The organism is Flavobacterium sp. ZT3R18, assembly GCF_007097385.1.
Classification (GTDB): Bacteria; Bacteroidota; Bacteroidia; order Flavobacteriales; family Flavobacteriaceae; genus Flavobacterium.
The window spans coordinates 1-57,671 of the sequence record NZ_VJZS01000011.1 but is presented as its reverse complement, the minus strand read 5'-3'; the positions used below and the strand labels follow the sequence as shown (position 1 = coordinate 57,671).

At 32.5% G+C, this 57,671-nt stretch carries 52 protein-coding genes and 1 pseudogene (1 of these 53 running past the window's edge); 19 read left to right on the top strand and 34 right to left on the bottom strand.

What is annotated here, in order from left to right; all coding sequences use genetic code 11:
* The 3 genes from FNW52_RS12600 to FNW52_RS12590 all read right to left on the bottom strand — a co-directional run.
* Positions 1–212 carry the 5' portion of a type II toxin-antitoxin system HicB family antitoxin gene (locus FNW52_RS12600; RefSeq protein WP_143377829.1) on the bottom strand. 1 nt of this gene lie to the left of the window's left edge, so only the first 212 of its 213 coding nucleotides appear in the window; it begins with the start codon at positions 210–212; its stop codon straddles the left edge of the window (only 2 of its three bases are visible, at positions 1–2).
* 49 nt (positions 213–261) lie between these two features.
* Positions 262–474, bottom strand: a complete 213-nt coding sequence (locus FNW52_RS12595; protein ID WP_143377828.1) for a hypothetical protein — start codon at positions 472–474, stop codon at positions 262–264.
* A gap of 202 nt (positions 475–676) precedes the next feature.
* Complete coding sequence (locus tag FNW52_RS12590) at positions 677–916, bottom strand: hypothetical protein (RefSeq protein ID WP_143377827.1); 240 nt, start codon at positions 914–916, stop codon at positions 677–679.
* A gap of 356 nt (positions 917–1,272) precedes the next feature.
* On the opposite strand from FNW52_RS12590, the gene FNW52_RS12585 reads away from it, so the two are divergent.
* From FNW52_RS12585 to FNW52_RS12570, 4 genes are all read left to right on the top strand, one after another.
* The gene (locus FNW52_RS12585; protein WP_143377826.1) at positions 1,273–1,521 is read left to right on the top strand and encodes a hypothetical protein; all 249 of its coding nucleotides are present in this window, start codon (positions 1,273–1,275) and stop codon (positions 1,519–1,521) included.
* Positions 1,522–1,903: 382 nt separating this feature from the next.
* The gene (locus FNW52_RS12580; RefSeq protein ID WP_143377825.1) at positions 1,904–5,830 is read left to right on the top strand and encodes a hypothetical protein; all 3,927 of its coding nucleotides are present in this window, start codon (positions 1,904–1,906) and stop codon (positions 5,828–5,830) included.
* Positions 5,831–6,051: 221 nt separating this feature from the next.
* Entirely contained in the window at positions 6,052–6,768 is a 717-nt protein-coding gene (locus FNW52_RS12575) for a hypothetical protein (protein WP_143377824.1), read from the top strand.
* A 75-nt stretch (positions 6,769–6,843) separates the two neighbouring features.
* Positions 6,844–7,629 carry a hypothetical protein gene (locus tag FNW52_RS12570; protein WP_143377823.1) on the top strand — a complete coding sequence of 262 codons (786 nt, stop codon included), beginning with the start codon at positions 6,844–6,846 and terminating at the stop codon, positions 7,627–7,629.
* A 219-nt stretch (positions 7,630–7,848) separates the two neighbouring features.
* Here FNW52_RS12570 and FNW52_RS12565 read toward each other — a convergent pair whose 3' ends face one another.
* Both FNW52_RS12565 and FNW52_RS12560 read right to left on the bottom strand, forming a co-directional pair.
* Positions 7,849–8,400 carry a tyrosine-type recombinase/integrase gene (locus tag FNW52_RS12565; RefSeq protein ID WP_185965973.1) on the bottom strand — a complete coding sequence of 184 codons (552 nt, stop codon included), beginning with the start codon at positions 8,398–8,400 and terminating at the stop codon, positions 7,849–7,851.
* A gap of 70 nt (positions 8,401–8,470) precedes the next feature.
* The gene (locus tag FNW52_RS12560; protein WP_143377821.1) at positions 8,471–8,809 is read right to left on the bottom strand and encodes a hypothetical protein; all 339 of its coding nucleotides are present in this window, start codon (positions 8,807–8,809) and stop codon (positions 8,471–8,473) included.
* 490 nt (positions 8,810–9,299) lie between these two features.
* Between FNW52_RS12560 and FNW52_RS12555 the strand changes: the two genes are divergently transcribed.
* Positions 9,300–9,635: a hypothetical protein gene (locus FNW52_RS12555; RefSeq protein ID WP_143377820.1), complete on the top strand. Its 336-nt coding sequence runs from the start codon at positions 9,300–9,302 to the stop codon at positions 9,633–9,635.
* 22 nt (positions 9,636–9,657) lie between these two features.
* On the opposite strand, the gene FNW52_RS12550 is transcribed toward FNW52_RS12555, so the two are convergent.
* The 24 genes from FNW52_RS12550 to FNW52_RS12435 form a co-directional block, all read right to left on the bottom strand.
* On the bottom strand, positions 9,658–9,888 hold the full coding sequence (locus FNW52_RS12550; RefSeq protein ID WP_143377819.1) for a hypothetical protein: 231 nt from the start codon (positions 9,886–9,888) through the stop codon (positions 9,658–9,660).
* Between the two features lie 60 nt (positions 9,889–9,948).
* Positions 9,949–10,740: a sigma-70 family RNA polymerase sigma factor gene (locus FNW52_RS12545; RefSeq protein WP_143377818.1), complete on the bottom strand. Its 792-nt coding sequence runs from the start codon at positions 10,738–10,740 to the stop codon at positions 9,949–9,951.
* A 114-nt stretch (positions 10,741–10,854) separates the two neighbouring features.
* Complete coding sequence (locus FNW52_RS12540; protein ID WP_143377817.1) at positions 10,855–13,620, bottom strand: hypothetical protein; 2,766 nt, start codon at positions 13,618–13,620, stop codon at positions 10,855–10,857.
* Between the two features lie 41 nt (positions 13,621–13,661).
* Positions 13,662–16,187: a hypothetical protein gene (locus FNW52_RS12535; RefSeq protein ID WP_143377816.1), complete on the bottom strand. Its 2,526-nt coding sequence runs from the start codon at positions 16,185–16,187 to the stop codon at positions 13,662–13,664.
* Positions 16,187–17,311 carry a hypothetical protein gene (locus tag FNW52_RS12530; protein WP_143377815.1) on the bottom strand — a complete coding sequence of 375 codons (1,125 nt, stop codon included), beginning with the start codon at positions 17,309–17,311 and terminating at the stop codon, positions 16,187–16,189. Before FNW52_RS12530 ends, FNW52_RS12535 begins: the two co-directional genes overlap by 1 nt.
* Positions 17,311–17,775: a hypothetical protein gene (locus tag FNW52_RS12525; RefSeq protein WP_143377814.1), complete on the bottom strand. Its 465-nt coding sequence runs from the start codon at positions 17,773–17,775 to the stop codon at positions 17,311–17,313. The genes FNW52_RS12530 and FNW52_RS12525 overlap by 1 nt, the downstream gene beginning before the upstream one ends.
* A gap of 1 nt (position 17,776) precedes the next feature.
* Positions 17,777–18,091: a hypothetical protein gene (locus tag FNW52_RS12520; protein ID WP_143377813.1), complete on the bottom strand. Its 315-nt coding sequence runs from the start codon at positions 18,089–18,091 to the stop codon at positions 17,777–17,779.
* 89 nt (positions 18,092–18,180) lie between these two features.
* Entirely contained in the window at positions 18,181–18,786 is a 606-nt protein-coding gene (locus FNW52_RS12515) for a hypothetical protein (RefSeq protein WP_143377812.1), read from the bottom strand.
* Positions 18,774–19,943, bottom strand: coding sequence for a PBSX family phage terminase large subunit (locus tag FNW52_RS12510; protein WP_143377811.1), 1,170 nt, complete (start codon positions 19,941–19,943; stop codon positions 18,774–18,776). Before FNW52_RS12510 ends, FNW52_RS12515 begins: the two co-directional genes overlap by 13 nt.
* Entirely contained in the window at positions 19,943–20,500 is a 558-nt protein-coding gene (locus FNW52_RS12505) for a hypothetical protein (protein WP_143377810.1), read from the bottom strand. The genes FNW52_RS12510 and FNW52_RS12505 overlap by 1 nt, the downstream gene beginning before the upstream one ends.
* Before the next feature lie 87 nt (positions 20,501–20,587).
* A complete protein-coding gene (locus tag FNW52_RS12500) occupies positions 20,588–21,025 on the bottom strand; it encodes a phage holin family protein (protein ID WP_143377809.1) in 438 nt (145 codons plus the stop codon).
* 41 nt (positions 21,026–21,066) lie between these two features.
* Positions 21,067–23,277, bottom strand: coding sequence for a hypothetical protein (locus FNW52_RS12495; protein ID WP_143377808.1), 2,211 nt, complete (start codon positions 23,275–23,277; stop codon positions 21,067–21,069).
* Complete coding sequence (locus tag FNW52_RS12490; RefSeq protein WP_143377807.1) at positions 23,277–23,798, bottom strand: hypothetical protein; 522 nt, start codon at positions 23,796–23,798, stop codon at positions 23,277–23,279. Before FNW52_RS12490 ends, FNW52_RS12495 begins: the two co-directional genes overlap by 1 nt.
* Positions 23,791–24,939, bottom strand: coding sequence for a phage portal protein (locus FNW52_RS12485; protein WP_143377806.1), 1,149 nt, complete (start codon positions 24,937–24,939; stop codon positions 23,791–23,793). The genes FNW52_RS12490 and FNW52_RS12485 overlap by 8 nt, the downstream gene beginning before the upstream one ends.
* On the bottom strand, positions 24,939–25,355 hold the full coding sequence (locus FNW52_RS12480) for a hypothetical protein (protein WP_143377805.1): 417 nt from the start codon (positions 25,353–25,355) through the stop codon (positions 24,939–24,941). The genes FNW52_RS12485 and FNW52_RS12480 overlap by 1 nt, the downstream gene beginning before the upstream one ends.
* Before the next feature lie 90 nt (positions 25,356–25,445).
* Positions 25,446–26,030: a hypothetical protein gene (locus tag FNW52_RS12475; protein ID WP_143377804.1), complete on the bottom strand. Its 585-nt coding sequence runs from the start codon at positions 26,028–26,030 to the stop codon at positions 25,446–25,448.
* 93 nt (positions 26,031–26,123) lie between these two features.
* Positions 26,124–27,047, bottom strand: a complete 924-nt coding sequence (locus FNW52_RS12470) for a hypothetical protein (protein ID WP_143377803.1) — start codon at positions 27,045–27,047, stop codon at positions 26,124–26,126.
* Positions 27,048–27,105: 58 nt separating this feature from the next.
* On the bottom strand, positions 27,106–28,422 hold the full coding sequence (locus FNW52_RS12465; RefSeq protein ID WP_143377802.1) for an ATP-dependent Clp protease proteolytic subunit: 1,317 nt from the start codon (positions 28,420–28,422) through the stop codon (positions 27,106–27,108).
* Positions 28,423–28,592: 170 nt separating this feature from the next.
* Complete coding sequence (locus tag FNW52_RS12460; protein ID WP_143377801.1) at positions 28,593–31,136, bottom strand: S-layer family protein; 2,544 nt, start codon at positions 31,134–31,136, stop codon at positions 28,593–28,595.
* Between the two features lie 3 nt (positions 31,137–31,139).
* Complete coding sequence (locus FNW52_RS12455) at positions 31,140–31,466, bottom strand: hypothetical protein (RefSeq protein ID WP_143377800.1); 327 nt, start codon at positions 31,464–31,466, stop codon at positions 31,140–31,142.
* A gap of 59 nt (positions 31,467–31,525) precedes the next feature.
* Positions 31,526–31,978, bottom strand: coding sequence for a hypothetical protein (locus FNW52_RS12450; RefSeq protein ID WP_143377799.1), 453 nt, complete (start codon positions 31,976–31,978; stop codon positions 31,526–31,528).
* Positions 31,971–32,750 carry a methyltransferase gene (locus FNW52_RS12445; RefSeq protein ID WP_221933396.1) on the bottom strand — a complete coding sequence of 260 codons (780 nt, stop codon included), beginning with the start codon at positions 32,748–32,750 and terminating at the stop codon, positions 31,971–31,973. The genes FNW52_RS12450 and FNW52_RS12445 overlap by 8 nt, the downstream gene beginning before the upstream one ends.
* A gap of 22 nt (positions 32,751–32,772) precedes the next feature.
* On the bottom strand, positions 32,773–33,387 hold the full coding sequence (locus tag FNW52_RS12440) for a glycoside hydrolase family 19 protein (RefSeq protein WP_143377798.1): 615 nt from the start codon (positions 33,385–33,387) through the stop codon (positions 32,773–32,775).
* Complete coding sequence (locus tag FNW52_RS12435) at positions 33,381–33,812, bottom strand: hypothetical protein (protein ID WP_143377797.1); 432 nt, start codon at positions 33,810–33,812, stop codon at positions 33,381–33,383. Before FNW52_RS12435 ends, FNW52_RS12440 begins: the two co-directional genes overlap by 7 nt.
* Positions 33,813–34,746: 934 nt before the next feature.
* On the opposite strand from FNW52_RS12435, the gene FNW52_RS12430 reads away from it, so the two are divergent.
* From FNW52_RS12430 to FNW52_RS20760, 5 genes are all read left to right on the top strand, one after another.
* Complete coding sequence (locus FNW52_RS12430; RefSeq protein WP_143377796.1) at positions 34,747–34,935, top strand: hypothetical protein; 189 nt, start codon at positions 34,747–34,749, stop codon at positions 34,933–34,935.
* 174 nt (positions 34,936–35,109) lie between these two features.
* Complete coding sequence (locus FNW52_RS12425; protein ID WP_143377795.1) at positions 35,110–35,871, top strand: hypothetical protein; 762 nt, start codon at positions 35,110–35,112, stop codon at positions 35,869–35,871.
* Positions 35,872–35,971: 100 nt separating this feature from the next.
* Positions 35,972–36,289, top strand: a complete 318-nt coding sequence (locus FNW52_RS12420; protein WP_143377794.1) for a hypothetical protein — start codon at positions 35,972–35,974, stop codon at positions 36,287–36,289.
* A gap of 139 nt (positions 36,290–36,428) precedes the next feature.
* Positions 36,429–36,959 carry a hypothetical protein gene (locus tag FNW52_RS12415; RefSeq protein ID WP_143377793.1) on the top strand — a complete coding sequence of 177 codons (531 nt, stop codon included), beginning with the start codon at positions 36,429–36,431 and terminating at the stop codon, positions 36,957–36,959.
* A 5-nt stretch (positions 36,960–36,964) separates the two neighbouring features.
* Complete coding sequence (locus FNW52_RS20760; protein WP_185965972.1) at positions 36,965–37,138, top strand: hypothetical protein; 174 nt, start codon at positions 36,965–36,967, stop codon at positions 37,136–37,138.
* A 272-nt stretch (positions 37,139–37,410) separates the two neighbouring features.
* Here FNW52_RS20760 and tssD read toward each other — a convergent pair whose 3' ends face one another.
* The 4 genes and pseudogenes from tssD to FNW52_RS12395 form a co-directional block, all read right to left on the bottom strand.
* Positions 37,411–38,925: a type VI secretion system tube protein TssD gene (gene tssD, locus FNW52_RS12410; protein ID WP_143377792.1), complete on the bottom strand. Its 1,515-nt coding sequence runs from the start codon at positions 38,923–38,925 to the stop codon at positions 37,411–37,413.
* Positions 38,926–39,039: 114 nt separating this feature from the next.
* A complete protein-coding gene (locus FNW52_RS12405; RefSeq protein WP_143377791.1) occupies positions 39,040–39,228 on the bottom strand; it encodes a hypothetical protein in 189 nt (62 codons plus the stop codon).
* Positions 39,229–39,352: 124 nt separating this feature from the next.
* Positions 39,353–40,006: pseudogene (locus FNW52_RS12400) on the bottom strand (magnesium chelatase domain-containing protein); the annotation flags it as partial.
* A 227-nt stretch (positions 40,007–40,233) separates the two neighbouring features.
* The gene (locus FNW52_RS12395; protein WP_143377790.1) at positions 40,234–41,070 is read right to left on the bottom strand and encodes an Rpn family recombination-promoting nuclease/putative transposase; all 837 of its coding nucleotides are present in this window, start codon (positions 41,068–41,070) and stop codon (positions 40,234–40,236) included.
* A 384-nt stretch (positions 41,071–41,454) separates the two neighbouring features.
* Here FNW52_RS12395 and FNW52_RS12390 point away from each other — a divergent pair, with 384 nt between their 5' ends.
* The 9 genes from FNW52_RS12390 to FNW52_RS12350 all read left to right on the top strand — a co-directional run bounded on the left by FNW52_RS12390 (position 41,455) and on the right by FNW52_RS12350 (position 54,557).
* The gene (locus FNW52_RS12390) at positions 41,455–42,237 is read left to right on the top strand and encodes a c-type cytochrome (protein WP_185965971.1); all 783 of its coding nucleotides are present in this window, start codon (positions 41,455–41,457) and stop codon (positions 42,235–42,237) included.
* Between the two features lie 327 nt (positions 42,238–42,564).
* The gene (locus tag FNW52_RS12385) at positions 42,565–45,561 is read left to right on the top strand and encodes an amidohydrolase family protein (RefSeq protein WP_143377788.1); all 2,997 of its coding nucleotides are present in this window, start codon (positions 42,565–42,567) and stop codon (positions 45,559–45,561) included.
* A gap of 12 nt (positions 45,562–45,573) precedes the next feature.
* Positions 45,574–46,878: an amidohydrolase family protein gene (locus tag FNW52_RS12380; protein WP_143377787.1), complete on the top strand. Its 1,305-nt coding sequence runs from the start codon at positions 45,574–45,576 to the stop codon at positions 46,876–46,878.
* A gap of 8 nt (positions 46,879–46,886) precedes the next feature.
* On the top strand, positions 46,887–47,264 hold the full coding sequence (locus tag FNW52_RS12375) for a PH domain-containing protein (protein ID WP_143377786.1): 378 nt from the start codon (positions 46,887–46,889) through the stop codon (positions 47,262–47,264).
* 174 nt (positions 47,265–47,438) lie between these two features.
* On the top strand, positions 47,439–48,455 hold the full coding sequence (locus tag FNW52_RS12370) for a dipeptide epimerase (RefSeq protein ID WP_143377785.1): 1,017 nt from the start codon (positions 47,439–47,441) through the stop codon (positions 48,453–48,455).
* A 225-nt stretch (positions 48,456–48,680) separates the two neighbouring features.
* Entirely contained in the window at positions 48,681–49,751 is a 1,071-nt protein-coding gene (locus FNW52_RS12365; RefSeq protein ID WP_143377784.1) for an aminotransferase class I/II-fold pyridoxal phosphate-dependent enzyme, read from the top strand.
* Positions 49,752–50,231: 480 nt separating this feature from the next.
* Positions 50,232–51,548 (top strand): ammonium transporter, encoded by a 1,317-nt coding sequence (locus FNW52_RS12360; protein WP_143377783.1) that lies wholly within the window; start codon positions 50,232–50,234, stop codon positions 51,546–51,548.
* Positions 51,549–51,911: 363 nt separating this feature from the next.
* Positions 51,912–53,240, top strand: coding sequence for an ammonium transporter (locus FNW52_RS12355; RefSeq protein WP_143377782.1), 1,329 nt, complete (start codon positions 51,912–51,914; stop codon positions 53,238–53,240).
* A gap of 441 nt (positions 53,241–53,681) precedes the next feature.
* Positions 53,682–54,557 (top strand): class I SAM-dependent methyltransferase, encoded by an 876-nt coding sequence (locus tag FNW52_RS12350; protein WP_143377781.1) that lies wholly within the window; start codon positions 53,682–53,684, stop codon positions 54,555–54,557.
* Between the two features lie 161 nt (positions 54,558–54,718).
* Here the strand turns inward: FNW52_RS12350 and FNW52_RS12345 are convergent.
* Positions 54,719–57,671, bottom strand: a 2,953-nt coding sequence (locus tag FNW52_RS12345; RefSeq protein WP_143377780.1) for a T9SS type A sorting domain-containing protein, incomplete at its 5' end; no start/stop codon positions are given.

Here is a 57,671-nt window from a genome sequence, read left to right as displayed (position 1 = left end):
TAGATCTCTAGTTCAAAGCCTTTCGCAAGTTTTTCATAAATTTCTTTCTCGTGTTCTTCAGCTGCTTCAATATACAGCTCAATAGCAACTTTTAAATTTCCTTTCAATTCATCTAATGTGCTACCATCTGCGGTTACTACTCCCGGGATATTTTGAGTCGTTCCCCAATAACTACCATCCTTTGCTTTTTCGATTTTCACTTTAATTCTCATAATTCTTTTTTTTTTGTTAAATATAAAAAACAAATTAAAGTAATATTTATTAGTCCTCCCAGCCACATAGTATAGAATATCCCATTTGTTTTGCTTCTTTTAAGGATACTTTTTTTACAACGTGAGCACAACTGCTTAATCCTTTACAATTTTCATTTAAATGATACTTGGTAGCTGTTTTGCTAACACATATATAAACATCACTGGCATTAGTTGATGAATTGAAGAAGAGCAATGAAATAGAAAGTAAAAGTATTTTCATAAGTAGTTAGTTAATAAATTATTGTATTGCACTCTAAAACTATAAATAGTCAATTAAAAATATTCTCATCCTAAATGACATATTCTCAAGTTATGTACGATATTCTCATATGTTGTGACATTTGACAATAAACTAAAGTTATACTCTTTAAAACTTAATAAAAAGGCCCTCTTTCGAGGGCTTTAAAAATTACCTAAGTAAACTATTTACCATTTGATTGAGACAACACAGAACCCGCCAAAGTTTTAGTTGTTTCATTGTACTTTTCACTTTGTAATGCTTTAGACGCAATTTTTTCCATTTGATCACCGGTCTGGTTTTGAGAATTTGCTTGAGATAATACAGAGCCCGCCAAAGATTTAGAAATTTGTGATGAATTAGGATTTCTTAAGACTTCTGATGCAATTTTTGTCACTGATTGTGACGATTTTTTTGAATTCATAATATTTTTATTTAAGATTAAAAACAAAGCTATTTATAATTAATTTAAACAACATAAACAATAGACAATACTTATGAATTATTTGTTAACATTTTATAATTCAACAAAATACATTAAAAATCACACCAAGATAATTTTAATTCAAAATCATAATTAATATAGAGAAGTGAAAAATCATACTTCTAACAGCGATGCCCATTGAATGGTTGCTAGGTTTGATCTGTCTTTGAAAATTCTCCCAATTTTCAAAGAGGAGTCTTATTCTTGTAATCTTTTTTGTAAGTTTACGTAACCTCGCAAAAGTATAGGGGGCATTGTACTCAACTTTAAAAAACATAACTGAATCGAAAAATTATATGAAAGTAATAAAAACAATTAATCTAGGAAACGGACACAAAATTGAATTTGGGGAAGCTACTTGGGATTACAAAACAACCTCTATACGAAATAGATACCCAACGACAAATGGAGGATTCAGCCCAAGAAGTTCTAGTGAAATTCCTATTGATGATATAAAACTTCTAATAGAGGAAAGCATAAAAAATGGTTATATATCAAAAAAAGACATAATAGATATTATAAAAACTGGATTAGATCATATTTAAAAAATGAACTATAGATAATAAAATTTTCGGAATTTCAATTGGAATACCATTAAGACCTGTATCATAATACCTAATAGGATACTCTAAGTGTAAACACTAGGAATAAAAGGTTGTTTAAAAAAAGTGTGCTATTAGAAATCACTCAAAAACTAGTCTTCACACCTATACGCCTTATTTTCAGCCTCACTAAGAGAAATTTTCGTATAGTGTGACTACAGCATCCGTTTTCTGTATAATGGTATTTTGAAGCAATTTTGCTAACGCAAAATATAAACACTATTATCGTCTTACCTTTTACATCACTATCCTGTCATTGATAAAATTTATACCTACTAACTCATTTTGTAAATTTATTAAGATCAGTATAACTAAAAATATTTCTATGTCTTCCAAAAATAATTCCTCGCTACTTGGGGATTCACTTCATACACTTGATACCCTGTTAAAAAAAAGAAGCGGTGGCGCCGTTAATATTCGTGGTATCCATTATCAAGTACTCTACGCCTGCCACATAATACTCGAAAAGTTAGACAAAACAGATACAGAAATCTCAATTACGTTAGAGGGGATTGAAGATATTGATATTCATATGCCCATTTCATTAGGTATTGTCAATAGTTATTTACAGCTTAAATCTTCCGAGAATAAACTCAATGCTTCCGATTTTTGGACTATGGGTGTCTTGCAGAATTTTCTCCCTGTATACCTTGCCGACCCCACAAGCAGTTTTCAACTTGTCTACAATTTTCATATTGCCGAAGGCAGCCTGAAAGAGCTATTTGAGAAAAAACTTAAAGCAAAATCAAGTGCCTACTGGTCCGAAAAATTAGGAAGTCTTAATTGCCCTAATATTAATATAACTGAATTCCTTAAAAGTATATCATACCATAGATATACAACCGATGAACTTCTGCAGAGCATTGTCCGCTCACTCTACAAGCATTGGGAAGTTGGCAAAGGCTCAGAATCACAATTTGTAAATGCTTTATTTTATAAGGTATTAGTGTGGTCGAAAGAACGCAGGTCTGTTCATTATCAAGATGTACTAAAATTATTTATGGATATTAAAGATTCCTATTCAAAAGTGGTTAGTAATCCCTCAATTACACATAACTGGATAGAAGCAGTAAATTATAATGCGGCAGCACCCTCCGACCTCATGAGCTATTATGAAGGAAAAGCTGCAAGACCCTATCACATTGCCGCACAATTACCTGCACACAGGAAAGTCTGGGAAAAGAAAATAAGCGACACTCTTAAAGAGTTTGATGTTACAGTTATAAGATCTTCCAGTGGCCAAGGAAAATCAACCCTTGCCTGGCAAGCAGGGTACCAATTTAAAGACCAATATAAAATCTACCAGTTGCACATTGCCAGAACATGGGAGGAGGTGAACTCGCTTATGGAATTTCTTGAAACAAGAGTAGCTATCGGCGAAACTCCTCTTATCATAATAGATGGCCTAAATATGTATATAGAAAACTGGGCTATGCTGATCGAACGTACAGCTTCACTCCCTGTGCGATATCTTATTACCACAAGACATGAAGATTGGAACCGATATGGAGCTGACATTTCAAAGATCAGTCTGCAACATATTGATATTAATATTTCCTCAGAGGAAGCCAAAGATATATTCAGCCAGTTTAAATCTAAAGGCAAACTGCATCCCGAAACCAAAAACTGGCAGCCCATATGGGAACAAGTATATGAAAGAGGATTGCTCATAGAGTACACCTTCCTGTTGACTCGTGGCGAAATGATCCGTGATCGGTTGGCAGCACAAATAAAAACATTAAACGCCAACAGAGAATCAACATCAAAAATTGAAATACTGCGAATCGTCTCATTGGCAGACTCCCTCGGCATCCGGGTAAGAACAAGGACACTACTGAACTATATCGCAAATTCTGTTGGCTTTGGACAGGATCGAGGAGAAATGCTGGTGTCACTGGAAAACGAGTATTTCCTTAACTTTGAAAATAAATACATAGAGGGTCTACATCCCATACGCTCCAATCACCTAAAAGAATTGTTGCACAGAACATTGCCTATTTCTGATTCACTGATACACCTTTACACTTTGTTAGAGCCTGATGATATTGAGGTTTTCTTTAGTACTGCGCCGCTATTAGTAATAGAAGATCGTACGGAATTTTATAGCGCAATAGCAGAAATACTCAAGGACCGCAGCTTTATGGAAATGGTAAACGCCCTGCATGGGGTAGCCCATGCAGAACCACAAAAATACTGGAAAGAGAATCAAGAAATTTTCGACAATGCCTTTGAAACTGGCGGTATCGATCTTTTTGTTATGCATACCATTCCGGGTTCAACAATAGACACCTTTAAAAATCTTATGGATATTCTTCCTGAAGGACTTACTGGTAATCTAAAGTATTTATCTAGGAAGCTTGAAGAACTACCTGTGTATAGCTTTGAAAAAAGCGATGTAGCATCCTTTGCAGAAGAACTCCTTAAGGTGCTTGGAAAAAGAACTGCAGCTATAACTTCATACCAAGGGCTGGACCTGCTTGCTAAATGGTATCGCAAACTCCATCTCAATATCAATTTTCTAATACCTTTAATTGAGAAAGATCTCATACACAATCTTTGCAATATGCCACTTCCTGAAGCCAGAGGGCTTTTCCAGTATTTCCATATAGCTTATCCGGATCGCTTCAAGAAATTTGTCACCAGCAATAAGGAGGTCATTATCAATTATCTGAGGAAAAACAGCAACTCACTCATTATAAAAGAAAAAGGCAAAAATATCACTATCGAATACTTCATTGACTTAAACGAAGAAACGTCTACCAACGAACTTAGTGTCAACCGCATTGAGAACGTATTTGCCTTCCTTCCCTACTATGAAAGATACAACACGCAGGCCATAATGCTCCCTTTTCCAACAGAAGAGGTTATCAAAGTAGTAAAAAATGATGCGAGAAAAAATATGAGTCCAGAAAATATAATAGACCACTATGAATCCCGATACAATCGCATATGGATGGATACTATACAAAAAAACTATCAGGAAAGTTCCGCCTACCAGTGGCAAAAAAAAATGTTTGACATCCGTCAAACAGCACTGGAATGGTGTCGCTGTTTTGTACGGATAATCGATGGGAAGCTGGAAGGAAATGCCGCCAAAGTAGATCTCGCTGTAAGAACATTTCTACCTATTCAGGACAAACTCCGCAAAGCGATGTCCCCAAACAGACCTTATCCCACTTACTCGTATAAACTACCACCGAAAAAAGATCGGGATAAAGCTGAAAAAACAGTTGGCAAGTGGATTGCATCACTCACTAATTCCAATAACCAATTAACCAACCTCTTTTCGCCTAAGGGAGATAATGACCGTAACCTTGCCGCTATCAATACAAAGGCCATTTATTATGAACTGCATGTCATGCAATTGGCCTTTCATGAGATGGAAGAAAAAACAATTGCCTATTTTGATGCAGAAGTGCATCAGCTTGATGCGGAAGAGAAACTCTGGTATGGAAGACTTCTGCAAACAATTCTATATTTCATGGAACACTTGCCCATTGAAAATCAAGTACCCGTTCGTGTGGCAAGGAAAACCATTCAAGAATGGCATCAGGGTTATGAGAGTACGCGTATGAATCTTCTGAAAGAAATACTGGAGGGGGCCAGCCAGCAACTAGTTGTTAATTTCCGCCTACCTGTTGCTTTTATAGAAACCCAAACACTGACAACGGTCACCATAGCAATAGAGGATTATGATTTCGCAGCTGATAATGCACTGCTCTTGTTCGCCGAGGCGCTGATTTCTCTGGCTGATTTTCCTGCAACATTCTTTATTGTACTTAACCTAAGGAATAATACCATTATCGGAGCTCTTAGATTTACAAGAGATTTTTTTAAAGCCTATCAGGACTATATACGCACCGGAATTGAAGGTGACCTTCTTAAACTCATGCCACTGCCCTTATTACCTGACAATGAAGTTAAAATTGCATTTCCAGATATAGAAGTGCCGGAACACAAGACAGATTCAATAGGTGAGATCAAGGTCAAGTTAGTAGTTGAAGTCTGGAAATATTTTGAAGCCAAATCTAGGCTTGACCGCGGAACAACATTTGAAAAAGCTTGGCTAACCAAACTAGAGGAGCATTGTCGTGCTGCTGTTAAAAAAGAACTCAAAGCTCCTGGAATACAGGACAGCCTTTTCTTGAAATGGATAAATGATGTCCTTAATGGATCTATCCAGATTAACGTAGCAGGTTATATTAATAAATTAATAGATATTGGGCAGGAATCAGGAAAACTTAACATCTAACAGTTCCAGTAATTTACATGGTTTACATATCCTTATAATCTAGTAAATACAATTCTTAATGACAAGCTTTGATATATACATAAAATAAATAATTAGGTCATTCTACTCTTAAGTCCAAAATAATCCTGCAGTCACAACAGAGCTGGTTAGTTTTTATTCACAATATACGTCATTAAACGGTTCTTTTATTTTAATAACCAAATGTTTACTCTCCTTTTTAAATGTATATTCTCATTTATTCATGTAATTCACAATTATCAAAAAAGATAAATGAAATCAATCCAGATGAATATCTTGTTGAAATGGAATCACATTTGGTAAATCTAATTAATAGAGAAAACCAAATCAAAACTGAAATTGATGAAAATGTTGCAGTACTTAAATCTGTACGTAAATTAACAAGTGCTGGTGTGTTACAATTGATTGAAGATACGGGTAAGAAGATTGGAAAACTTGAAAGTGATTTGAATAAAATCGAACAAGAAAAAAGTAAGATTGAATCAAACAAGTTATTGATATTTGATAAACAAGATAATGTTGAAGATATTATAAATGATAATCTATCAACTATTGAATCATCGAAAGAACTACTAAAAAAATATATCAATGCCTTTGTTCATAGTATGAAAATATTGGAACACAACACCAAATATACAGTACTTAAAGTTGTAATAAGAGATTATAAACAGTTAAAAACATTCTCTATTTATAAACTAGAAAGCGTTGAAATAATGAAAGATTTGGATTATATAATACTTGACAAAACAGTAACAAGAGATATTAAAGGTGGTTATTATAAAAGATTTAAATCATCATCTATATATGCACCACTATCTAATGATGATTTAAATGAAATAATATCAACAATAAAAAATGAAATGAAATCTGGTGTATATAAAATTGGTGAAGAACTGAATTATAAAAAATTAAACTATTAATTTGGATATTCAAAATAAATTAATTAATATTTGCAAAGCACTTAATAATAAACAACAACTTAAAAGATAAATACAATGGAAACAATAAAAAACAATGAAGTTAAAGTATTAACACTTGAAGAAAAGAAAGCAAAATTAATAGCTGAAAATAATGAACAATTAAAAATTGCACTTGATAAATTAGAAAAGACCGAAGCAGCTGCTGAGCAAAGAGAAGTTGTAAAAACAAAGATAACAAAGGAATTAGATACATTAAAAAATGCTATATCAGCAAATAGTAATAATATATCTTCTTTAATTGATAAATTCGAAAAAGACTACTATACAAGTTTTTATTCAAATGTTGGTGAAGCAAGAAATGAAATCACCAAACGACATACACGTGAATTGAATGAACTTAACAAGCAACACAAATTAGAAAAAGAAAACTTTAAGGTTATATATAACCTACCCTTTGATTTGGATGCAAAACCAAAAGATGAAAATATTTCAGTTGAAGAAAGAATAAAATATGCATTAGCTAAACGTAGTAATGGTTCAGATAACACACCAGATTATAGAGTTTTAATTATAGATAATAAAGCAGTTGCAGTAATTAAAAATGATGATTCACCAATGCTTTCATCAATAAACGTTCCTTACACCTCAAATAATATTGGTAAAGTAGCAATACTTAAAGCTGATGTACTTATAAAGGAATGTAATAAAAATTTATCAATAGTACCAAATGCAAACAGAATGAGTATTGAAGATATAAAGGATGAACAAAAAGAGAAAGTACAAGATTACATTAATAAAAAGAAAGTTGAAACATCACCTGATATAAAAACAGATTTAGGTGGTGATTTAGGTAAACTATAATAACAAAAACAAATACCACCTAAGAAGATTAAAGGATAACTGTAATGGTTATCCTTTATTTATTACTACGCTCCAATACAGACCAAATAAGACAAGATAAACAACAAATAATATAGGTGTTATATTAAATAATATCGTTGCTTAAATCGTTTTAAAATGAATATAAATAAATAAGGTTATAGTAATTGATAGCCTTTTCTTTTGATTAAATATTAAGTGTTACAGATTCATATATATGTTATTAAGTTCTTCTTGTCTTATGCCTAAATACTTTCGTGTAATTGCAACTGATGAATGATTAAATAATTCACTTAAATAAATCAATGCATTTTCAGATTCACCATTGTTTTGATATACTCTTCTACCAAAAGCCTTACGACACGAATGTGTGGATATGTTAAGTGTTTTGGCTTCTTTGGTGAATACTTCTTTCAACAATCGATTCAAGTGTTGGTTGGTAATTATTGAACCTTTATTTGTTATGAATGGTGAACCAGTTGCATCAGCTGGAATGATAGCCCGAATTGAATCATTGATTGCTATTATCTTTTTCTTACCAGTCTTTTGTTCCGTGATTGCAACCTTATCTTGTTGTAGTTGTTCATAAGTAAGTTGAAGCACATCACCACTTCGCAAACCAGTATTAACTGCAATGATTAAGTAAGTACCAATCAATTTTGTTTTTGGTTCTTTGATTAGTTTGTTAGCAACATTCATTACTCTATCGAAATCAATGTAATCGCTGGTTGTGTTGGAATCTTTCTTGCTCATAGTCTTTATATATTTAAATGTTGATATTGAATAACCACCATCAACCAGCATTAGAATTCAAACTACTTTGTTATTTATATTCGTTTATATATTCAATATCCTTATCAATTCTTTCTTGAAGACAATCAAAGTAAACTTCGTGTTGCTCCTTTTTGATTGTCTTATTACCTTCTAATAAGTAATAAGAATATGTATCATTCCAAGCTAACACAATCAATAACCATCCTTTATGATGGTGACCATTTACCAAAAGAAGTAAACCTTTATTTTGGTAATTAAGTAATCGTTCAACTCCCCAACTCCAAAATACTTGGTGGTTAAGCTTTAATAACTGAACCGTTTCATCAACGTTAAAATCACGTTGAACCAATTTTTCGATATTCTCAAATTTTTTGTTTAAATTTGCCATAGCTATATGTGTTTGATTCATTTGAATCGAATGCTGGTAATAAGCGGTGCTAGTAACACCGCTTTTTTTATTTGGTGGTATTTCAATATGTCAATGAATAAGTTCCTTATTGGAACACTACAAATGTAAAACAAAAAATGTTCACTTACAACATTATTTTATCATAAGTAAACATTTTTTTATAATTATTTTTTTCAATACCTTGCGAACCCTTGATTTTACTGGTGTTCATAAATAAATGTACACTTATGAACTAAGTACACATTTTTATTTTTGTTGATAATGGTGGATTACCAACGATGAAATCAAATAAAGTAAGAATTTTGGGTGTTTTTCCAGATTTCAACTTTTTTACGTGGATTGGCTGTATTTTGGAGAGTATTTTGGTGGGTATTATTTGGATTGCTTTTAATTAAGGCGTAATAATATTTTATTCTAAGATTAAACTTATTTATTTTTTGTATAATTGCTTCAAATTAAAATTTATATAATGGATAAACAAAATGACAATATTGGGTTACTAAAAGATTTTTTAGAACTACATAGTATAAGTTATAACAATGCAAGAGTAGGATTTGATTGTGATTTCGATATTACTGTACCGACAAATATTAACGGTGTAACTGTATCTTGCAAATCAAGAATTACATTCACTGGTAATGGAAAATTTGAAGGTGAAGTAATTGTAGATTGTGATTTACCAACTGCAAAATACCCAACAACATTTTTAGCATATTATAATGATATGAACATTGAAGATGATGCACTAATTATTACAGGTACACATCCATCAATTGGAATATATACAGCTATCTTATCTATCTAAATTATTTAATACAATATGAACGCTATTTTATAGTAGCGTTCATATTATATATTATTTGTTCGATTCTTTTGGTTGATAGTTCATTTTCTTCACCAAGTATAATGTATTTCATTTCTTTGCTTATATTATCATCAAGTAGATTAAAGCTTTCATATATTTTAATATCTCTTAATATCATATAGCTTAGTATTCCATTCTTTACATATTGGAATGTAATGTTTTCATTTTTCTTTAATAGTTCATATCGATTCATTTTGGTTTGTTTTGTTGTTGATGTTGTTTTTTATGTTATGTTTAATGTAAATGCTGGTTTTTACTGCATTCTTTCCTTAAGTTTATTTATTGCTTTATCTCTTATTTGTTGTATTCTAGCTTTGGTCAAATTAAATTCATTACCAATTTTTTGCAATATAATCTTATCACCATTTGCGTTATCAAAACCGAAATACATTTTAATTACTGTTCTTTCTTGTGATGTTAAATACTTCATTGATTGCTTTAATTTATAGTTAACATCATCCTCTTCAAATATATCATCTTCATCAGCTTTAAAATCATCATTATCTTCAATTCGATTTGCATAAGGTTTTGCATAAAAGAAATGATTGATTTCACTTTGTGTAAATTGGTTAAGTTCTTCAATATCATTTTGAAATACTTCATATTGATTTTTTTGAAATAAGCTTTCAACTACTTTACCAATCTTATTAATTGCTAGTGTTTGTTTTTGTGGGCTTCTTATTAAATCGGCTTGGTTCATAAGAAAATCGTTTATTCCTTTCTTTATCCAAAATGATGCATAATAAGAAAACTTAATATTAAGGTCTGGGTTAAACCTTTCAACTGCACTTATTAAACCAATGTTACCTTCACTAATTAAATCATCAAGTTCAATTGATTCTGTTTTATTTAGTATTGACCTATATTGTTTTGCGAAGTGTATAACCAATTTAAGATTTGATTCTATTATTTTATTTCTTGCTGTTGTATCACCTTGATTAATTAAAATGTATAAGTCTTTAACATCTTGTGATGTTAGGGTATCAAATTTTGATAAGTCTTGATAATACTTTTTGTTGATTATCTGTTTGTCATAGTTTTTCATATTTATTGTTTATATATAAATATGCTGGAAAACTGAAAAGAACAGGTTTTGATAAAAATAAACTTGAAATAAATTAAAAAACCTTCAACTGTTTAGATTGAAGGTTTTTAATTTTTAAAAGTTTGCACCACTTTCGATAATTGCAACTCTATTTTGATGATATGATATATCTGTTACACTTACAACTGGTGCTGGTAACATTCTGTTAGCTTGTGCCATCTTTGCAGCAAGTAAATCAATATCAATCTTAAAGCCGTTTTGTCTCCCTAAATTGCTGTTACCTCCAACTACACCACCTCCATTAAAATTAGGCACTCCAATTGATTTAAAGAACATTGAACCACCTGCTGCACGTTGTTGTTGTTCGTTTAAGATAACTTCACCTTGTTTAACGTATGCAAGTGTATCATCACCATTACTTAATGGAATAACATTTGCACCGTTGTTAATTACACCACTTCTTAGCGTTGGAATGATACCACCTTCTGCTTTACTTGGTACTTTGGTTGACACAATGTTTTTAACGGCTGCAAAACCTGTTGCTGCTGCCATTGCAACCGCTGGTATTGCCATTGGATAACCTAACTTAACACCCGCTGCAATACCTAAATAAGTATTAATCAAAGCTTGTGCAAGTGCTGCGGCTTTTCCTGCTGCTGTTTCTTTCCCAAGTAAATCAGCGACAACACCAGCTGTTGCACCCAACGCATTGATTTTGCTTAGTTGTAAGTTTTCATCAATTTGTTTTTGAGCGTTTGCGTGTTTTTGTTTAATAAGAGTTGTATCAGCACCAGATTTATTTGCTGCTGCCAGTTCAGCTTGGTATCTTATATTTTCACGTGCAGTTTGTAAATCAAAATCATTTGTGAATTTTTCCTCGTCTAAGATTCTTTGATTATCTAAATCAATTGCTTGTTTATCTTTCTTTGCTTGTTCTCTTATTACATCGGCTTCATCGTTTTTAACTTTATTATCAGCGTTGATTATATCTACAGCTGCGTTAAAATCAGTTTCGCTTATTTGTCCATTGGCAAGCCTTAAAGTTTGAAATTCAATTTCTTTAATTGCAAGTGCATCGTTTTCACTTTGTTTTTGCAATAGCTTTTGTTCAGTAAAGAATGTTTCATCTTGTATCTTAACATCAATACTTCTTTTGTATTCATCCAATTCAAGTTGAGCATTTGTAATTGCAACATCAGCTTGTTTCTTTGCAAAGTCATTTTTAAGTTTTAATGATTCAGATTCATAAGCTAATTGTGAAATCTTTTTATTATCGTATTCCTGTTTAACAAGTGCTAACTTTTTAGCAAGTAATTGTTGTTCAAAGATTAATTCATCTTCAAGTGATTTCTTTTTAAATCCTTGTTGTGATGTAAACAAATCAATTTCTTCTTTGCTTTTTCTAAGTGCAGCATCAACAACCTTTGCTTGTTGTGCAAGTCTTTTTTGTTCAGCTGCTGTTGCATCTTGTTGTGCTTTTTCTCTTTTGGCTTGTGCATCATCATTAAGTTTATCTTGTGCATTTTGATTCTTTTCAAGTCTTTTAGTTGATTCAGCATCAATTGCAATCTTTCCTAATTCTGCTTTTTTAATTGCATCAACTTCACCTTGTTCAATTTTCCCTTTATTCTGTAATTTAATAGCATAAGCAGTACCAAGTCTTTGAAGGTCTGCTATTTCTTGATTTGTTAAACTTCCTTTAATTCTTGCAGCTTCAATTGCTTGTGTTATATCTTTATTTGAAAGTACTGAACGTTGTTTGTAATTTGCTGTTTCAATTGCTTCTGCTTGTTGTAAAAATGCAATTCTTTCTTTTTCGGTTAGCGTTCTATTTTTACTTTTAAGAATCAATTCATCATATTGTTGTGATGCTTTGGCGTTTGCAACTTCTTGTGAGTTCATAGAATCCTCTAAATCTTGTTGTGCTTCTTTTAACTTGGCTGCATCTTTTGCAGCCTTTGCCATATTATCACCTAATTCAGAAAAAGCTTTACCAGAATCTTGTGTTGAATCAAATAAAGATGCAAGTGCTTGTTGAACAACTCGAATTGCAGCACCAAAGGCTGCCATACCTTGTTCAAGTTTATCCACGAGCGGGTCAAACGTTTTGAAGTAACCGATAAGTAAAACAACTGCACCAATGATTAAACCAATACCAGTTGCTGCCAATGCAAGTGTAAAGATTCTCATTGCTCCAGTTCCAACCGCTGTTGCAATGCTTAAAGCTTTTTGTGCTGTTGTCATTCCATCAGTTGCAGTTGCTGAATTTCTTATTTGGTCAACTGAATCTTTAACTTGGTTTTTCATTGATGAGAAAACACCAGAAAAGTTTGAAAGTGTTTGTGTTGCGGCTTGCACCTTTCCACCAAATAAACCAGTATCTTGTAATGCACCAGTTATTGCGGTACGATAATCACCAATCCCAATTTTTTGTTTTTCGTAACCCGATACATTATCTTTAATGTATTTATTATTTGCATCTAGTTTTTCGTTGATTGCATTTAAAGAAGCTTTACCCTCATCTGTAGTTGTATTCAATTGATTACGTAGTGTAAGCAATTGTTTATTGTTTTCACGTGCTTGTGCTATCGATACGTTTTCTTTTAATACAGCTTGTGTTGTTGCTTCTGTTGCAGTTGCAAATGCACTTTGTGCTGTATTCAATTGTGTAACAATATTCTTTTGCGTTGAATATTCAGATTGAAGTCTTTTTAATTCAACTTCATTTTTTGAAAAAGCATCAGTACTTGCAAGATTTGCATTTGTTAATTCCTTTTGTGCTGCTTTTAATTTATCTATTTCACCACGTGTATCAGTCATTTTACTTATTAATGCTGATGTGTTTATATCCAGATTAAGGATTTCAACTTTGTTTGCCATTCTATTTCATAGTATCTATTTTTATGTTATTGTTTTTGTTTTTAAATGTATATTACATTTGAAGTTACTGAATCGTGTTGTAGTGTTACACCCCAGCTTATAACACTAGTACCACCTAATACACTATTACCCATATATTCCACATTACCTATTACATAATTAGTATTAACACCAGTATAAAATATTGGTAATGAGAAATTATTAAAGTCGTATGTATTTAAAGTTAAATCATCTGGTAACACCATATCAGTATTAAAGTAAACTTTGATTGTTCTTACATTACTATCAATCGAAAGTGTTTCAATACTTGTAATTGTGATATAAGTTAAATCTGCTGCTGGTGGCACATAGTGACAAGTTGAATTATTTTCAAAATAATATGCATTTGAAATAATATTTTCATTTGGTAATTGTAAATAAAAGCCCCAGAAATTTCCAGCTAATACATTAAATGAAATTGTATTACTAACAGGATATACAGTTTCTTCATAGTAATAAACTGGGTCAACGTTAAATGGTGGTGGGAAAACTCCAAAATCGTTAGGTTGTCCAATCACTTTAATTTGATGTGGTAAAACTGCATCAGTTGCAAATGTTATAACAACATTACAACCATTTGTTACAATGTTGGTTATTGTTATATAAGTACCGTTACCAGTACTACCACTACCGTTACCACCTGTATCAAAGTTTTTCATATAATCAACTTTAATTAATTCAACTCTCGTTGATTTTCCATCAATCCAGTTTAATATTTTATTGACTAAATAGTAACTACCAAGTTGTTTAACATATATCAACTTTTTAAAATCGAAGCTTTCAATATCTGAACTATTAAGATAAAATTCAACTTGCAATAATTTTGATTTATCTAAAATTGATTCAATAGTTGAATAGTAATTATAAATAATTTCTTGAAATTTTAATCTTGAAAAACTATCATTCGTGAAGTTACTTATAACTGTACTTACATTCATCACTTGTGACCCTATCCTAACAGGATATGTTGCAGTATAATTGTTAGCACGTAAAAAGTAATATCTACCAGTTAATTCTTTGTAATTAATCGTTGAATCATCTTTAACTTCTTTATCCCAAAACTTATATACATTTGATGTATTGGAAACAAAACCACTTCTATATTCTGGACTATAAATTTTTGATGCAATTACTGTTGTTGAATCTTTTAAATTCTCGTTACTGATTGAAATAAACCCATCATTATGTGTATCATTTTCCGCATTGTATTTATACTTAAAATAACTTTTCTTAGCATAATCATCAACTATATATTTTTCTGAAACTTTAGTTAAAAACTTATCACTCCAATCAAGGTGTTCATCACCTTGTAATATTTCTGCTAGTGTTAAAAAATCAATCTGGTTTGTGTATTTGTTTTTAAACATCGTCAATCCAAACCTTTGCATTATCTCATTAACAAAATCTTTAACTGAAAAATCAATCAAAGCTTCTGAGAAATTCGCATTGTATCCAGTTACTAAATCAATATCAGTTAAGATACTTCCAATAATAGGTGTACCAACACTAAACAATGAATACGATGTATCTTTTGTAACTGCCATTAAACTTAATCTATCACCCGCATTTGCTGATACGATTACTGATTGATAAATGTCACCGTTAATTTGTCCACTTGATTTAAGTGTTGTACCATTATAGATTGACCATTTAACATAACCAGTATTTAGTTCACCGATAGAAAACGACCCACTACATTTAATTCTATAAGAACCACTTACATTAAATGTAGTATTAGTCATTTGTGGTGATGCTATAGGATTAGGTAATAAGATTACATTGTATGAATAAAAACCAAGAACGTTATCATAAAAAGTAACAATATTTGAATATTGTGATGTAACTGGTGTTAAACTTGGTTCATTTGTTGGTACTGGTTTTGGAAATGTCATATAAAGATTTGTGAAATCTATATTTGAAAAAACTGAACCAGAATAACTAAACCCTGCAAAATCAAAAATCCTATTCCATAAGTAACTTACTTTAGCACTTGGTATTTGATAATCAATATTTATATAAGTTGTTGCAGCTGTAGCCCCAGTTGTTGTATATTCATTTTTCCCGTTGTAATCCGCTATAATGTATTTATAGTTAAGTGTAGTTGATGTGAATGAATTCAAAACATTGTCTAAGTTTTTTATATGATTCAAACCTTGAATCCCTACATCACTAAGATTTTTGTTTTCAATTGCTTTAAAGAAATCAATGTTACCATCATAAATGTTAAGATTGAAAAATTCATCAGTTTGGGTAAATACACCCCAACCATTATAAATAACTGCATCGTTACCAACAAAATAATTCACAACATTTTTTTGATATGGTAGATTAGAATCGTTACCAACTACACCCAAAAAATCCATCGTTAAAATATTCTTTGGAGTTTTAGGAATCTTGATATTTTTAGTGAAGTTTGTTTGTCTATTTGACAAACTAGCCAAATCATTAACTTGAAATGTTTTTGAAATTTCTGTTACATCGGCTAATTCAATTTCTTTATTATTTATATAAAGTTTTTCATTATTCATTATAATGTTTGCGTGTATATCTCTGGTAACGTTATTGTAATATTCATTTTGTAGTTTGAATATTTATTATTGAAAGGGATTGAACCATCACTTATTTTTACACCTATGAATTTTCCTTTAACAAATTGATTGAATGGTGTTGTATGTACATACATTTCAACTTTGGGTGATAGCAAGATTGATTTCACATATTCTTTTTCTTGTTCGTTGAATCTTGCATTTAGTTTTAAAGTTTCAAAACCATTCTTACCAGTAATGTTACTGGTGCTTGTGATGTTTTGTAAATTATCGGTGAAACCATTTATTTCATCAATTGTTTTTGTGCTTAAGGTATTTTCAAATATTTCATCAAATAACCAATAAGACCACCCACCAGAAGCATTAAACCATTTCAAATAAACACCAGATTTTGATTCATATCTTTTAATGTTAATATTTGAAGAGAAAGAACCATTAACCCATAATTCAAGATTGTTTAACGTGGTTGATAAGTTGATTAATTCAGTATTAAATTCATTAGTTTCACCATCTGAAAAATATATCCTTTTAACTTCTGTACTAGTACTTGTAAACATACTAGATTGATTAACTGTACTTGTATTCTTAAACTGATAGTTATAACCTATATTCAACCCATATATAGCAATATCAAACGGGTAACCTTCAAAATATGGTGCATAGTAATCAATATTATTTAGTGTTGGTAGTAACACCCTAACTGGATTTGTAGATTCAATTTTTTGGATATAGTTTGGTAATTGTTCAACACTTTTAATAAATGAATAATTTTTAGTTACTTGAACCATTGAACTAGCATCATAAATTTTAATGAGTGCGGTTAAGTTATATGATAGTGTTGTATCATCATAAATGAATGATGTTGTTAAGTCTGGAATCAAAGTATCATTGAAATTATTTTGATTGATTAAGACCTTAACAATATCTTTAAAGTTGAATGTGAATACTCCATTGATTGGGTAAACCTTAAATATTTTTGAATTAATAATTATTTCTGAATATCTTACATCTGTTAAAGTATTACAGTGATATTCAATTATTGAATTGTTATAAGCTGGATTTAAGTTTAATGGTGTTTTGTTAAATATAATTGAACCTGTTGACATTATTTATTTTGGACTAATTTTTCTATCATTACAGTTACTTCATTAACAAAAGCTGTAACGTTTATTTTATTCAACCTTTCAAGTATTGAATCAATTCTTTCTGGTGTAATCACTTCATCATATATATGAAGATGGTTTTCTTTGTTTGTTCCTTTTTCACCAATCTTTCTAGCAATTAAATATGCGAGTGTTGATATTTTCATTTTATCTTCAATTGGTTTTATTCCTTTTTGAATTAACCATTTTTCGATTGGTGCAATTGGTGGCATTCTACCAGCGACCCTACCAGCTAAATAAACATAACCAGTTAAAGTTGCTGATGTAGGTGTATATTTGATTTCTAAACCCTTTTCGAATTCACCAGATACTTTTTTACCACTTGCATTATAAACAGCTATTATATCAGCTTTAATTGCTTCAAGTTCTTCTTTAATTACAAGTTGGTTTTGTTCATCAATATTCATCTTATTTAGTTATTGTAATACTATAAGTGACAAGAACACCATCAAGATTAAAATCAAAAAGGTTAATTACTTCCATTGTTTGAAACTTGTTAATTTGATAATCTGAACAAAGAATTGAATCTTTAACAAATTGGTTTGAATTGGTTATTAATGGTCTTATGTTGTTGTCAAATTTATCTTTATACCCTTCATCAATATCACTTGAAACAAGCAACATATATTTTCCAGTATAAGTTTTTGTTTCGTATCCAGAATCTGAAAATGAACTATCAATTGTAATTGGGTCAACGAATAAATGAACCTTTCCGTTATCCATTCCACCGTATAAATTTTGATAATCACTTCTTGAATACTCAAAGACCCAATCATTATTGATTGATACATTTTTTAAAAAATCATATAGCATTATTTTAGTTGTTGTTTTCTTTCTAACTCAGATATTTCTTTCTGAATCTTATTCTTTTCGTTATCCATTCTTAACTTGGTAAATACAACCAAGTATGGTAACTTTTCTATTTCATTCCATCGAAGCACATCTTCTTTGGCTAATGAATCAATTACATTTAATTCTTTAAACTTTGACATTCTTTGTTTGGCATTAACCGATTCAACATTTATATCAAATGAATCATCTGTTAACTCATTTATTTCCATATTAGTTATTTCGATTAACTCACTTTTTATATTAGAAATAATACCGTAGAAATCAGTTATTGTAAAGTTTAATATGTGTTTATCTTTTAATCCAGTTACTAACTTGATTGATTCAATTATTGAATCAATTGAACCTACATTAAAATTGTCTCTTATTGTTGTTACTTCACCAAATGTTAATTGCTTTACTGGTGTTATTTGAAGCTTTTTAGAGTTCCTTTTGTACCATTGATACATTGGGTTATTTATTTCTTTTAATGGCTTTAAAAGGTCTAAAATCACTAAATATTCTTGTACTAGTTTTTTATCTTTCAATTGAAAGAATTGATATACTTTATAATTAATTATCTTTTCCATTTCAAGTTGAAGTGTGTACTTTTTTTACTGAACTTCATTAAGAAAAAATACCTTAATGCATCAATAATATGATTATAAGTATCAATTGGTATTGATGTTTGATTACCTTCTTTATCTTTCATCCAAACATAATTTTGAAGTTCTTTTATAAGGTTGATACTTCTGCTGGTAACTCTAAATGGTTGTTCTTGGATTAACTGAATACCGTAATTGATTGAATCTTTACCTTTAACAACTGGCAACACCGTTAAGCCGTAGTACTTCAATTCAGCAATTGATTTTGGTTCAGCAGAATCAGCATATATAACCCCATTTTTTGCATTACTGGATTTTATGAGTGCTGATAGTTGACTGTTTAATAATCCTTTTTGATAAATAACTTCATCAACTATTATTTCACCATTGTAACGATATACACTTACTAATGCTGATGGGTCATTTGTGAAACCAAAATCAAGTCCAGAACCTAATAGCTCTGCATTTTCTGGTAGTGAATCAATTTCTTTCCAATCTGTTAGTATTGCGCCAGATTGAATACCAAGTTGACCCAATCCCATTACTTTCCATCTATTAGCCCAATAATCACTTGTTGTTGCTTTTACTTCCCAACTTTCGATTTCAGTTACAATTTTCTTATCTAAAAACTCATTGTCTTTGTATGTTAGAATCAAAAAATCAACTCCATCATTACCAATCAATTCAGTATGTGCATAAAATGGTGCTGATGGATTGTAATCTAAAAATGTGAATTGTTTTGTTCTAACATTTAATTCTTGAAAAGCTTCAAAACTTACATTATTTGCTTCGTTGATAAATAAAATATCTCTTCGTGAACCTCTTAATTTTGTTGAATCATCAGCTGAAAAGAATTCAAATGTTGATTTATTCAGTTGATATGTTCTATCTGTTTTATTGTGATTCTTTTCATCATACAAACCCAATTTGACAATTATGTCTTGAAAATCTTTGTATGCTCCACGCTTAAGTACTGGTATCGATTCAGCAACTACGCTTATCAACACTTCACGTTTAAGTGCATAAAGAATTAGGTAATGAAGTATTGAATATGTTTTACCAGCCGATGTACCACCTTGTACAACTCTTATAGGTTGTTTCAATGCTGCAATTTTTGTAAATGCTTTGCTTGGTGTAATCATTAAAATCCAATTTCATCTTCTTTTTCGTTATCAGTTAAATAATTAACATCTTTTGGTTTTGGCAATTGAATTGGTTTTACTTCTTCATAATCAGCATTAATAAGATTATCAATAAGCTTTCTTTGTTCTTCACTTCCAGCTGTGATTTGTATTACAGTTGCTTGTTCATTCTTATTAATATTTTCTGAAATGTGTTTAAGATTCCATTCAACAAATTTGCGTTCCATTATCCAAGCGTAACGTGTCCATTGACCCGTTGTATCATCCATCATCTTTTTTGCAAGCATTTGTTTTTGTCTTATCAATGCTAAATGAATCATTCCTATAAATTCTTTTCCAATTTCTTCATTTGGGTGAAACTTTCCAGCTTTCCATTTTTCAAAAGTTGATTCACTTATTTTATTTTCATCTGGTAAATTTTTATTAACCAAAAAAACAAGGTCTTTATCTGTTAAGAAAAGTATATCTTCATCACATAATACTGTATTAAGTTCAGCAACCCAATATTGCATTTTAAACGGTCTTCCAGCCCCTCTTTTTTCTAATTCATTATTCATAGTTATAATTGTTTATATTTCAATTATACTATTGTTACGGTTGTTTGTAAAGTCAAATAAAAAAGCTACCTATTTGGTAGCTTCTTATTATTCTTTTTTATCTTCAATTATTTCGTTTAAATCCTTTTTAAGTGATTTAAGTTTATCAATAAATTCTTTAAATAAAACCCAAAAAGATTTGTTTCCTAGTTTCATACTTGATTCATCAAGTGATTTAATTTCAATATAAATCCAGAATGCTGTCATTACTTTTGCAAGTAAATGTGTTATACCAAATAGTAATCCACCAAGTATAAATTTATCAATTAGGAAAGCCATTATGATAGTTGTTAAATAAAAGAATGACTTAACAACTATATTAAATAACTTATGTGATTTGAATGATTCCACCCCACCAAGTTTGATTGATGTGTATATTCCAAGTGCTGTATCACTTAAGATAAAAAGTATCATTATTAAGATTAACCCTTTTATTGGAGTAAAGAAGGTTGTGAAGATTGCTAGTATTATTAAAAGGGTTTTCAATGTGTTTTTGAAATGTTAATTTGCTTTATTGTTATTGTATTTTATGGTTTTCGATATACAACTCTACTACCAGTAAGTGTATATAAACCACCAGAAGGTAATAATGAATCTGCATCAGCTGCTGCATCATTTGCATAAGCACCATATGTCTTAATTGATAATCTATCAACGAATGTTGTATTTGCTGTTGTACCAGTTATATTTAATCCAAACACTATTGTATTGGCACTATTTGCTTGTGAATTATTACCGTGTACAAATGAAGCACTACCTAATGCCTTTGATGAAATACCACTAGCGAATGAAACAGGACCACTAGCGATTGAAGTATCACCTTGTGCGTGTGATGCATTTCCAATTGCTTGGGTAGCACTACCTTCTGCGTGAGAACCAAAACCTCCACTAGCAATTGTATTACTACCTTCAGCGTGACTACTATCACCAAGAGCCTTAGTACTACCACCTTCAGCGTGACTAGCATTCCCACCAGCTACTGTACTTTGCCCTTCAGCGTGACTTGAAAAACCACTAGCAACAGCATTTTGACCTTCAGCTAATGCACCTGTAGCAGTTGCTCGATTAGTAGAATTAATCATAACAATAGCATTAGTCCCAGTTCCAGCACTCCAATATGAACTACCACCAGAACTAGTTGTAACAGAACCATCAGCCATTAAATATTGTGATGAAGTACCACTTGGGATTTTAAAACCTGCTGCTTTTACTTTACCTGTAGTTATTTCTAATTTAACATCAGCATCATAAGTTCCATTCGCACCAATTAAAACTAAACCAGCTGATTCATAAATCATTGACTGCTCAATAGTTCCAGTTGCTGAACCAAATCTGGCAATAGCTTGTGGAACGTGATTATTTTCAGTTAAGAAGTTAGCTGTAAGTGTTGAACCATTTGCCATTAGGAATTGGTTAGCAGTTCCACCAAAAAGTTCAAATCTTGAAGCTTTTATAAAACCATTTTTTTGAATTGAAGTAGTAACTGTTCCATCATTTGTGATTGTAAATGCAGTTGATGGTGAAAGTATTGTAGCATCAATTCCAGCAAACCAAGAAAATACTGGACTTGCAATATTTGCTTTTAAATTCAATGCAACTTGTGTTGGGTTACTAATTGGTTTATTTATATCACTAGTGTTATCAACATTACCTAGACCTATATCATTTTTATTAATTACAGCAATTACAACTTTACCAGTTGAATCAATACCAAGATTGTTTACTGATGAACCAGCTGGTACACTTTTGATGTTTAACCCATCAACAAATGTGGTATTAGCTGTTGTACCAGTTATTCTAGCACCTAATACAATAGTATTATCAGCTGTAGCGGTTGAAGCTGAACCGTGAACAAATGAAAAGTTACCATTTGCTATTGCACGAGTTCCACTTGCAAAACTTGATTCACCATTAGCTTGTGAAAATATACCTTGTGCTGTTGCGTAGTTAGTTGTAGCACTAGTTTGGTTACCTTGGGCGTGTGAATAATTACCAGATGCAAGTGTCTTAAAACCTTCTGCGTGTGCATTTGTTCCCGTTGCTTTTGTTTGGTCACCTTGTGCGTGTGATGCACCACCACTTGCTATTGTACCAACACCTTCTGCGTGTGATATACCTCCAGTTGCTTGTGTATTTAATCCTTCAGCGTGTGAGTTTGAACCAAATGCTTTTGTTAGTTCACCTTCTGCGTGTGATGTATATCCTGTAGCTTGCGTTTGATAACCTTCTGAATATGAATAAGTACCAGATGCTATTGTTTGATAACCAGCAGCAAGTGAATAATTACCACTTGCATCATTTTGATTGTTTTTTATTTTGATTGCATTAGTTCCTGTACCAGCTGACCATACACCACCAGCATTAATTGCAATTTGTTGTGCAGTACTAACTGGTTTGTTTGCATCACTTGTATTATCAACATTACCAAGACCTATATCAGCTTTATTAATAATAACAACGCCTGTTTTACCGTTTACAGATTCAACATCGCCACCTACACCACCTTTTAAAAACAAAATAGGCGCTAACACATCAATCAAAGCAATTTGTGAAGTATATACAATACCATTTACTTGTACATCACTATAATGTGTTGATGACATCAATTGAAAGCGATTATCATAAGCATTATAAACGCTTATATTGTTTAAGCCGTGAGGTATAATTATAAAGTTTTTGATATATTTTAATCCATTATATCGAAATGTTTTTGAATCAATTGTTTGAAATATTTTCATTAAATTTTTCTAAATCTAAATGTTCTTTCAACATCAGTTGAATCTGAACCATATACGTTATTATGCCAATTTGGGAATGTTGATGTACTTACATTCAAATACATCTTGATTATTTCCCATCTTGCTCCAGCAAGTTGTAATTGCTGTGTACTTATATCTTTAAGTGAATTTCTATCAGCTATTTCACCATCTTGTGGTGTCTTTGTAGTCGCTCCAAATGGTGTAAAATTGGTATTGATTTGTAGTACATACTTAGACATAAAATAATCACTTAAAAGTGCTTTAATTCCGTCTTGATGATAGTTAACACCGAAGTAATTGAAATCACAACCATCTAACAAAGGTTGATAGGTTGGATTGGTTAAGTTGTTTAACAAATCAAAATAAAACCTATCACCTAAATTTACTTTTAATTCAGTTATTTGGGCTTGTTCAATAATTGGATTAATCTTTTTTTCATCAATCTTATTACCAATATCTTTATAAGCTTGTAATTGTGTTGGTGTTAATATATTATTCATTTATCGGTTGCTGTTTTTGAATTATCGGTGTTATTGTCCAATCATTTGAAGGGTTGATTGGTTGATGGAATTTTGAAAACAATAATTGGAAAGCATCAGTAATGATATTTCTTTCTTCTTCTTTATTTTCCCAATGCATTTGTTTAGCTTGAATCAATAATTCACCGCTATTACCAAAAATGCTGTTATCTGAATCTTCAATTAAGATTGAAGGAACACCAAAAGCTTTACGAATATTTTTTGCTGTTGATTGTTCAGTACTTTCAAACTTTTTATCATCAATATTTGAATCAATGTTTTGAATAAGTATGTGTTCAGCTAGATTATCACTTTCAAGATTTGCTTCTAAAAGCAAAACACCACTTGAATTTTCTGAACCTTTTAAATCTTTGATTGTAGCTTCAAAATCTCGTCTTTCACTATCATTTTGAAATGGTTTTGTTACAAATAATTTTGCACCAAAAAATCCTTTACGTAAACCACTATTTTTAAATAATGCAGCTTGAAATTCAGAATCAGCATCATAAAGAACACTATCAACATCACTTAAAGAATACAATTCATTAAAATCAGCTGTAATGTGTAATATTTGCCCTTTGTACTTGTTCCAACCACCAGAAAATTCAACTTGTGATTCAATTACTTTAGGATTTGGATTGAATTTATCAATTATATTAAAGTCCTTTTTTTCAATCTTTTTACCTTTTGATTTATCCCAGTTGTCATACACTATATACTTACCAGCGTAACCAGTTGAATCAGCTTTACCAATTCTTCCATCTTCACTTGTGATTAAATCAACACTAGTTACTTCATAAAGTGCATTAAAATTGATGTGTAAAAAGATGTTGTTTTGCTCGCTAAATTCCCTTGATACAATTCTTAGTAATTGATTAACATTAAGACCTTTTTTGTTGATTATAAGAGTATTTTTATCTGGTACATTTTGAGTAAATTCAAAACCTTTACCGTATATGTATTTTGCATTTAAATCAACACATTGTTTTGCTGTTACTGATGAATTAATTAACGATTTAACTAATTGTGGATAACAGTTATCTAAACCCCAGTTGAATATTCCATCTACAGTATTGTATTTTATCGATAATCTATTATCAACATCAACTAACTTTATTTTCATTATTCATATTCATTTTCTGTTTCGTTATTTTCAATCAATTCTTTCCAATTTTCTGGATATTTTTCAAACATTGATATTCTGTTTGGATTAGCTTGTAAAAAGCCAATTGCAACATCATCATCACATTCGTTTTGGCTAATAAATTGACCATTATCAAATGTTATTTTTGATACTCCTAAATCATTTCTTAATTTGAAATTATTTGCAATTTCATTATCTAACACTTCAACATCTTTTGTGATACCACTATCAATTAACTTTTTGTAGTATTCTGAAAATTTATCTTTACAGCTTGTACATACTTTTACATTGAAAACTACTTTGTAAAAATCAGTCACTTCATTCTTTAATTTTGCATTACTTGAAAGTTCATCGAATGGTATTTGAAGTAATTCTTTTAATCTATCTATATTCATATTTTTGTCTTTTTAAATAAAAAAAGGTAGATAGCTTTTATATCTATCTACCTTTTAATTATACTATTTTAATCTACTTTTGTAAAGTTGTTACGCTCCTAAAAACAAAGCGTCATATTTTGTTTTACTTGCTGCATAAGTACCTTCTAAATAAACGTTGAATGGATATGTTTCACCGAAGTTTTCAACACTTCCAATTTTAAATAAGAATGAACCATCATTTTCAAGTGAACTTGCTGAACCTTCTGACATTCTTAATCCGTTTTCAATTCCAAAAACTTTGTATTTATCTACATTACCAGCACCAGCAAATTTTGTTGCTACTACTAATACAAATTCACCACTTGATAATTCTTTAATTCTTTCAGCATCTGTTGCTGATTGTCCAAAAACTCTACAAGCAAATGAATGATTGAAAGTATCTAATCCATCATTTACACTAAATTCAGTTGCTGTGTTACCTAATTGTTTAATCCAACCGATTTCATAACCTTTTGACCCGCTTTTAAGAGTTAAATTGGTTACTGTTGCACCCGATTGTGTAAGTGCTGTTAAGTCAATATCACTTTTATTGATTAATACCGCTTTACCACCATCAAGACCACCAATTGCACGGTGTGCAGTTGTACAATCATAACTAATGTTTGCTGATAAGCGATTACATAAATCTGCCATATTATATTATATATTTTTTTCTTTTATGTTATTTTTTTAAAGCTTTGGGTGTTTATTACAACACCCATTACTTAATATTTTTATCTATTATGATTAAGATATTTTTAATACAATTAATTCATTTGGTCTTGCAACCTGTACACCTAATTTGTATGCAACTTTGATTTTAACTTTTTCAATTGTATCAAGATATACAGCTGATGCATTATCAGCATCAGTAAGTAAATCTGTACCAATTCTATAATTAGGAATTCTACCAGCGTGTACACGTTTTGAACCATTTAAACCATTTAAAGCATAAATTTTTACATTAGTTCCAGGCACAACCAATTCACCGTTAACAGCATCTACACCATAATGGAATAAGTTAGCTGCACGCAATGCAGTTGTATAGTATCTAAAATAATCCCAAGACATAAAGATTCCCATATCTTCTTTATTTAATATACTTGTTGGAATAGCAGCATAAAGTGCATCAATATTAGTCATTGCATTTGCAACTGTAAAAGTTGCAGCTGTAACAATAGTTACACCAGTAGCACTATCAATTATTTTGTTATAACCATCAAAACGGTTTAGGTCTGGATTTCCAGACGCTGTATCACCTTGCCATAAAGCTGTTTCATTTTTAGCAGCTAATTTCTTTGTGATTTCATCCATTATTTCAGTTTCAAACACTAAATCAGTATCAGCCGAACCAGCTGTCATTTTTGTGTTCATCCACTTGTTAGTTAAGACTTTTGGGTCTAAGAAGAGTCTAGTACAAGAAGGTGCAACCGTTAAAATTCTTTGAGTAAATACAACCTCTCCACCTGTATCAACTGCTGAACCAGTACTATCATCAGCAATCATTGGATTAATATCCATTAAGTTTAACGCCTCAGAATGTTTAATTCCAACTTGAATGTTATTTTTAAATAATTCTAAAGTTTTGCTTTCGAAAATAGAAGCTCTTAAAATTTCTTGGTTTTGTTCGTTAACGAAATCTGTTAACGCTGATACATTATATCCAGCCATTTGTTTATTTATATTTTTTTTCTTTTGCGGGTTGTTGTCCGCTTATTTTATTTAATTGTTATTTTAATCTGTTTGCGTTTAAGATTTGATATGCTCTATTTTCAGACATATTATCAAAAGATGCTTTCACATTTGTTTTGTTTTCTTTTTGTTCACTTTTAAAATCACTTCCAACACTTTTTGCAAGTGCTAAATATTTGTTTTCGATTTCAACTTGTTTAGCTGCCATTGCTTCAATTACTTCAAGCATTTTTTCAACTTCTGAATTGTTTTCAACTGGCACATCTTCAACTGGTGCTTCTGCTGGTGTTGATACTTCTTTAACTTCTACAATTACACCATCAGCATCTGTTACAACACTTCTACCATCAGCAAGTTCATATTCGTTTGCACTAACAGCATAATCAACTGAATCATAAGTGTATTTCATTACTTCACCAAGTTCAAATGTTGTGTTGATTACTTCCATTTCATACTTTCCAATTTGTTTAACCATTTCAGCCTTTGCATTTGGTTCAACTGGTACATCTGTTAGTTCTTCTGCTGGTGTTTCAACTTCTGCTGGTGCAATTTCAGTTACGATACCTTTAACAGCCGTAATTGTTGAACCATCTGGCATTAAAAACTCACCTTCTGCTGGTTTACCATCAACCATTACTTTTGCATCAACACTTGCAACTTCTGTTGCTTCTAAATCAGCAAAAACAAGTTCAACACCTGTTGCATCTTGAAGGATTAATTCAGCTTTAATGTTTAATTTTCCAGATACCATATTCATTAAGGCATCAATTTTTTTATTTAGTTTATTCATTAAACTTTCTTCTTTATCTACTTTGTTATTGTGTAATCTTGCAACCGCTTTTTGTGCAACTTGAAGTGTTGTTGCAAAACCCAAATCAAGGGCTTGTGTTGCGTTTAAATATGTTTCACTCTTAAGTAGTGAGTGAATTGTTTCTTTATCAATTTGGATTGCTTCACTATAAAATTTAACAAGTGAATCTTCTGTTGCTTTTAATTCAGATAAGTATTCATTTAAAGTTGAATAATCACCTACTGCTTCCATCCAAGGTAAGTGTATCATTAAAGCACCTTCACAACCTTCTGGAATTATTCGAGTATCACCAGCCATAAAGATTACACTAGCAATGCTGTAAGCTTTGGTTGTATAAGTTGTAACTGGAACACTTAAATTTTTTAAATAATTGTAAATATCATTTCCAGCATCAACATAACCACCTACTGAATCTATCTTAACTAAAAATGATTCACTTGTTGATTGTGCTTTAACTTGTTTGATTACATCAAGTAATGTTGTATCAACTCCTATTTCTCCCGTTACGTGTATTGTACCTATCATATAAATGAATAGTACCATATATTGATAAGATGTAAAGTACTACCTAATTATTGTTAGGGATAGAAATAAAAAAAGCCAGCTTGTGGGCTGGCTTTAATTAATAATAATTATGAAAAAACAAAATAAAAATTTGAGTGATTTATTTAATATAATAGTACTTGTATATGTTTATTTTGTAAAATTAAATTTTAATATTTTGTTTCAATATAAATTTTGTTTATACCTAAATTTGTTGATGTAACTGGTGTTAATGCTCCATTACTTGCAAGTACACCAGCAGTTAACATTGTTGTATTAACTGGTAAATTTGTTGTTGCTGTTCCTGTTACTTCTGTCCCTGTATTTAAATCTTTAATTGACCAACTAACACTTGAAGCATTAGGTGCTGCATACATATATACGTCATAACCTTTGTTATTCACAATAGTTAACCCAGTACTTACTTTAGTTAATGTTGTTGCATCACGACTTATAAATGAAATAAGACCGTTATCACTATCATCAACACCAAAACCAATTGTATTTGCTAATAGTGATGGATTTGCTGTTATAACGGTTGTTGCTGTATGCATACCACCAAAAAAACGACTTCCATTTGTCCAAGTATCAAAACCAAATCTTGCCCCAAAAAAGAAACCACCAATACCAGTTGCACCACCTCTAAAATACATAGCTTCTGTATTTCTTTGTCCTAAAACTTGATTAGTTGTTGTTACTATATTTGCATATCTACTTCTTTTCATCGATGTATATACATTTGTAGTTGTTGGCAATCCAAGTGAAAATGTTCCCGCATTAGCTCCAACCGTGCCAGTCCATAAACCAACGTTTGTATTTGTATTTTGCCACATACATATATTAGTATCGAAAAATGAATTTTGAATAATATTATTTACACCTGTATCATCAATTGTTTTTATTGATAATTTACCACCAACTTTTTTTGTATAAATACCCATTTTTCCAGTTGATGGTGTTGATGGGTCGGTTGTAGATTGATTAATTAAAATTTCTGGATTTGCTCCATTTAATCCAAGTATTTGATTTGTGTTAGACCAAGTTAAACCACTATTTGCACCAAATGCACCAGCGTTATTAAATTGAATTTGTGTATCACTTCCAGATGGTGAAGTTGAACCCGTACCACCACCAGATGTTATTGTAACAACTTTTCCATTAACATCAACACCGATTGCTTGACCTGTTGAACTTGGTGATGCTGATGTTAATCTTTCAAGCCTTAAACCAGAATCATTTGCAGCTTCACTAAAAATGTGTAATGCTGTTGATGGTTGTACTTTGTTTACACCAATTCTACCATTTGTTTGACCAGTTATTGATGGGTCTGTCGAAGTGTTTGAATAGGTTCCAGTACCGAATAAAACACCACCAATGTTAATACTATTAGCTTGGGCATTTGGTAATGAAATGTTTGTACCAATAATAATATTATTACTCCCAATAGTATTAGTACCAAAATTAGGGTTATAACCAGCTCGATAACCAATTAAAATTGAATTAGCAATACCTTGACCACTACCACCAGCATTTCTACCAATAAAAATTGAACTTGATGAATTAGACGCTGAATCACCAGCAGCACTACCAAGAAAGACTGAATATGATGAATTACTTGCCTGTCTACCAGCAGTATCACCAATAAAATTTGCGTAATATGAATTGCCAGCACTCGAACCAGCACTTCTACCAAAACAATTTGAATTATATAAATTAGCTGAACTAGCACCAGCTTGATACCCAAAAAAGTTTGAATAAGGACAATTAGTTGAACCAAAAGAACCTGCATTTTGACCAAAGAAATTAGAGTTGTTTGACCCAGTTGCACCATCACCTGCATAATAACCAAATAAATTTGAATAAGTAATAGCACTATTACTATTACCAGCATTTAATGCTGTTGAGTATAAATTTGAAATATTTACTACTTCAATTGGTGATGAACTACCACCACCAGTACTATAACCAGTTACACTAAATGTACCACCTGTATTATTTGTGAATACAGATGTACCAGCTGAATGTGTACCCCCTGTTATATATGGATTGTTACCAACATCACCTTTAAGACCTTGTAATCCAGTTTGACCAGTTGCACCGCTTAGACCTGTTAAACCTTGAATACCCTGTATTCCTTGTGCGCCTGTATCTCCTTTAGCACCAGTTGAACCACTTAGACCTTGGATACCTTGCAAGCCCGTTTGACCAGTTGAACCGCTAAATCCTTGAATACCCTGTATTCCTTGTAAACCAGTATCACCTTTAAGACCTTGAATACCCTGTAGACCAGTTTGACCGCTTAAGCCTTGTACTCCATCATTACCTGTATCACCTTTAGCACCAGTTGCACCACTGAAACCTTGAATACCCTGTATTCCTTGAATTCCTTGCAATCCATCATTACCAGCTTCACCTTTCAAACCAATCAAACCTTGTTCACCCTTTGCACCAGTATCACCTTTAGTACCCTGTATTCCTTGCAACCCAGTTTGACCAGTATCACCTTTAAGACCTTGAATACCCTGTTGACCAGTTGCACCACTTAAACCTTGTTCACCCTTTGCACCAGTATCACCTTTAAGACCTTGTACCCCAATATCAGCAATTTCAATATTAACTTGATTAACATTTTCAACTAAATCAATAATTATGTTTTCATTTTCACCACTAACTGTTATATTAACAATTTGGTTGTTTTCATTTATTTGTATCATTTATTAGTTGGTTATATCTTGTTCAATTATCATTTCACCACCAAAGTAAGTTGTTATTGTTCCATCACTTAATGTAACTTGACAATCATAAAAATATGTTGATGGTGCAACATCAATTACCTTTGGGATTAATGTTATTTTACCATTTATTGCATCCGTTATTAATATACTGTTGTCAATTGTTGACCAAGAAAAAGAAGATTTTGAATTGATTTGTGATTTAAATTGTAATTCAACTTTTGCACCTGTAAAATCAATCCCGAATGTTATTTGTTTATTTTTTGTAGTATCACCCTTTACGTGATTTGGGAAATCATATTTTGCTATCATTTAATAATTAGTTATTTACATTATTAAATAATTATACTAGCAAAATGAAGTTTTGTAAATTATAATATTCGTTTAAAAATATCTGGTATAAAGAAATACACATTTAAAACAATTGAAATAATAAGTATTACAATCAATCGCCAATCTTGAACTATAACCTTTTTGAATTCATCTTTCTTTTCGGCTACATTATCATTGTGAATATTTGTATCTTTAATAGTTGTTGTACTTGTACCTTTTAAATCAATATTAGCTGTTATACGATTGTTTTTACCTTCAATGATAATCTTGCCTTGACTGGTGTAATACGATTGCTTAAACGGCTTTAATTTACCTAATGAATCACAAGGTGAATCAACATAAACTACTTCTTTTATCGTTGGGTATATTATCTTTTCCGTTTGGATATTTATTGAATCATATTTGATATGTTCCTTGAATTCGTATGTAGATTTTTTAGCTGTGCAACTTGTAATCAAAATTGCTAGTAGTATTGTTAGTATTTTATTCATTTATCATTTCATTAAAATCAAATGTTATTATTTCAACTGTCGGTGCTACACCATTCCATTTATCAATATGATAATTACAATCTATCCCACAATTAAATTGATAATCTAAACCAGTTTCATTAATAAATTTTTTAACCTTTTGCGGAACACTTAAACCAGCTTCATTATATCCTTTTGATTCACTTCTTAAATCTTCAAAATATGGTCTTCCAGAATATCGAAATGGTGTTGACATTTGCGGAACTATAAAAACACCATAATCAGCAATCAATGATGCAATTTCAATTGTTATCAAATCAAATTCAGCACCTTTATATTTTAGTTTATCATTCGTTGATAGTCCTGTTTTAATTTTTCCAAATGGTGGATTACCTATTGCTTGGTCAAAGTGTTCAAATTGTTCAAAATCGAAAATTGACCCGCAAATCCATTTTGCCTCTGGTAATAATTTTTTACCTACTTCAACATATTGCGGGTTTAGCTCGATGCAAGTAATATCTTTACAATCTTTATAGTGATAAGCAAAGAATGATAACATACCAATTCCAGCACATAAATCAACAACCTTTGCACCTTCATATACTTCAATTGAAAAATCTTGTGCTAATCCTATTGGTGTGAAAAAAGCACCAGCTTCACTATTAAGTGAATTTGCTGATTCATTCCATTTTTCATAAACAATCAATTTTTCATCAAATGTTAATACATCTTTCTTTAATAATTCAAGTGCAATATTATGTTCACTTATTTGTTTTTTAGTTAATTTACTCAATTCATATATTTTTGTTTTTTCGTTATTGTAGAAGTTGATAGAATTCTTTTGTTTTGGTTATTCTATCATTTAAACCATTCAATCCACCATTAACTTTTTTTGATACTGATGTTATACTTACATCATCAACCGTTTTTGTTAACTTCCATAAATTGTTATTATCAAAATAGAATTTAGCTGATTCAAAAAAGTATTTACCAGCTACCAATTCTGGTTTTGATACACAATCATCATTAACATATTTTGAAAATAGTTGATAGTTATTTTTTCCAGTTAATTGTAATGCTCCACGCCCTTTATATATCCAACCTTCTTGTGATGCTTCATCACCATTACCCATTCGATTACTATAAACCTTGCTTGCAATCTTAATTGGTTGCTTAACATACCCAACGGTTGATTCTGGAGTTGGAAAGTACTTTTTGAATGTTGTGGTTAGACCAATAGTTGAATACATTAGATTTTCAGTATCTAAAGCAAAATTTCCTGTTTCGTGTGCCACTTGACCAAGGAAATGTGCTAAATCTTCATTACTATCTATCTTAAGTACCTCTTTCAACTTGTTTAAGGTCTTTTTACCAATAACACCATCGGCAAGCAGCCCGTATTGCGCTTGAAACTGTTTAATCTTTAACATCTTGGTGATAGAATGAAGATTTCGTTCAATATAATTGAATAAATTAGCCTTATTGTTGGTGTTAATGCATAAGAAGTGGCATTCTGGACGGGTTTTTTGAAGTAAATGCTGATTTTGATACCCATTACTGGCACATTATGCTGCCTATCTAGCCTATTTGATGGTAAAAACTTCAAAAAATAGCCGATATTTTCGGGATTATGACCCGTTTTTTGTCCGTATTCCTTTAAGGAATTGTTGATATTTGTGTGTATTTCAACCTCAATTTCGGGTGAAAATGGGTCAAAGAAGTCAAAAGCACCTAAACCATCAATATCAACTTGAATTGCTTCACCAGCATCTTCATATTGAACAAGAAAAGGTTGGTAACGTTGTAAATTCTTAATTTCAAATTCACCAGTTTCGATTGTAGTAAGTGTATTCATATTGTATAACTATTTATACTTATATGATACTGTATGAATACTGAAATGTAAAGTTGATATTGGTTCAGTATAATTAATCTAAGCTGTTTTAGGACTAGATAAGTTGATATGCAACAACTAATACCAATAACTATTATTAATTGATTAAAACGGGTTCAAATGAAGCCGAAATTGATAAGGTAAAAATGGTTGGTTCTGTTCCTGCGGAGCAGTTGAAATTGAAATGTGCTAAACCTTTGATTGCGTTGAAGTGTAACTTGAAAATCTTTATCGTTGAAGTAATCTTTCATTCGTTGAAGTAGGTGGAACACCATAACCAACTGGAAAAATTAATTAAGTTGATATTGTTAGATATTCCAACTTGTATTTCAATTAAGTTAAAATGAATAAAAAGAAATAAAGAATTAATATCAAGTTGAAACCTTTGCGAAGCTGCATTCTACATTATGGATGCGTAGCAGACATAATCAATCATTATTAATTTTATTATTTCTTTTTCTATTTTTTTTATAATGACAAAGTATATACACAAAGAGAGGTATAGGTATATAGGGGTCAACTGACTTATAATAAGTTATCTGACTACAAATAAAATTATTTATTATAAGTTGTCTGACTTATAATAAGTTATCTGACTACGAATAGGTTTTATTTATTATAAGTTGTCTGACTACAAATAAACAAAACCACTTCAACAAAAATCAAACTTTTCCTTCATTTACATACGTTAATCTATTTAGAAACGTCAAGTAGTACAAAACAAAACACTCTTCAACTACCGTAAATACTACAAATAACATATAACTTAATTAATTTATAAATAAAATATTCAACACTACCAAATTATTTTGCATCTATTTTTAAAAAAGACTTGACTTACACAATAATTAATAGTACTTTTGTAATATAATAACATAAAGGTTAAACAAATAAAATGAAAAAAAGATATATAATATTAAAGAACAATGTTGAAGTAGGTGAAGGTGATAATGATGTAGAAATTTATAAATTTCTAAACTGTACTAAACAATACTATCATCAATCATTAAAAGATAAAATATATGATAATGGTGTAAATTATAAAGGTGATAGATACACATTAATTGATAGAGTTAATCCATAGTAATAAAAAAATGTTAAAGTTTATCTTTTTACAAAAACTGATATATTTATTAATATACAAACAGTAAAGTTTTCAAATCTAGGTTTCCAGCGGACAAAATCGGATTGCAACCAACCGCTGGTTCTACTACCTATTAAAAAGTAGAATATAACAAAAGTAGAATATTAACCAAAAATGAAACAAATTCAACAAACTTACCACGATGCACTTTTTTACGCATCAGCAACAATTAATAAAAATACTGATTTTTATTTAACATCATCAGATTACAAAGTATTGATAAAATTAATACATCAATCAACTATGTACTCAGAAATTACAATTCAAAACGATACAATAGCCAAATATATTTGGTTAGGTGAAACAACTGTTAGAGATTCAATCAAATCATTAATAAGAATGAAGTACATTGAAACAAAAGGTCAAGTGTTTAATAATAGAGGTGGTTATAAATCAAAAAGAACAATATCCATCAACTGGAATAAATTATCTGAAATACTAAAGAAAAGTAATCCAACTGAATCACAAGAAGATTTTGTCGAAGATACAATACCAACTGAATCAAACACAAGCGATTTAAGTAACGATAATAAAGAAGTGATAGTTGATGTTATTGAAGAACAAAAGGAATTACCAAGTGAACCAAATGTTGAAATATTAATAGTTCCAGACTATGACCCAAACACACATATCATAACACCACCAACACCAGAAGAGCTTGAAGCAATCAAAGATTTTGATATAACTGAAAAGTCTGTACCAAGAACTGTAGAACAAAACTACATAGAAGAGATACTAAGCTTATATAATGACAATGAAAATAAAGTTGGGTTACTAGGTCAAAGTGATAGCCTAAAATTAGAACAAATATTTAATAGTGGAACAGCCAAAAAATTCGATGTAACTATCTTTAAAAATATTTTTGGAAAACTTTAACATATTGATTAGGTCTTTTGGTAAAAAGCTAGATACTTATTAGTATACAATAACAATAAATGGTTTGCCATGGCAAACCTAAATAATAAAAGAAAACAAAATGAACACATTAACAAAAGAACAATGGTTGAAAAAAATTGAATACAAAAACATAATAAGAAACCAAAACGCATTCAGCAATGCAACATTAAGAACAATTGAAATAGGTATTGGAGATTTGGAACTAATCCAAAATGATATACAAGATTATGAATTGAAAAATGAAGGGACAGTTGATAACGAATTACTAACTGAATTACTTAAAGAAGTTGCTTATGGGTTCCTTAAATCATCACCAAGACGATACACAATCAAATATGCACATTGGGATGGATACAAAACTAGAATCACTAATAGTGTAATATACACAAAATACTAAGAACGAACTAAACCATTCCAACGAATGGTTTTTTTATAAACAAAAAATTTAACAAAAACTTTAACATATTGATTCGGTCTTCTGCTATAAAGCTAGATATTTATTAAGGTAGGTTATCATATTAACCACCACATTAAAAATGAAAACAGATTTTGTAATTGCCGATGAACACGGTAGAGAATTATTTAAAGAATACGCAACCAAACAAGATTGGTACAAATACATAAAGGAATCCAAAAATGAAAAAGCCAGATGGGATATCAGTTACTGGTCAGGTAGCACAATGATAATTGGTGAAATCAAAGTAAGAGAATCATATGATTCAACTTCATTTGTTGAATGGGATTATGAAGCAAAAAAACACACAGCACTTGTTGAACTGAAAGACCAGATGCAAGAGAAGTACCCAAAGAAAACAATTGAAATACAATACATCAACATCTTCAAAGATGAAGCAATCAAGATTTGGACAACAACAAACATACATAATCAACAACAACCAGTTTGGAACAAAAGACCATCAACAACATATGGCAAAACTGAAATGGTAGACAAGCTTAACTATAAATGTAGTCTGGAAAATGAAGCACTTAGAAGTCATCTATATGAAGTGATAAGTGAACCAAGAATTGAAGATGGTGAAGATGAAAATGATAATTTACCGTTTTAAAGATAATGATAAGAAGTAACAACAAACCAAAAATGAACAACCAAGAAGCAACACCAGAAGATGAAGTAATGAAAAGAATACTTGAAGAAATTGAAAAGTATAAGAATAATCAAAATGAATTTAAAGAAGCAATTGATGATTTCATTTTGAAAAGCAACGAAATACTAGATGATGAATAAATAAACCAATGCAAAAAAAGCTACTTAGAAATAAGTAGCTTTTTTTGCATTGGTTTCATTTTGATAATCTTTTATAAATAAATATTGAAAAAATAATTGATAAAAAAATTGAAATCAACCCACTAAAAAATATTTGTTTAAAAGGCATTATTTGATGTCCATCTGGAGTTCTTGGTGGAATAAAATACATTATAAGGTTATAAGTAACAATGAATAAAATTACACTAAAAAAAACTATTAAAATAAAACCAATAAACTTATTAATTGTTTTTTTATTTTCCATAAACATAACCATAAAAATTACTACTAAAAACTTCTGGATTAACAATTACTTTTTTAATTTCACCCCAAGAAAATACTTTAAAATCATATTCATCCCAAGTTATTGTACCATCAATAACACCTTTAAATACTACCCAATGTTCAATGGAACTTACCAAACTAGATTTTTTCTTATACAACATATTCGTATTGATTAACATAATAACTGCATAACCTTTTAAATAAAGTTCTTGCATTTTAGCAACTTCGTGTGAAGATGAATCTTCACCATCCCAAGGTAATGTACCTTTATTAAAAACAACATTAGTATTATCAATAACAGATTTAAGACCAAGAATTTCTTTCATCAATTTCATAAGTTCTCGTGGAACAGTTGAACCAGCAAATGATTCATCATTTTCACCACTATAATTTATAACACCATTTTCTTTATCTCTTATACAAGAAAATGCAATCCAATCACAATAGGGCATTTTAACTAAATAATTTGGATATTTTTTATTGGTTGTTGGATTCATTTCTAATAGATGACTACTCTTTGTAGATACATCAAATGTATAATCATTACATTTAGCAACTCCTTTTTGATGCAACTGTAATACAAAATCTTCATATTTATCAAAATCTTTTTTAGCTAATAAATAAATAACAGCTGCCATCCCACAAGTAGGTGTGTCGTTTTGATTTGCTAAATATGGTTTTATTTTTCTTTCTTGAAGCTCTTCTTTTATTTTTGTTCTATCAAACCATCTGAATCTATTGTGTTTCCATACTTTTATTTCACCTTCATTTTCTGAGTCTTTTATAAAAGCTCTGATATATACAAAATGTCCGCACATATCTTTATCATTTACAGTAAAATTTAATGAATCACCAACGTGAGAAAGTTTTTTATCAATCCATTTATTCTCTGACGAATTATGGTATCTCACCATCCAGTTTATTGTCGATTTGTTATCTGGAATTTCTTCGGTATAATCAGTTACCTTAAATTCGTAAGTTTTACCAAAAACCATCCCCTCTTGGAGTTTTGTCCCAGTACCATCATTAGCAGAACCATTGTCCAGTTTCGTTATGCATTTTATAGTTTTTACTTTGGTTTCAGCCTTTTCTTGCTTAACTATTTTTTTTGGGGGTGCAATCTCTTCTTTTGGGTTTTCACGTCTAGGCTCTACTATTCTCAAAATTTGATGCATTGGTATTGTACCATTCGCTTCAAATTTTTCATTATGAAAGATACAATATGATTTTTTGAATTGAATCTCTTTGAATTTACTAATCCCATCTGGTTTGTAAAATGTAATAACCCCGTCTTTTGCCTCATCACCAAGTGCCCATACCAAAAGAGACGTATCACTGTCAGATTCAATTTTTAAATCAAAAACCAAACCACTTGGCATTCCCGATGGTTTACCCGTTACATCTACTCGTTGACTTGAATTATAATTAAAGTCTAATAATCTGTATTCTTTGTTGTCTAATTTTAATACTCCTAAACCTACCATTATTTTTTTTATTAATTATTTACTAATCCTCTTACACTTTAACAATTGAAAACGTTAAAAATAAGGTAATATTATTACAATACATAAATATTTTAATTAATTACTTACAAATATTTAATAAATTATTTTTTCTTCAAATGCTTCAATAGCATTTTCAATCTTGATTAATTTTGAATCCAATAAAAGATAATTGGTATCACTCAATCTTTCATACTCTTCTAACATCTTATACTGTTTCATTTGCTTTTTGATGTACGTCTTTAACTGGTACAAATCGGTTAACGATAATTCAGATAGTTTCATATTTTTTTCATTAAATTAGACAAAGAATTTAAATATTTTCAAATAATTTTGAAGTTATTTATCCTTGGAAGTGTAACTAGTTGATATTGAATGAAATAAAAATGGTATTTCTTTACCACATTTTTATAATATTATGTCCACCGGCAGCTGCAATTTCCATGCAACGTTTAATACTCTCTTGCCCTTTCACATCCGAGAAATCAAATTCAGGAAAATCTAATGTTTTATAAAACTCGGCTCTGGTATCGATAGTAGTGGGTTCCAGCGTTCCTTTTCCTTCCAAGAAATCAATCACTTCCTGAACATTAGAAACACCGTAGACATCCAGTCCAGCCACAATTGCCGCTTCTTTTACGTTTTGAATGGGAAGAAAGAAACCTTTAAAACCTTCTTCTTTGGCTTTTATAGCAATGGGCAAAGCGCCACGTATGGGCTGCAAACTACCATCGAGAGACAATTCTCCCATGATAATGTATTTGTCCACTTCAGTCGCTTTTATTTGTGCAGAAGCAACCAGAATACCAATGGCCAAAGTCAAATCATAGGCGGAACCTTCTTTGCGCAAATCGGCTGGAGCCATATTGATCGTGATTTTTTTTCCCGGCATGGCATACCCATTATTCTTAAGTGCTGCCGCAATCCGATAACTACTTTCTTTGATGGCGTTGTCTGGTAAACCTACCAAATGATAGCCAATTCCTTTATCCATATTGACTTCAACCGTAATAGTTGTGGCTTCAACTCCAAAAACAGCACTTCCGTAAACTTTGATTAGCATATAAAATAGTTTTATCTAAATGTAATTCCTTTTTCAATACCAAGCAAAAATAATTAATCAAATTCTTACTATTAACAAACTCAGTACCACAAACGTTAAGTTAATTTTCAGTTTACATTCTAAATAAAGGTGCCAATTTTAAAACGTTTTATAGCTTGGCGATATAGTGGATTAAGGAAGTCTAAACCGCCATGTTGCCAAACAGCGGTTGACAGAAGTACGAGTATTTATAACTTTTCAATCTCTTCATTAGTCAATCCTGTTGATTTAGAAATAACATTAATTTCTATTCCGAGTAATTTTAGTGATTTTGCAATTTCTAATTTTCCTTCTAATTTCCCTTCGTCAAAAGCCGTGTCTATTACGCCTTTCAAATCGCGATAAGATTTTAAACTGTTTTCGTAGTTATCCAGTTCAATTGCTCCATATTTTGCAATTTCTGCTTTTTCAAACGCTTTAGAAAAAACTTCGTCATTAAAAATGCTTGGAATAGTTTGAAAATCTTCCAAATGTTTTATGAAATACAACCATTTTTCGATTCTAGTTTTTAAATCGGCTTCGTTTTTCTTAAAATTAGGCATTTCAAGATAAATGTATGTCAACTTATCATAAAACGTTTTTTCGTTTTGATTTTTAAGTTTTATAGTGTGAATTACTTCGCTTTTTTCGGGTTCGCTTTCGTAATCATCAAAGGTAAAATCAAGAATTCCAATGCAATAGACGGCTTTCAAATTGTAGTTCCATTCTCCTCTTTCGGCCTGTTCTTGAATTGGAAAAGTCGCATAATAAATAGTTCCTTCTTTGAAATAATTTTGCTTTGCCTTTTGTAATTCTACGATAAATTTTTCGCCTTTTTCATTTTCGCAATAAATATCATAAATTGCTTTTCGATCAAATTCAGTTTGTCCGAGTTGCTCGTTATTTTTAAAAGAAAGTACTGCTATTTTGTCGTTTTTAGGCAAAATAGCATTCAAAAAATCAAGCAATAAAGGTTTGCTTGCTTCTTCTCCAAATATTTTTTTAAATCCGAAATCTGTAAATGGATTTATATATTTTGCTTTCATTTCTAATAATTTTAACAAAATTACAATTTAAATTTGAAATGAAAATTATTTGTGATTCTCATTTCGGCTACACAAGTATTTCTGCCCACACTATAATACATACATTTTTTTTTAGAAATATTATTAAGAATGCGAGTTTCAATGTTTACAGACTGGTCTGAAAACTGCGACTGAAAACTAAAAACTTCTTAGTACCCTGTATCTTTATAGCTATTATTATTTAACTCCTTCGTACAAAATCAAACCTAAATCGTTCCCTACTTTGTTTATCTTTATAACCAACTTCCTAACACATCAAACATGAAATCAACTAAAAGCAATCTATTTATATACTTCCTATTAATTTGCAGTTTCATTTCTTGCAATCAAAAAAAGGAACAGAAATTGAACCCATCAAATGCTTCTCCACCCAAAGCTGCTACAATTGAGCAAACAGTGAGTCAACCTGAATATCATATTGATTTATTGGATTTAAAAACAAAGAAAAAACTTAGAAAAGACACTATAGTAACTATTGTAAACGATCCTGTTTATCACAAAACAAAGAAATACAAGGCAGTTAATGCTTTGACACTTATTGCAAACGAAATAGATTTAAGAAAAATCGACGCTAATAGCACAAAAATTGTTTTCGAATGCCGGGATGGCTACAAACCCGAAATGCCTTTAGCATTATTTTTAGCTTCAAAACCCTATTTAGCTTTTAAAGATGTGGGTGCAAAAGGAGCCGATTGGGAACCAATCTCAAAAAACGGAAACAAAATGGATGCAGCTCCCTTTTATCTGGTTTATACGGATGCTTCTACAAAAGATGATCGTTATAAATGGCCCTATAACTTAATGAAAATTCACATAGAACCCATTGACAAATCAAAAACAGCTTTGTATCCCAAGGATCCATCAAGAGTTGCGGGTTATACTTTATTTCAAAATCAATGCATTACTTGTCACGCCATAAACGGAATTGGTGGCGAAATGGGTCCCGAACTCAACTATCCGAAAAGCGTAACGGAATATTGGGTAGAAACCGAATTGGTCAATTATATTGTCAATCCAGCTTCCTTTAGAAACAAAGTAAAAATGCCAACATTAGGAATCACAAAGCAACAATCACAAGAAATTGTTGGGTATTTAAAATATATGGCTGAAAATAAAAAGGGAAATTGAGGACTGATTATACCCTTTTAGATTATCATATTATTTTTCATTTGAATACACTTCGTATTTATTTTACATCAATATAGATATATTAAAAATTTCTAACAATAAAATAAAAAAATAAATACCGAACTCACCGGTTTGTCCTAAAAACTCAAAAGTGCAACAAAAACTATTGAAGCCCTTATTTTAAACTTATATGCAATCAACATTAACACAAATTTCTGTCCATAATCTTTATAGACCTCGGGAGTAAAATAAATACCATTTATTTCAAATAAATTATAAGATTAATGAGTTAAATATCATAATTTAGTTTTTCGAAACAAAACAAAAATGAGAAAAACCTTATTATTACTATTTTTAAGTATATTTATACCTAAAATTCAAGCTCAGGATTATTTTCCAAACAGTGAAAGCGTACAGAATAAAAACAACAACTACACGGCTTTTACAAATGCAAAAATTTACATTTCCCCTACCCAAATCATTGAAAAAGGGACACTCCTAATTCAAAATGGTAAAGTTACCGCAACAGGAAATACTATTATTGTCCCAAAAAATGCAACTATTATTGATCTTAAGGGAAAATTTATTTATCCTTCCTTTATAGATATCTACACTAGTTTTGGTATTGAAAAACCCAAAAACAATTCAAATTTTGATGAAGGGCCTTTGTATAATACCAAAAGAGTGGGGTATTATTGGAATGAAAGTATTCGCTCTGAGACAAATGCTTATACCGTTTTTAAATACGATACAACCAAAGCCGAAGAATTACTAAAAGCAGGTTTTGGAGTAGTGCTTACCCATGTACCTGATGGAATTGCTCAAGGAACAGGAACTTTAATCGCTTTGAATACTACTGTAACTAGCACACGTGTGGTGTCTAACAAAATAAGCAATCAACTTTCTTTTACCAAAAGCGCTTTGACAACTCAGGCCTACCCTACTTCATTAATGGGAAGCATGGCGCTATTACGTCAGATGTATCTGGATATGAACTGGTATAAAAACGGAAATTCGACTACTACCGATTTATCCCTCGAAGCTATGATTGAGAATCAAAAACTGATTCAGATTTTTGATTCGGGAGACAAACTCAACAGTCTTCGTGCCGCCAAAATAGCGAAAGAGTTTGGTATAAATTATATTCTGAAAGGATCTGGAAATGAGTTTGAAAGAATTGACGAAATCAAGAAAACTGATTCGAAATTTATTATTCCTATTAACTTTCCTGAAGCTTATGATGTATCCAGTCCTTACTTAGCGAATCAAATGGATTTAAGCGATTTCCGTTTTTGGAATCAAGCACCCACGAACCTAAAAGTATTGTCGGATAACAGCATTGTATTTGCTTTGACCACCGACAAATTAAAAAAGACCGAAGATTTTAGACCCAACTTATTGAAAGCTATAAAGTATGGTTTTGATAAAACAAAAGCATTAGAATCCCTAACCACTATTCCTGCCTCATTATTAGGAAAAAGCGATGAAATAGGCAGTTTAAAAAATGGAAGTCAGGCTAATTTCATTATAACCTCAGGAGAATTATTTGATGAAAAAACTATTGTTCATGAAAATTGGGTACAGGGTACAAAATTTATTATAAGCGAAATTGTACCTAATGATATTCGTGGAAATTATGATTTAACCATTGCCAATGAAAAATACAAACTAAAGATTACCGGCGAATTAGCTGACCCAAAATCTGAAATCACAACTATTGATGAGAAGAAAGTAAATTCGAAACTCACACTAGCAAACAATTGGATAACTGCGTTAGTAAAATCGAAAGATACTATCAATCCTAATTTTACCCGATTAACTGGTTTTATTGACAATACTAGTGTAATCTCTGGAAAAGCAATCTTGGCAAATGGAAACGAAAGTATCTGGTCTGCCACAAAAACTGCTCCATTTGTAGTTAAAAAAGATTCTGCAAAAGTAGAGAAACTCAATCGTATTATTCCCGTTACATATCCCAACATAGGATTTGGGAATGCACAAAAACTAACTCAACAAACTTTACTATTCAAAAACACCACCGTTTGGACTAATGAAAAAGAGGGGATTCTTGAAGAAACGGATGTATTAATCAAAAATGGAAAAATAGCTGCTATTGGCAAAAACTTATCCGATGCTTCGGCAACAGTAATAGACGCAAAAGGCAAGCATTTGACCTCTGGAATTATAGACGAACATTCGCATATAGCCATTTCTTCGGGTGTAAATGAAGCTGGCCAAAACAGTACTGCAGAAGTAACAATACAAGATGTAGTAAACTCCGAAGACATTAATATTTACAGAGATTTGGCTGGTGGAGTTACCACTTCTCAATTATTGCACGGTTCTGCAAATCCTATTGGAGGTCGCTCGGCTATTGTAAAATGGAAATGGGGGCTATCTCCAGATGAAATGCTCTACAAGGATCAACCCAAATTTATCAAATTTGCATTAGGAGAAAACGTAAAACAAGCAAACTGGGGTATTGATAATCCAACTCGATTTCCTCAAACCAGAATGGGTGTAGAACAAGTATTTACAGATTATTTTCAAAGAGCTAAAGAGTATAAAAATTCTTGGGAGAAATACAATTCAACGTCTAAAAAAGACAAAACTAAAGCGCCTAGAGTTGACTTAGAAATGCAGACCCTAGTCGAGATTCTAAACAAAGAACGTTTTATAACCTGTCATTCCTATATTCAATCCGAGATTTTGATGATGATGCAGGTTGCCGAAAAATTTGATTTTAGAATAAACACCTTTACCCATATATTAGAAGGTTATAAAGTAGCCGATAAAATGAAAGAACACGGTGTAGGAGCTTCTACTTTTGCAGACTGGTGGGCTTATAAATTTGAAGTAAACGATGCCATCCCTTATAATGGACCGATTCTTCACAATCAAGGAGTAATTGTAGCCTACAACTCTGATGATGCTGAAATGTCAAGACGATTGAACCAAGAAGCTGCCAAAGCCGTAAAATATGGGAATATCTCAGAGGAAGAAGCTTGGAAATTTGTGACTTTGAATCCTGCTAAATTATTGCACTTGGATGATAAAATTGGAAGTATCAAAGTAGGCAAAGATGCCGATGTCGTACTATGGAATAACAATCCGCTTTCAATATATGCCAAAGCTGAAAAAACAATTATTGAAGGAGTTGTCTATTATGATTTACAAAAAGACGAAGCACAACGTATCGCAATTAAAAACGAGAAAAGTGAATTAATTGCCCAATTATCGTTAGAGAAAAACAAAGGGATGAACACACAAGAACCCAAAAAGACTGATAAAAAAGAATACCATTGTGACACTTTAGAACAATAAAAAAAACAGAAAATGAAACATAAAAAAATACTATTTGTACTATTGGCACTCGTTTCAATAACTACAAAAGCCCAACAAATTCCTGCACCTAAACAAAGTAAATCAATTCTAATCCTAAATGCAACCGCTCACTTAGGCAATGGAAAAATAATAGAAAACAGTGCGATTGGATTTCAAGACGGAAAACTAACTCTAGTCGCCGATGCTACAACAATTCGCTTGGCAAACAATGCATTTGACACCACTATTGATGCTGCGGGAAAACACATTTATCCAGGTTTTATAACACCTAATTCTACTTTAGGATTAGTAGAAATTGATGCCGTAAAATCGTCTAATGATGATGATGAAATAGGCGTATTCAATCCGCATATTCGTAGTATTATAGCTTACAATACCGAATCTAAAGTGATAGAAACGGTTCGTCCTAACGGTATATTAATCGCACAAATCACACCTCGTGGTGGTCGAATTTCTGGTACATCATCTATTGTTCAACTAGATGCTTGGAGTTGGAAAGACGCCTTACTAAAAGAAAATGATGGAATACATCTAGAATTTCCTTCTAGTTACAAAAAAAGCGGTAGTTGGTTTGAACCTGGAGTTAGCGAACCCAACAAAGAATATAAAAATCAAATCGAAGAAATTAATTCTTTTTTATCAAATTCAAAAGCATATTCTTTAGATACACCCAAAGAAAAAAATCAAATTTTAGAAGCTGCAAAAGGTTTATTTGATGGCACTCAGACTTTATTTGTTCATGCAAATGAAGAAAAACAAATCATTGACGCCATTCAATTAGCAAAAGACAATAGAATCACTAAAATGGTTATCGTAGGCGGATATAACGCCTATAAAACTTCGGATTTACTCCAAAAAAACAATATTGGTGTGCTATTAAGACGTGTACATGATATGCCCGAAAGCAACGAAAATGATATTGATTTACCTTATAAAATGGCTAAAATATTAACAGATAAAGGGATTTTGGTTGGATTAGAAAATAGTGGCGATCATGAAAGAATGAATACCAGAAATTTACCTTTTTTGGCAGGAACGTGTGCAGCTTATGGTTTAGACAAAGAAACAGCATTGCAACTAATTACATCCAATACAGCAAAAATTTTGGGAATAGACAATTTATGCGGAACTTTGGAAATTGGAAAAGATGCAACATTATTTATATCCGAAGGAGATGCATTGGATATGAGAACCAATAAATTAACTCAAGCGTTCATACAAGGTAGATCAATCAACTTAGAAACTCACCAAAGTCAGTTGAATACAAAATTTAAAGAAAAATACAATCAAAAATAACACCAATTATGGGACTATTTAATGCCATTATGGGCAACGCATCAGAAGTAAATACCGAAAATCTTTCAAAAGAATTTGAACCTTTATTGATAGAAGGCGAAAGAATCGAGAAAGGGTACAAAGTAATCAAGGATATGTTTGTTTTTACCAATAAAAGACTGATTTTGGTCGAGAAACAATTGGTAGGAAGCAAGGTTGATCATCTTTCGATTCCCTATTCGTCTATTAAAAAATTCTCTAAGGAAAGCGCCGGCATCCTAGACATGGATGCAGAATTGAAAATTTGGCTGACAGGAGAAGACGCTCCAATCTCTAAACAATTTGGTAAAGGCGGAAATAACATTAATGAAGTGTACCAAATCTTGAGTCAACATATATTGAAATAATTTTAGATTGCAGATTTTAGAATTTAGATTAAAGAAAATAGAATAAAGAATATAGATTTTTAGATTGTGAATTTCGAAATATTGAATCTTTTTTCTCTTTTCTTTAATCTATTTTCTATACTCTTTTCTCTATTTTCTCTTTTCTTAAAAAAACTCCCCTAACAACCAAATCACATGAAAATCATTATTCGTACTTTTAAACTACAGCTAAAGCACACATTTACGATTTCGAGAGAGTCTCACGACATCCAACCAACGCTGATTGTTGAATTGCAAAGTGAGGGATTTTCTGGGTTTGGAGAGGCGACTTCCAATCCGTATTATAATATTACGGTGGATACGATGAGAGCAAATCTAGAAGCTATTATTCCGTTTATAGAAGCTCATAATGACGAAACTCCAGAAGATTTCCGGAACAGTTCTTCGGCTTTATTGAAAAATGACATGTTTTCATTATGCGCTTTAGACATGGCTTACAATGATTTGTATGCCAAGAAAAAAGGCAAAAAACTATATGAATTATGGGGGAATTCTCCGTTGCACAATCCCAAAACCGATTACACGATAGGGATTGACAAAATCGATAAAATGGTTTTGAAACTCAAAGAAATGCCGTGGCCGATTTATAAAATTAAATTAGGAACCAAAGACGACATTGCCATTGTTACCGAATTGCGTAAGCACACCAATGCGCGATTTCGAATTGATGCCAATTGTGGTTGGACGGTTACCGAAACGATTAATAACGCCATTGCCTTAAAAAAACTGGGGGTCGAATTCCTTGAGCAACCCATAAAAGCAGATCAATGGGCGGCGCATAAAGAGGTTTTTAAACATTCTGTCTTGCCTATTATTGCCGACGAAAGCTGCATTGTAGAAGAAGATGTCGCCAAGTGTCACCATCATTTTCATGGGGTGAACATCAAACTGGTAAAATGCGGTGGTCTTACCCCTGCGCGAAGAATGATTGCCGAAGCTAAACATTTGGGCATGAAAACAATGGTGGGCTGCATGACGGAATCTTCTGTGGGTATATCAGCAATTGCACATTTGTTACCCGAATTGGATTATGTGGATATGGATGGCGCTTTATTATTAGCGGAAGACATCGCCACTGGAGTTACCATAAAAGACGGAATCATACACTATGCGGATGCCAACGGAATTGGCGCTGCATTAAAAGCTTACTAGCAAAAACAAAACTTACCACAGATTAATTTGTGGTAATTCTAGTTATTAGCTTTAAAAAAAATCATTAGAAGTTTGTAAAATCTGCGCAAATCTGCCAAATCTGCGTGCCAATTTTTCCACGCAGATTTGGCAGATTTTCGCAGATTTTTTACGACAGTGTATTTTGTCGAAAACCGGTATCGGTTGCGAACAGTCATAAATTTAAAACTAATTCGTACAAACAACATGAAAGTAAACGAGATTCCCAATCGAATAATTTCCGTTGGTGGAAAAGAGCACCTCTACTTTGGTGGTACCAATTATTTAGGGGTCACTACCCTACCCGAGTTTCAAACGATTCTATTGGCAAGTTTCCAAAAATGGGGAACTAGTTATGGGAGTTCGCGTTCTGCCAACATTCAGCTGAAGGTTTACAAAACTGCCGAAAATTTGTTGGCAAAACAAATAGGAACTAATGCCGCTGTTACCATTTCCTCTGGTATGTTGGCTGGCAAATTGGCATTAGAATTATTACAACAAACAACTGATCTGGTTTTCTATTTCCCCAATACGCATCCCGCTTTACTGCATCCCTTTTCCCAACCGTTACTTCAAAACGGAAAATTGAATCCTTTTCTTTTCGATCCTACCGTTTCTAAAATTGGAATCGTAGCCGATGCCATTCCGTCGCTGGAAGTTACTCCTATAGATTTAAGCATTTTGCTTGAAATTCCAAAAGACAAAGAAATCACTTTGATCCTCGACGAATCCCACAGTATCGGAATATTAGGAGATAGAGGTCATGGTGTTTTAAATCAATACCAACTTCCGAATGTGCATCGAAAAATAAGCATTGCTTCTCTAGGAAAAGCTTTCGGGCTTTCGGGTGGCTTTATTGCTGGCGATTTGGATTTTATAACCGAATTAAAGAAACAACAAGCTTTTATAGGAGCCTCGGGAATGAATCCCGCTTTTCTGGAAACCTACATCAACGCACAAGAACTCTACGAAGTACAACGACAAAAACTACAACTCAATTTGTCCTACGTAGAAAGTAATTTAATTCCCAACCCTGCTTTTACATTTGTCAAAGAATATCCTGCTATTTACTTTGACAATAACGAGTTACTTCAATTGTTATTAGAAAATAAAATCATTCCAACCTCATTTCCTTATCCAACGGCTTCGGGTAAACTGAGTCGGATTGTGATTAGTGCGCATCATACAAAAGAGGATTTGGATACAATGACAAAACAATTGAATATTTTCTCTAATCTGTCTACCAATCTTGATAGTGACATTCGATTTGTTCTATAATAAATATCATTAAGTTAAGCATTTCATGTAAGGATTTTGTTAAATTTATTTCTCGCGAAGACGCAAAGCATAGTGCTATTTTTCTTTGCGTCTTTGCGAGAAATTTTAAAAAACAAGCAAGCCAATTTATCTCTTAAAAGTGACTCAAATTAAACGCTTAACTAAATATTTCAAAGTCTTAATCGGACAAAAATACTTTATCAAATAATAGTATTTTTTTTTGATTTATCCCTTTTGCAATGATTTACTTTCATAAATAGACCAGATAGCTACAAAACCAAAAAATAAATTCTTTTTTAGGTCCCAAATAAATCTTCCAAATTAAATTATCGCCATTTTTAAACACTTTTCAACCACTTGTCGTAAAATTTACAGGGGTCAAATTGAAAAAATGATAAAAATAAAAAATCAACCCATACTTTTAACTGGGTGTAATAATTCATTTTATAATTTTACATAAAAAATAAAAATAACCAGACAATGCGTAAAATAGTTTTAAGTGTGATTCTTATCACGATTTTGGTCCTATCCTACTGTTCCAATTTATTCCTAACCAACAACCCAACAAATCCTGCCGAAGTTTCTAATTTTAACACCGGAGACATCGCCTGGATGCTCGTCGCTTCGGCATTGGTATTATTAATGACCCCCGGATTAGGGTTCTTTTATGGAGGAATGGTTGGCAAAAAGAATGTCATCAGCACCATGCTCCAAAGTTTTATGGCTATGGTAATCGTAACCGTTTTATGGGTTATCATTGGCTTCGGATTATCATTTGGTCCTTCTATAGGAGGCATTATCGGAAACCCACTTCCGAACTTATTTTTTCAAGGTGTCGGAACTGGGACCTCATGGGGATTAGCGCCTACAATTCCATTTTTATTATTCGCTTTATTCCAAGCTAAATTTGCCATCATAACCCCCGCCATTGTTACAGGCGCCTTCGCAGAACGCATCCGTTTTTGGGCCTATATGTTATTTATGGTATTATTTATATTGTTTGTATACGCACCTTTAGCCCACATGACTTGGCATCCAGAAGGAATATTATTCAATTTAGGAGTCTTGGATTTCGCTGGAGGTACCGTGGTACACATGAGTGCCGGTTGGGCAGCCCTTGCGGGAGCCATGTTTTTAGGGAAACGTAAAATTCCAAAAGCAAACCCAGCACGTATCACTTATGTATTATTAGGAACCGGATTATTATGGTTTGGCTGGTTCGGATTTAACGCTGGATCTGCAATGGGAGCCAACGGACTTGCCGCACAAGCACTAGGAACCACCACTGTAGCTGCCGCTGCCGCTTCTATGGCTTGGGTATTTCTGGATAAAATCATGGGGCACAAACTTTCGGCAATGGGAGCTTGCATCGGAGCCGTTGTAGGACTGGTAGCCATCACACCCGCAGCTGGATACGTTAGCATTCCGCATGCCATAACTATCGGAATATTAGGAAGCATTGTAAGCAACATCATGGTTAGCAAATTTCCTAAAGGAAAAATAGATGATGCACTAGATGTTTTTGCCTGTCATGGCGTTGGCGGAATGGTCGGAATGCTTTTAACCGGAGTATTCGCTTCAAAAGCCATTAACCCCGCCGTTGTAGATCAAGGTCTTGCTTTTGGCGAAACTAAATTATTTACCAACCAACTTATAGCATTAGTAGGAGTTTCTATTTTTGCCTTTACCATGTCGTATTTCCTTTTTTTTATTGTTAACAAAATCACTCCTTTGAGAGTTACTGAAGAAAGAGAAGAACTAGGATTAGACATTTCTCAACACGGCGAATACTTGTAGCTCCTCCTTTAAACCAAAACCAAGCCCTCTAAAATTCTTTTTTTAGAGGGCTTTTTTTCTAATTAAACCCAAAATATTTTAAATTAAAATCACATCATTAGTCATCATATCCTAATCCTAAACAAAGACACAAACATCAACCATAATACCCTTACAAAACCAACCCTCAAGTCAACAAAAACTCAAAAACGGCATTATTAAATTCTTTTTTTTAGCTTAAAAAAAACACACCCCTTCAAAAACAAGGGGTGTTATTTTAAAAATTCATAATTATTAATTATATACCCATATTTTTTTCATTGTCTTTTAAATAATTTTATACTTTTATCAAAAATCAAAAAACCAAACCCAAAAACAAAAACCATGCGAAAAATTCTTTTAAGTCTGCTATTATGTACTATTTTAGTACTAACCCTTTTCTCTAATTTTTTCTTAACCGATAACCCAGTTCCTGCCGAAGCAGTCAAATTCGACACAGGCGATACCGCTTGGTTAATCGTTGCAACCTCATTAGTATTATTAATGACACCCGGATTAGGTTTCTTTTACGGCGGTATGGTGGGTAAAAAAAATGTTATCAGCACTATGTTACAAAGCTTCATGGCCATGGTGATCGTAACCGTATTGTGGGTTATCATTGGTTTCGGATTATCCTTTGGACCATCAATTGGCGGAATAATAGGAGATCCGAGAGAAAACCTCTTTTTTCAAGGTGTTGGCATAAATACCGCTTGGAGTCTTGCTCCAACAATTCCATTTATGCTTTTTGCGCTATTCCAAGCCAAATTCGCCATCATTACCCCAGCCTTAATCACGGGAGCTTTTGCAGAACGTATTCGTTTTTGGGCTTACCTATTGTTTATGGTATTGTTTATATTATTCGTCTATGCGCCATTGGCACACATGACTTGGCATCCAGATGGTCTTTTCTTCAAAATGGGAGTACTAGATTTTGCCGGTGGAACCGTAGTTCACATGAGCGCAGGTTGGGCTGCATTGGCCGGAGCCATCTTTTTAGGAAAACGTAAGGTTCAAAAAGTAAATCCTGCTCGTATTACTTATGTATTATTAGGAACTGGTTTATTATGGTTTGGATGGTTTGGTTTTAACGCAGGTTCTGCTTTAGGGGCTAATGGTCTTGCCGTACAAGCTCTAGGAACAACCACTGTTGCAGCTGCATCTGCCGCAATGGCTTGGGTATTCCTTGATAAAATTATGGGACACAAACTTTCGGCTATGGGCGCTTGTATTGGTGCCGTAGTAGGATTGGTTGCCATTACTCCGGCAGCTGGTTTTGTTAGCATTCCACATGCTATTGCTATTGGTATTATTGCCAGTCTTATCAGTAATGTAATGGTTCTTAAATTCCCTAAAGGAAAAATAGACGATGCTCTAGATGTTTTTGCGTGTCACGGTGTTGGAGGTATGGTTGGTATGGTACTAACAGGAGTATTCGCTTCTGGAGCTGTTTACCCAGGTTTAGTTGCCGAAGGTGGGGCCGGCCAAGGTCTTATCTTTGGAGAAACTGGTCTTTTTGTACACCAATTAACCGCCCTAGTAATCGTTTCTGTATTTGCTTTTAGCATGTCGTATTTCTTATTCTTTATTGTAAACAAAATTACACCTTTAAGAGTTACAGAAGATAAAGAAGAACTGGGATTGGATATTTCTCAACACGGAGAATACTTGTAAAAGCTAGTTTACAAATATATAAAAAGTATCTATTCAGTTTTCAGTCGCAGTCGCAGTCGCAGTTTTCAGAGTTGTCAGTAAACAATACAATTCGCTTTCTTAACAATATTTGTAAAAAAGGGAGTTTGTTTTAGAACTAGTTTAAAAATAAACACCCATTTTAGGCTGAAAACTGAGACTAAAAACTAGCTGAATAGTTACTATAAAAACACTCTAAAATTTAATTTTAGGGTGTTTTTTTTTTGATGTTAATTCACCTAAAATCTCATATAACGCAACGCTAAAAAACATCTATCCAATTGATTTATTTATAATTGCATAAAATATATGATGTCTTTAACATAAACAGATACATTATATCATTAAATTTATAGCTGCATTTCATACAAATAACAACCTCATCAATCTCCTCCTTTTTAATCCTACAAAGTCTTGACTGCAATGCGATTACAAACAATAAATCATACTATTATGGAACTAGAAATTGAAAAAATCAGGGATCAACAGAAAGAAACCTGGAACAAGTTTTCTCCCGGTTGGAAAAAATGGGATGAGCTTACAATGGATTTTCTAAAACCAATGGGAGATGAGATCATTAGACTACTTGATTTAAAAAACGACGATCTCGTTTTGGATGTAGCCGCAGGCACAGGAGAACCTGGTTTAACAATCGCATCACGATTATCAGCAGGAAAAGTCATTTCTACAGACTTAGCCGAAGGCATGCTCGAAATAGCACAAGAAAATGCGAAAAATAGAGGAATCAAAAATTTTGAAACCGTAGTGTGTGATGTTTGCGAGCTTCCCTTTGCCGATAACACTTTTGACGCTATTAGTTGTCGCTTTGGATTTATGTTTTTCCCAGATATGCAATTAGCTATAAAAGAAATGACACGAGTACTTAAACCCGGAGGAAGAATTGCAACTACCGTTTGGAACATTCCAGAAAAAAATTTCTGGGTAACGGCTATCATGGGAACTATCAATAAAAACATAGAAATACCTCCTCCTCCACCCGGAGCACCCGGTATGTTTCGTTGCTCGAAAGAGGGATTCATGACGAATTTATTTTCACAAGCAGGCTTGAAAAACATTTCAGAAAATGAGGTAACAGGAAAATTAAATTGCAAAACAACAGATGTGTATTGGAATCTAATGAATGATGTTGCCGCCCCAGTTGTTGCAGCGCTTAGTAAAACTGACAACGCAATGAAAGAAAAAATAAAAAACGAAGTGTATCTTTTGGTGAATCAAAAATATCCGGATGGGAATATTATTATTGACTCTAGCGCCCTTGTAATTTATGGGGTGAAATAACATCACTTACTAGTTCAAACCTGTTCAACAATATCCATTGTTGCATTTTTACTCAAAAGCAGTCAATTTCTAAAAAAAACAGCCTATCATTATTATAAAATAGTAAAGCCCTCCCAAATAAAATCAGGAGGGCTTTATTTTAAAACGTTTTTAAAATATTTTTATTTTTTTATCAAGTTGAGTGCTTTTGCATTAGCTCCTTGCTTAACCAAGACTAAATACTCTCCTGAAGTGAATTCCTCTCCAAAAACAATCGGCAAACCACCATTTTTTTCGATACGTTTTACCCTACGGGCAAGCATGTCGTACACCAACACTTCAACTTTTTCATCACTTCCGCCTTCCAAAACTAAAGTAAACTGATTATCGCTTGGATTAGGATAAACTCTTACAGTAAATTCAGCAGGTTCTATAATTGTTTCATTGTGGTGGGCTAAACTATATGAATCAACCATAACAAGCTCCGTAGATTTTACATCAGTAGATGCAACAACTATTTTATCAGGTACGGACAATTTTGCATTTAACACAGGAGCCTTGCAGTTACTGGTACATTTACCTAAAAAATCTCCATGATTAAGATGCTCCTGCACTGCCGACTGATCTACACAAATGGCTGTACAAGGATTCTTAGTGCTACCTGTTTGATGACAGAGCGCAACTTTTACAACACCACTATTTCCAGCAAAGCAACGTGCATCTTCGGCATCAACTCCTACTGACTGATTATATGGAATAGTATAAGAACATCCGTTGGCATCAACTACCATAGCAATAAATCGGGCATCTGCAAGCAAAGTAACATTTACGGAATAACTACCACTTAAAGGAATATTATTATTAATCGTACTGGAGGGATTACATGAAATAGATTTTGCCTGTACTCCGCACGAATTAATGGTTTGATACGCTGTCCCTGTACACGTCCAAGATTCATTACCTGTAGCATTAATATAGCCACAGATAAGTTTACCTCCCACACGTTCAATAGGACGGGATGGTGAAGTAGGTAAAGGATCTACCATCATTATTTCAACACGGTAAGGGGCTTGTCCTCCAGTTGGTTTTGCCGTGATAGTTGCAGTTTGATCCCCTGTATAACCATAGTAGAGCGTTGGGTTATTGGAGGTGATTGTTGCTAAAAGAGTCGTTGGAGCTATGATTGTAACCGTCATAGTTGAGGATGCACATAAATTAGCGTCTCTTACCTTAATTTGATACGTTCCTACACTGAGTCCACTAAACACATTAGACGATTGATAAGTTGATCCATTGTTTTTGGAATACATTAAAGTTCCAGTTCCGCCACTTCCTGTTACCGTAATTTTTCCATCCGTAGCCGTCGAACAACTCAAATCCGAACCATTATAAGATGTTTTCACCACACTTATAATAGTAACCGCTATTGGTGCCGTTATTATTACCGAGGTAAGTGATTTTACACAACCGCTGACATCTTTTACCGAGATAGAATGCGTTCCTGCTGCAAGGCTTGTGAATATATTGCTTGCTTGGTATGAACCACCATCAATTGCATAAGTTAATGTGCCTGTTCCGTAACTTGCCGTTACCGTAATCTTTCCATCGGTTGCTGTTGCACAACTCAATTGGGATCCGTTATAATTTGAGGTTACCGCACCGCTTCCGCTGATTGCCGCTGGGCTAACTGTGATTATTCTCGAAACAGCCGCAAGTGGTCTTCCACATGCATCGGTTGCAGTCCAAGTTTCTGTGACAGTTCCTCCACAGGCTCCAGGAGTTGCAGTAAAAGTAGAGGTATTTGAAATTCCACTAATTAAACTTCCTCCGCTCAATCCATTACTAAATAAAATAGTGCTTGAAGCAGGAATTTCGCCATAAGCTACAGTAATAGATGCAAGTGCTATCATTGTTGGCAATGTCGCTGGACTTACCGTGATTGTTCTGGATACCGATGCAAGGGCTCTACCACAAGTATCGGTCGCTGTCCAGGTTTCGGTTACCGTTCCTCCGCAGGAAGAAGGTGTGGTTGTAAAAGTAGAGGGGTTTGAGGTACCACTAATTAAACAACCACCACTCAATCCATTACTGAAACTGATAGTACTTGGGGCAGGAATCGAACCGCATGCCACTGTCGTAGCAGCGGGTGCAGTCATTGTTGGCAATGTCGCTGGACTTACCGTGATTGTTCTGGATACCGATGCAAGGGCTCTACCACAAGTATCGGTCGCTGTCCAAGTTTCGGTTACCGTTCCTCCGCAGGCATCTGGGGTGGCGGTGAAACTTGAGGTAACTGAGGTACCACTTACTTCACATCCTCCACTCAATCCATTGCTAAAAGGTATCGTACTTGTAACAGGGATTGCTCCACAGGCTACTGTAACATCCGCAAGTGCTGTCATTGTTGGCAATGCCGCTGGACTTACCGTAATTGTTCTGGATACCGATGCAAGAGCTCTACCACAAATATCGGTCGCTGTCCAAGTTTCGGTTACCGTTCCTCCGCAGGCATCTGGGGTGGCGGTGAAACTTGAGGTAACTGAGGTACCGCTTACTTCACATCCTCCACTCAATCCATTGCTAAAAGGTATCGTACTTGTAACAGGGATTGCGCCACAGGCTACTGTAACATCCGCAAGTGCTGTCATTGTTGGCAATGTCGCTGGACTTACCGTGATTGTTCTGGATACCGATGCAAGGGCTCTGCCACAAATATCGGTCGCTGTCCAAGTCTCGGTTACCGTTCCTCCGCAGGAAGAAGGTGTGGCTGTAAAAGTAGAGGGGTTTGAGGTACCACTAATTAAACAACCACCACTCAATCCATTATTGAAACTGATAGTACTTGGGGCAGGAATCGAACCACAAGCCACTGTCGTAGCAGCGGGTGCAGTCATTGTTGGCAATGTCGCTGGACTTACCGTGATTGTTCTGGATACCGATGCAAGGGCTCTACCACAAGTATCGGTCGCTGTCCAGGTTTCGGTTACCGTTCCTCCGCAGGCATCTGGGGTGGCGGTGAAACTTGAGGTAACTGAGGTACCGCTTACTTCACATCCTCCACTCAATCCATTGCTAAAAGGTATCGTACTTGTAGCAGGGATTGCGCCACAGGCTACTGTAACATCCGCAAGTGCT

What these genes read in the sequence shown, in the direction of transcription:
- FNW52_RS12450 (WP_143377799.1), bottom strand. Translation starts at nt 31,978, where the DNA reads ATGAATAAAATACTAACAATACTACTAGCAATTTTGATTACAAGTTGC.
- FNW52_RS12405 (WP_143377791.1), bottom strand. Translation starts at nt 39,228, where the DNA reads ATGAAACTATCTGAATTATCGTTAACCGATTTGTACCAGTTAAAGACG.
- FNW52_RS12555 (WP_143377820.1), top strand. Translation starts at nt 9,300, where the DNA reads ATGGATAAACAAAATGACAATATTGGGTTACTAAAAGATTTTTTAGAA.
- FNW52_RS12575 (WP_143377824.1), top strand. Translation starts at nt 6,052, where the DNA reads ATGTATATTCTCATTTATTCATGTAATTCACAATTATCAAAAAAGATA.
- FNW52_RS12460 (WP_143377801.1), bottom strand. Translation starts at nt 31,136, where the DNA reads ATGATACAAATAAATGAAAACAACCAAATTGTTAATATAACAGTTAGT.
- FNW52_RS12560 (WP_143377821.1), bottom strand. Translation starts at nt 8,809, where the DNA reads ATGGCAAATTTAAACAAAAAATTTGAGAATATCGAAAAATTGGTTCAA.
- FNW52_RS12385 (WP_143377788.1), top strand. Translation starts at nt 42,565, where the DNA reads ATGAGAAAAACCTTATTATTACTATTTTTAAGTATATTTATACCTAAA.
- FNW52_RS12520 (WP_143377813.1), bottom strand. Translation starts at nt 18,091, where the DNA reads ATGGATAACGGAAAGGTTCATTTATTCGTTGACCCAATTACAATTGAT.
- FNW52_RS12455 (WP_143377800.1), bottom strand. Translation starts at nt 31,466, where the DNA reads ATGATAGCAAAATATGATTTCCCAAATCACGTAAAGGGTGATACTACA.
- FNW52_RS12355 (WP_143377782.1), top strand. Translation starts at nt 51,912, where the DNA reads ATGCGAAAAATTCTTTTAAGTCTGCTATTATGTACTATTTTAGTACTA.
- FNW52_RS12465 (WP_143377802.1), bottom strand. Translation starts at nt 28,422, where the DNA reads ATGGTACTATTCATTTATATGATAGGTACAATACACGTAACGGGAGAA.
- FNW52_RS12590 (WP_143377827.1), bottom strand. Translation starts at nt 916, where the DNA reads ATGAATTCAAAAAAATCGTCACAATCAGTGACAAAAATTGCATCAGAA.
- FNW52_RS12370 (WP_143377785.1), top strand. Translation starts at nt 47,439, where the DNA reads ATGAAAATCATTATTCGTACTTTTAAACTACAGCTAAAGCACACATTT.
- FNW52_RS12440 (WP_143377798.1), bottom strand. Translation starts at nt 33,387, where the DNA reads ATGTTAAAGATTAAACAGTTTCAAGCGCAATACGGGCTGCTTGCCGAT.
- FNW52_RS12570 (WP_143377823.1), top strand. Translation starts at nt 6,844, where the DNA reads ATGGAAACAATAAAAAACAATGAAGTTAAAGTATTAACACTTGAAGAA.
- FNW52_RS12360 (WP_143377783.1), top strand. Translation starts at nt 50,232, where the DNA reads ATGCGTAAAATAGTTTTAAGTGTGATTCTTATCACGATTTTGGTCCTA.
- FNW52_RS12580 (WP_143377825.1), top strand. Translation starts at nt 1,904, where the DNA reads ATGTCTTCCAAAAATAATTCCTCGCTACTTGGGGATTCACTTCATACA.
- FNW52_RS12545 (WP_143377818.1), bottom strand. Translation starts at nt 10,740, where the DNA reads ATGAAAAACTATGACAAACAGATAATCAACAAAAAGTATTATCAAGAC.
- FNW52_RS12510 (WP_143377811.1), bottom strand. Translation starts at nt 19,943, where the DNA reads ATGATTACACCAAGCAAAGCATTTACAAAAATTGCAGCATTGAAACAA.
- FNW52_RS12375 (WP_143377786.1), top strand. Translation starts at nt 46,887, where the DNA reads ATGGGACTATTTAATGCCATTATGGGCAACGCATCAGAAGTAAATACC.
- FNW52_RS12540 (WP_143377817.1), bottom strand. Translation starts at nt 13,620, where the DNA reads ATGGCAAACAAAGTTGAAATCCTTAATCTGGATATAAACACATCAGCA.
- FNW52_RS12425 (WP_143377795.1), top strand. Translation starts at nt 35,110, where the DNA reads ATGAAACAAATTCAACAAACTTACCACGATGCACTTTTTTACGCATCA.
- FNW52_RS12485 (WP_143377806.1), bottom strand. Translation starts at nt 24,939, where the DNA reads ATGAAAATAAAGTTAGTTGATGTTGATAATAGATTATCGATAAAATAC.
- FNW52_RS12365 (WP_143377784.1), top strand. Translation starts at nt 48,681, where the DNA reads ATGAAAGTAAACGAGATTCCCAATCGAATAATTTCCGTTGGTGGAAAA.
- FNW52_RS12505 (WP_143377810.1), bottom strand. Translation starts at nt 20,500, where the DNA reads ATGAATAATGAATTAGAAAAAAGAGGGGCTGGAAGACCGTTTAAAATG.
- tssD (WP_143377792.1), bottom strand. Translation starts at nt 38,925, where the DNA reads ATGGTAGGTTTAGGAGTATTAAAATTAGACAACAAAGAATACAGATTA.
- FNW52_RS12565 (WP_185965973.1), bottom strand. Translation starts at nt 8,400, where the DNA reads ATGAGCAAGAAAGATTCCAACACAACCAGCGATTACATTGATTTCGAT.
- FNW52_RS12530 (WP_143377815.1), bottom strand. Translation starts at nt 17,311, where the DNA reads ATGTCAACAGGTTCAATTATATTTAACAAAACACCATTAAACTTAAAT.
- FNW52_RS12420 (WP_143377794.1), top strand. Translation starts at nt 35,972, where the DNA reads ATGAACACATTAACAAAAGAACAATGGTTGAAAAAAATTGAATACAAA.
- FNW52_RS12350 (WP_143377781.1), top strand. Translation starts at nt 53,682, where the DNA reads ATGCGATTACAAACAATAAATCATACTATTATGGAACTAGAAATTGAA.
- FNW52_RS12490 (WP_143377807.1), bottom strand. Translation starts at nt 23,798, where the DNA reads ATGAATAATATATTAACACCAACACAATTACAAGCTTATAAAGATATT.
- FNW52_RS12395 (WP_143377790.1), bottom strand. Translation starts at nt 41,070, where the DNA reads ATGAAAGCAAAATATATAAATCCATTTACAGATTTCGGATTTAAAAAA.
- FNW52_RS12595 (WP_143377828.1), bottom strand. Translation starts at nt 474, where the DNA reads ATGAAAATACTTTTACTTTCTATTTCATTGCTCTTCTTCAATTCATCA.
- FNW52_RS12535 (WP_143377816.1), bottom strand. Translation starts at nt 16,187, where the DNA reads ATGAATAATGAAAAACTTTATATAAATAATAAAGAAATTGAATTAGCC.
- FNW52_RS12550 (WP_143377819.1), bottom strand. Translation starts at nt 9,888, where the DNA reads ATGAATCGATATGAACTATTAAAGAAAAATGAAAACATTACATTCCAA.
- FNW52_RS12475 (WP_143377804.1), bottom strand. Translation starts at nt 26,030, where the DNA reads ATGGCAGATTTATGTAATCGCTTATCAGCAAACATTAGTTATGATTGT.
- FNW52_RS20760 (WP_185965972.1), top strand. Translation starts at nt 36,965, where the DNA reads ATGATAAGAAGTAACAACAAACCAAAAATGAACAACCAAGAAGCAACA.
- FNW52_RS12525 (WP_143377814.1), bottom strand. Translation starts at nt 17,775, where the DNA reads ATGAATATTGATGAACAAAACCAACTTGTAATTAAAGAAGAACTTGAA.
- FNW52_RS12480 (WP_143377805.1), bottom strand. Translation starts at nt 25,355, where the DNA reads ATGAATATAGATAGATTAAAAGAATTACTTCAAATACCATTCGATGAA.
- FNW52_RS12515 (WP_143377812.1), bottom strand. Translation starts at nt 18,786, where the DNA reads ATGGAAAAGATAATTAATTATAAAGTATATCAATTCTTTCAATTGAAA.
- FNW52_RS12380 (WP_143377787.1), top strand. Translation starts at nt 45,574, where the DNA reads ATGAAACATAAAAAAATACTATTTGTACTATTGGCACTCGTTTCAATA.
- FNW52_RS12495 (WP_143377808.1), bottom strand. Translation starts at nt 23,277, where the DNA reads ATGAAAATATTTCAAACAATTGATTCAAAAACATTTCGATATAATGGA.
- FNW52_RS12430 (WP_143377796.1), top strand. Translation starts at nt 34,747, where the DNA reads ATGAAAAAAAGATATATAATATTAAAGAACAATGTTGAAGTAGGTGAA.
- FNW52_RS12585 (WP_143377826.1), top strand. Translation starts at nt 1,273, where the DNA reads ATGAAAGTAATAAAAACAATTAATCTAGGAAACGGACACAAAATTGAA.
- FNW52_RS12470 (WP_143377803.1), bottom strand. Translation starts at nt 27,047, where the DNA reads ATGGCTGGATATAATGTATCAGCGTTAACAGATTTCGTTAACGAACAA.
- FNW52_RS12415 (WP_143377793.1), top strand. Translation starts at nt 36,429, where the DNA reads ATGAAAACAGATTTTGTAATTGCCGATGAACACGGTAGAGAATTATTT.
- FNW52_RS12435 (WP_143377797.1), bottom strand. Translation starts at nt 33,812, where the DNA reads ATGAATACACTTACTACAATCGAAACTGGTGAATTTGAAATTAAGAAT.